At 70.8% G+C, this 57,671-nt stretch carries 47 protein-coding genes and 2 pseudogenes (2 of these 49 running past the window's edge); 31 read left to right on the top strand and 18 right to left on the bottom strand.

Going from position 1 to position 57,671, the window contains the following annotated elements:
• Window positions 1–485, bottom strand: the 5' portion of a protein-coding gene (locus tag ACPPVT_RS13945; protein ID WP_426561220.1) for a sigma-70 family RNA polymerase sigma factor. Its footprint begins 442 nt before the window's first position; the window shows 485 of its 927 coding nt (coding positions 1–485); its start codon is at window positions 483–485; its stop codon lies beyond the left edge, outside the window.
• Window positions 486–586: 101 nt separating this feature from the next.
• Here ACPPVT_RS13945 and flgN point away from each other — a divergent pair, with 101 nt between their 5' ends.
• The 7 genes from flgN to ACPPVT_RS13980 all read left to right on the top strand — a co-directional run bounded on the left by flgN (window position 587) and on the right by ACPPVT_RS13980 (window position 5,848).
• Entirely contained in the window at window positions 587–1,117 is a 531-nt protein-coding gene (flgN, locus tag ACPPVT_RS13950) for a flagellar export chaperone FlgN (RefSeq protein WP_426561222.1), read from the top strand.
• A 7-nt stretch (window positions 1,118–1,124) separates the two neighbouring features.
• Window positions 1,125–2,525, top strand: a complete 1,401-nt coding sequence (flgK, locus tag ACPPVT_RS13955) for a flagellar hook-associated protein FlgK (RefSeq protein ID WP_426561224.1) — start codon at window positions 1,125–1,127, stop codon at window positions 2,523–2,525.
• Window positions 2,526–2,527: 2 nt separating this feature from the next.
• A complete protein-coding gene (flgL, locus tag ACPPVT_RS13960; RefSeq protein WP_426561226.1) occupies window positions 2,528–3,409 on the top strand; it encodes a flagellar hook-associated protein FlgL in 882 nt (293 codons plus the stop codon).
• A gap of 20 nt (window positions 3,410–3,429) precedes the next feature.
• Window positions 3,430–3,825, top strand: coding sequence for a flagellar assembly protein FliW (gene fliW, locus ACPPVT_RS13965; protein ID WP_426561228.1), 396 nt, complete (start codon window positions 3,430–3,432; stop codon window positions 3,823–3,825).
• 30 nt (window positions 3,826–3,855) lie between these two features.
• Complete coding sequence (locus ACPPVT_RS13970; protein WP_426561230.1) at window positions 3,856–4,152, top strand: hypothetical protein; 297 nt, start codon at window positions 3,856–3,858, stop codon at window positions 4,150–4,152.
• A 97-nt stretch (window positions 4,153–4,249) separates the two neighbouring features.
• Window positions 4,250–5,101 carry a hypothetical protein gene (locus ACPPVT_RS13975; protein WP_426561232.1) on the top strand — a complete coding sequence of 284 codons (852 nt, stop codon included), beginning with the start codon at window positions 4,250–4,252 and terminating at the stop codon, window positions 5,099–5,101.
• A gap of 120 nt (window positions 5,102–5,221) precedes the next feature.
• The gene (locus ACPPVT_RS13980; RefSeq protein ID WP_426561234.1) at window positions 5,222–5,848 is read left to right on the top strand and encodes a response regulator transcription factor; all 627 of its coding nucleotides are present in this window, start codon (window positions 5,222–5,224) and stop codon (window positions 5,846–5,848) included.
• Here the strand turns inward: ACPPVT_RS13980 and ACPPVT_RS13985 are convergent.
• Together ACPPVT_RS13985 and ACPPVT_RS13990 are read right to left on the bottom strand one after the other, a co-directional pair.
• Window positions 5,841–7,328 (bottom strand): dynamin family protein, encoded by a 1,488-nt coding sequence (locus ACPPVT_RS13985; RefSeq protein ID WP_426561236.1) that lies wholly within the window; start codon window positions 7,326–7,328, stop codon window positions 5,841–5,843. The genes ACPPVT_RS13980 and ACPPVT_RS13985 overlap by 8 nt on opposite strands.
• Window positions 7,321–9,453 carry a dynamin family protein gene (locus ACPPVT_RS13990; RefSeq protein WP_426561238.1) on the bottom strand — a complete coding sequence of 711 codons (2,133 nt, stop codon included), beginning with the start codon at window positions 9,451–9,453 and terminating at the stop codon, window positions 7,321–7,323. The genes ACPPVT_RS13985 and ACPPVT_RS13990 overlap by 8 nt, the downstream gene beginning before the upstream one ends.
• A 125-nt stretch (window positions 9,454–9,578) precedes the next feature.
• Here ACPPVT_RS13990 and ACPPVT_RS13995 point away from each other — a divergent pair.
• Both ACPPVT_RS13995 and ACPPVT_RS14000 read left to right on the top strand, forming a co-directional pair.
• Window positions 9,579–9,626, top strand: a pseudogene (locus ACPPVT_RS13995) (hypothetical protein); the annotation flags it as partial.
• A 234-nt stretch (window positions 9,627–9,860) separates the two neighbouring features.
• Window positions 9,861–10,712, top strand: coding sequence for a hypothetical protein (locus tag ACPPVT_RS14000; protein ID WP_426567250.1), 852 nt, complete (start codon window positions 9,861–9,863; stop codon window positions 10,710–10,712).
• A 2-nt stretch (window positions 10,713–10,714) separates the two neighbouring features.
• Here the strand turns inward: ACPPVT_RS14000 and ACPPVT_RS14005 are convergent, their stop codons facing one another.
• Window positions 10,715–12,241: a hypothetical protein gene (locus ACPPVT_RS14005; protein ID WP_426561240.1), complete on the bottom strand. Its 1,527-nt coding sequence runs from the start codon at window positions 12,239–12,241 to the stop codon at window positions 10,715–10,717.
• Between the two features lie 144 nt (window positions 12,242–12,385).
• Here ACPPVT_RS14005 and ACPPVT_RS14010 point away from each other — a divergent pair, with 144 nt between their 5' ends.
• The 16 genes and pseudogenes from ACPPVT_RS14010 (at window position 12,386) to ACPPVT_RS14085 (ending at window position 30,033) form a co-directional block, all read left to right on the top strand.
• Complete coding sequence (locus tag ACPPVT_RS14010) at window positions 12,386–13,099, top strand: DUF4255 domain-containing protein (protein ID WP_426561242.1); 714 nt, start codon at window positions 12,386–12,388, stop codon at window positions 13,097–13,099.
• Between the two features lie 8 nt (window positions 13,100–13,107).
• Window positions 13,108–15,174: an ATP-binding protein gene (locus tag ACPPVT_RS14015; RefSeq protein ID WP_426561244.1), complete on the top strand. Its 2,067-nt coding sequence runs from the start codon at window positions 13,108–13,110 to the stop codon at window positions 15,172–15,174.
• 64 nt (window positions 15,175–15,238) lie between these two features.
• Window positions 15,239–17,536, top strand: coding sequence for an Hsp70 family protein (locus ACPPVT_RS14020; protein ID WP_426561245.1), 2,298 nt, complete (start codon window positions 15,239–15,241; stop codon window positions 17,534–17,536).
• A 130-nt stretch (window positions 17,537–17,666) separates the two neighbouring features.
• Window positions 17,667–18,383 carry a DUF4157 domain-containing protein gene (locus ACPPVT_RS14025; RefSeq protein ID WP_426561247.1) on the top strand — a complete coding sequence of 239 codons (717 nt, stop codon included), beginning with the start codon at window positions 17,667–17,669 and terminating at the stop codon, window positions 18,381–18,383.
• Window positions 18,384–18,559: 176 nt separating this feature from the next.
• Complete coding sequence (locus ACPPVT_RS14030; RefSeq protein ID WP_426561249.1) at window positions 18,560–20,113, top strand: phage tail sheath family protein; 1,554 nt, start codon at window positions 18,560–18,562, stop codon at window positions 20,111–20,113.
• Window positions 20,114–20,144: 31 nt separating this feature from the next.
• A complete protein-coding gene (locus ACPPVT_RS14035) occupies window positions 20,145–20,588 on the top strand; it encodes a phage tail protein (protein WP_426561251.1) in 444 nt (147 codons plus the stop codon).
• Entirely contained in the window at window positions 20,588–21,055 is a 468-nt protein-coding gene (locus ACPPVT_RS14040) for a hypothetical protein (RefSeq protein WP_426561253.1), read from the top strand. The genes ACPPVT_RS14035 and ACPPVT_RS14040 overlap by 1 nt, the downstream gene beginning before the upstream one ends.
• On the top strand, window positions 21,052–21,210 hold the full coding sequence (locus ACPPVT_RS14045; protein ID WP_426561254.1) for a DUF6760 family protein: 159 nt from the start codon (window positions 21,052–21,054) through the stop codon (window positions 21,208–21,210). Before ACPPVT_RS14040 ends, ACPPVT_RS14045 begins: the two co-directional genes overlap by 4 nt.
• 114 nt (window positions 21,211–21,324) lie before the next feature.
• Complete coding sequence (locus tag ACPPVT_RS14050) at window positions 21,325–23,595, top strand: hypothetical protein (RefSeq protein WP_426561256.1); 2,271 nt, start codon at window positions 21,325–21,327, stop codon at window positions 23,593–23,595.
• 37 nt (window positions 23,596–23,632) lie between these two features.
• Window positions 23,633–24,058 (top strand): annotated as a pseudogene (locus ACPPVT_RS14055) (phage tail protein); the annotation flags it as partial.
• Between the two features lie 68 nt (window positions 24,059–24,126).
• The gene (locus ACPPVT_RS14060) at window positions 24,127–24,915 is read left to right on the top strand and encodes a LysM peptidoglycan-binding domain-containing protein (protein ID WP_426561258.1); all 789 of its coding nucleotides are present in this window, start codon (window positions 24,127–24,129) and stop codon (window positions 24,913–24,915) included.
• 5 nt (window positions 24,916–24,920) lie between these two features.
• On the top strand, window positions 24,921–26,735 hold the full coding sequence (locus ACPPVT_RS14065; RefSeq protein ID WP_426561260.1) for a VgrG-related protein: 1,815 nt from the start codon (window positions 24,921–24,923) through the stop codon (window positions 26,733–26,735).
• Between the two features lie 30 nt (window positions 26,736–26,765).
• Window positions 26,766–27,041, top strand: a complete 276-nt coding sequence (locus tag ACPPVT_RS14070; RefSeq protein WP_426561262.1) for a PAAR domain-containing protein — start codon at window positions 26,766–26,768, stop codon at window positions 27,039–27,041.
• Between the two features lies 1 nt (window position 27,042).
• Window positions 27,043–27,486: a GPW/gp25 family protein gene (locus ACPPVT_RS14075; protein WP_426561264.1), complete on the top strand. Its 444-nt coding sequence runs from the start codon at window positions 27,043–27,045 to the stop codon at window positions 27,484–27,486.
• Between the two features lies 1 nt (window position 27,487).
• Window positions 27,488–29,473, top strand: a complete 1,986-nt coding sequence (locus tag ACPPVT_RS14080; RefSeq protein ID WP_426561265.1) for a putative baseplate assembly protein — start codon at window positions 27,488–27,490, stop codon at window positions 29,471–29,473.
• Window positions 29,470–30,033 (top strand): phage tail protein, encoded by a 564-nt coding sequence (locus ACPPVT_RS14085; protein ID WP_426561267.1) that lies wholly within the window; start codon window positions 29,470–29,472, stop codon window positions 30,031–30,033. The genes ACPPVT_RS14080 and ACPPVT_RS14085 overlap by 4 nt, the downstream gene beginning before the upstream one ends.
• Here the strand turns inward: ACPPVT_RS14085 and ACPPVT_RS14090 are convergent.
• Window positions 30,024–32,840 (bottom strand): BTAD domain-containing putative transcriptional regulator, encoded by a 2,817-nt coding sequence (locus ACPPVT_RS14090; RefSeq protein WP_426561269.1) that lies wholly within the window; start codon window positions 32,838–32,840, stop codon window positions 30,024–30,026. The two genes, ACPPVT_RS14085 and ACPPVT_RS14090, sit on opposite strands and share 10 nt — an antisense overlap.
• Window positions 32,841–32,883: 43 nt before the next feature.
• Entirely contained in the window at window positions 32,884–34,851 is a 1,968-nt protein-coding gene (locus ACPPVT_RS14095) for a transglycosylase SLT domain-containing protein (RefSeq protein ID WP_426561271.1), read from the bottom strand.
• Between the two features lie 272 nt (window positions 34,852–35,123).
• Here ACPPVT_RS14095 and ACPPVT_RS14100 point away from each other — a divergent pair, with 272 nt between their 5' ends.
• Both ACPPVT_RS14100 and ACPPVT_RS14105 read left to right on the top strand, forming a co-directional pair.
• Window positions 35,124–37,673, top strand: coding sequence for a LuxR C-terminal-related transcriptional regulator (locus ACPPVT_RS14100; protein WP_426561273.1), 2,550 nt, complete (start codon window positions 35,124–35,126; stop codon window positions 37,671–37,673).
• A 63-nt stretch (window positions 37,674–37,736) separates the two neighbouring features.
• A complete protein-coding gene (locus tag ACPPVT_RS14105; RefSeq protein WP_426561275.1) occupies window positions 37,737–39,716 on the top strand; it encodes an Hsp70 family protein in 1,980 nt (659 codons plus the stop codon).
• Between the two features lie 10 nt (window positions 39,717–39,726).
• On the opposite strand, the gene ACPPVT_RS14110 is transcribed toward ACPPVT_RS14105, so the two are convergent.
• Window positions 39,727–41,481 carry a hypothetical protein gene (locus ACPPVT_RS14110; protein WP_426561277.1) on the bottom strand — a complete coding sequence of 585 codons (1,755 nt, stop codon included), beginning with the start codon at window positions 41,479–41,481 and terminating at the stop codon, window positions 39,727–39,729.
• A complete protein-coding gene (locus tag ACPPVT_RS14115) occupies window positions 41,471–42,304 on the bottom strand; it encodes a hypothetical protein (RefSeq protein ID WP_426561279.1) in 834 nt (277 codons plus the stop codon). Before ACPPVT_RS14115 ends, ACPPVT_RS14110 begins: the two co-directional genes overlap by 11 nt.
• 138 nt (window positions 42,305–42,442) lie before the next feature.
• Here ACPPVT_RS14115 and ACPPVT_RS14120 point away from each other — a divergent pair, with 138 nt between their 5' ends.
• Window positions 42,443–42,793, top strand: coding sequence for a hypothetical protein (locus ACPPVT_RS14120; RefSeq protein ID WP_426561280.1), 351 nt, complete (start codon window positions 42,443–42,445; stop codon window positions 42,791–42,793).
• Between the two features lie 15 nt (window positions 42,794–42,808).
• Here ACPPVT_RS14120 and ACPPVT_RS14125 read toward each other — a convergent pair whose 3' ends face one another.
• From ACPPVT_RS14125 to ACPPVT_RS14135, 3 genes are read right to left on the bottom strand one after another with little or no spacing between them, the layout of a single operon-like run.
• A complete protein-coding gene (locus tag ACPPVT_RS14125) occupies window positions 42,809–43,825 on the bottom strand; it encodes a zinc-dependent alcohol dehydrogenase (RefSeq protein ID WP_426561282.1) in 1,017 nt (338 codons plus the stop codon).
• A gap of 23 nt (window positions 43,826–43,848) precedes the next feature.
• Entirely contained in the window at window positions 43,849–44,892 is a 1,044-nt protein-coding gene (locus ACPPVT_RS14130; protein ID WP_426561284.1) for a hypothetical protein, read from the bottom strand.
• Window positions 44,889–45,848, bottom strand: a complete 960-nt coding sequence (locus ACPPVT_RS14135) for a C-terminal binding protein (RefSeq protein WP_426561286.1) — start codon at window positions 45,846–45,848, stop codon at window positions 44,889–44,891. Before ACPPVT_RS14135 ends, ACPPVT_RS14130 begins: the two co-directional genes overlap by 4 nt.
• A gap of 78 nt (window positions 45,849–45,926) precedes the next feature.
• Between ACPPVT_RS14135 and ACPPVT_RS14140 the strand changes: the two genes are divergently transcribed.
• Genes ACPPVT_RS14140 through ACPPVT_RS14150 form a run of 3 tightly spaced genes read left to right on the top strand, consistent with a single transcriptional unit; the run spans window position 45,927 to window position 48,418 of the window.
• Entirely contained in the window at window positions 45,927–46,616 is a 690-nt protein-coding gene (locus ACPPVT_RS14140) for a FadR/GntR family transcriptional regulator (protein WP_426561287.1), read from the top strand.
• Between the two features lie 59 nt (window positions 46,617–46,675).
• Window positions 46,676–47,377 (top strand): hypothetical protein, encoded by a 702-nt coding sequence (locus ACPPVT_RS14145; RefSeq protein ID WP_426561289.1) that lies wholly within the window; start codon window positions 46,676–46,678, stop codon window positions 47,375–47,377.
• A gap of 6 nt (window positions 47,378–47,383) precedes the next feature.
• Window positions 47,384–48,418, top strand: a complete 1,035-nt coding sequence (locus ACPPVT_RS14150; RefSeq protein ID WP_426561291.1) for a hypothetical protein — start codon at window positions 47,384–47,386, stop codon at window positions 48,416–48,418.
• An 18-nt stretch (window positions 48,419–48,436) separates the two neighbouring features.
• Here ACPPVT_RS14150 and ACPPVT_RS14155 read toward each other — a convergent pair whose 3' ends face one another.
• The 7 genes from ACPPVT_RS14155 to ACPPVT_RS14185 form a co-directional block, all read right to left on the bottom strand.
• Window positions 48,437–49,633, bottom strand: a complete 1,197-nt coding sequence (locus tag ACPPVT_RS14155; RefSeq protein WP_426567161.1) for an MFS transporter — start codon at window positions 49,631–49,633, stop codon at window positions 48,437–48,439.
• A 29-nt stretch (window positions 49,634–49,662) separates the two neighbouring features.
• Window positions 49,663–51,948: a beta-glucosidase BglX gene (gene bglX, locus ACPPVT_RS14160; protein ID WP_426561293.1), complete on the bottom strand. Its 2,286-nt coding sequence runs from the start codon at window positions 51,946–51,948 to the stop codon at window positions 49,663–49,665.
• Window positions 51,949–51,989: 41 nt separating this feature from the next.
• Window positions 51,990–53,234 (bottom strand): ROK family protein, encoded by a 1,245-nt coding sequence (locus ACPPVT_RS14165; protein WP_426561295.1) that lies wholly within the window; start codon window positions 53,232–53,234, stop codon window positions 51,990–51,992.
• 115 nt (window positions 53,235–53,349) lie between these two features.
• The gene (locus tag ACPPVT_RS14170; protein WP_426561297.1) at window positions 53,350–54,468 is read right to left on the bottom strand and encodes a Gfo/Idh/MocA family protein; all 1,119 of its coding nucleotides are present in this window, start codon (window positions 54,466–54,468) and stop codon (window positions 53,350–53,352) included.
• 7 nt (window positions 54,469–54,475) lie between these two features.
• Complete coding sequence (locus ACPPVT_RS14175) at window positions 54,476–55,345, bottom strand: carbohydrate ABC transporter permease (protein WP_426561299.1); 870 nt, start codon at window positions 55,343–55,345, stop codon at window positions 54,476–54,478.
• Entirely contained in the window at window positions 55,345–56,283 is a 939-nt protein-coding gene (locus tag ACPPVT_RS14180; RefSeq protein ID WP_426561301.1) for a carbohydrate ABC transporter permease, read from the bottom strand. The genes ACPPVT_RS14175 and ACPPVT_RS14180 overlap by 1 nt, the downstream gene beginning before the upstream one ends.
• Window positions 56,284–56,290: 7 nt before the next feature.
• Window positions 56,291–57,671 carry the 3' portion of an ABC transporter substrate-binding protein gene (locus tag ACPPVT_RS14185; protein ID WP_426561303.1) on the bottom strand. The gene runs 26 nt beyond the window's last position, so 1,381 of the gene's 1,407 nt are visible here — the last part of the coding sequence; the start codon falls outside the window, past its right edge — the gene reads right to left on this strand; the stop codon is at window positions 56,291–56,293.

Below are 57,671 nucleotides of genomic sequence, written 5' to 3' on the forward strand. Positions count from 1 at the left end.
AGCTGGTCCAGGCTGATGACGACGCTTCGATGCAGGTCACCGCGAGTAGCCGACACCGAGCCGACCTCGACCTCCAGCTCACGGGCGAGCTCGACGTCCGTGGGCCAGCGGCCCAGCTCGCTGGCCATCCGGTCCTCGGCCTGAGCCATCTGGCGACCCTTGCTGCGAACACCGCGACTAGCCCAATCGGATGCACGTAGCTCGTCAACCAGTGCGCCGCGTATCCGAGTCCTGGCATAGTGGCCGAACGGCACCCCAGTAGTGGGGTCGTACGCACGAGCTGCCTTCACCAGGGCCAGCTGGCCGGCCGAGACCAGGTCGCCGCGCTGAACGTGAGAGGGCACTCGGCCGAGGATCTCGGAGACGAGGTAGCCGACGATAGGCAGGTGCTCGCGCACCAGGTTGCGACCGGCTTCGCCCAAGGGCGCGTCGGATCCACCGGAGTCCAGCGCGGGCCGTACCTCGGTTTTGCTAGAGAACTGCATGAGTGCGTTCTCGGCGCGCCTGCGCACGTTCTGTAGCCCACCGACCATGATCGTCTCGTCGTTCTCGGGTTCTTCTCCTCAGGTCGAGCCAGGACCGACCGATGCAGTCGTTGACGGAGATGTGCTCCGGCGGAGGGTTCGGTTTCATGGGGCTTGCTGAGGTGTCCACCGTGCTGTGGACCGAGCGTGAGCTGCTCGAGCTGCTGCTGTTCAAGCTCGAGGAGGAGCAGCTGGTGCTCGCCAGTGGTCGTACTCGCTGGCTGGCGCACGCGACACGTGAGGTCGAGATGGTCATCGAGCAGATCCGCGGCGCCGAGCTCTCGCGCGCAGTCGCGGTCGACGACCTGGCCGACGAGCTGGGGCTGCAGCCCGGGCCGAGCCTGACCGCGCTGGCCGACGCCGCGCCGGGTCCGTGGAGCGAGATGCTGCGCGACCACCGGCAGGCCTTCCTCGACCTGACCGACGAGATCAGCCAGATCTCCAAGGCCAACCGCGAGCTGCTGGGGCAGGCCGCCCGCACCAGCCGAGAGGTGCTGATGGGTGTCGAGGGCCACGCGGCGCAGACGTACACCCCGCACGGCACCAAGACGATGCCCACGCCGTCCACCCGCGTCATCGACCGGGCTCTGTGAGTCGACGATGTCCAGCACCTTCTCCGGCCTGAGCACGGCGCTGAACGCACTGATGTCTCAGCGCGCGGCGCTGACCGTCACCGGCCAGAACATCGCCAACGCGAACACCGTCGGCTACAGCCGCCAGCGGGCCGAGCTGTCCGCGATCGTCTCGAGCGCGAAGACCGGCATGACGTCCGGTACCGCCATCGGCACCAACGGCGGCGGCGTCACGGTCTCCTCGATCCGCCGGCTGGCCGACGCGTTCGTCGACGCCCGCCAGCGCGACGCGCACTCCACCTCGTCCTACGCCACCGCCCAGAGCGGTGCGCTGGACACGCTGGAGGGCATCCTCGGCGAGCCCTCGGACAACGGCCTGTCGGCCCAGCTGTCCGACTTCTGGGGCGCCTGGCAGGGGCTGGCGAACACACCGGACAGCGTGCCTGCCCGGCAGGCGCTGCTCAGCAAGGCCGCCGCGATCGTCACCACCATCACGCACGGCCGGGCGAGCATCGACGGGGCGTTCACCGACACCCGCTCCCAGCTGGACGCGCTGGCGACCGACGTCAACTCGACCTCGCAGAGCATCGCGGACCTGAACGACCAGATCCGCTCGCTGACCGCTGGCGGCAACACCCCGAACGAGCTCATCGACCAGCGCGACCAGCTCTCGCTGCACCTGTCCGAGCTGGTCGGCGGCCGCAGCTTCGCGAACGACGACGGCACCGTGAGCATCAGTGTCAACGGTGTCAGCGTCGTGACCGGCACCCACGCCGCAACGCTCAGTGTCAGCGGTGGCGGGACGATCGACACGCTCGCCAGCAACCCGCTGCAGCTCGCGTGGTCCAACGGGTCCACCGCGTCGTTCGACTCCGGACAGGTCGCGGGCACCATCGACGCGCTGACCAGCACGTTCGTGGACGCCGCGAGCAGCTACGACCAGATCGCCAACGTGTTGGCCACCTCGGTCAACGCCATCCACGCCACCGGTCAGGACCTGGACGCGGTGCCGACCGGCGACTTCTTCGCCGGGACGACGGCCAAGACCCTGGCCCTCGCGGTCACCGACCCACGCAAGGTGGGCGCCGCGGCGCTCGCCGCGGACGGCAAGCCCTCGCTGGACGCCTCGGTGGCCGATGCGATGGCTGCGCTCGCCACCTCGCGCACCGGTCCCGACGTGCAGTGGAGCTCGTTCGTCGCCGCCACCGGCGTGACGACCGCACAGGCGCACAGCAACGTCTCGGTGCGGACGGCGATCAGCTCGCAGTCGGACGCCAACCGGGCCTCGACCTCCGGGGTCAGCCTGGACGAGGAGATGTCCAACATGCTCATGTTCCAGCGCGCCTACGAGGGCGCGGGGCGGATGATGACGGCGATCGACGAGATGCTCGACACGCTGATCAACCGCACCGGACAGGTGGGGAGGTAGCCGTGCGCGTCACCCAGAGCTCGATCGCCGCGTCCAGCCTGGCGAACCTGCAGGCGAGCCTCGCCCGCAACGCCCAGCTGCAGGAGCAGATGACCAGCGGCAAGGTCATCAACCGACCTTCCGACTCCCCCACCGGCATCGTCAGCGTGATGTCGATGAAGTCGCAGATCGCCTCGAGCACCCAGTACTCGCGCAACGCTTCCGACGGCGCGGCGTGGCTCGGCCAGGCCGACGACACGCTGCAGACCGTCAACGCCCGATTGCAGCGAGTGCGTGACCTGGTGCTGCAGGCCTCATCCACCGGTAGCCAGGACCTCGCCGCCCGCCAGGCCGCGGCCACCGAGGTCAGCAGCCTGCGCGACGAGCTGATGGGGCTGGCCAACACCTCGTACGCCGGCCGGCCGATCTTCGGCGGCACCACCTCGTCCAGCACGGCTTACGACCCGGCCACCTACGCCTACATCGGAAACAGCGGCCAGGTGACCCGCAGGCTCGACTCGGCGACCACGATCGAGGTCGGCGCCAACGGTCCTTCTGTTTTCGGTGACGGCGCCACCTCGATGTTCGCACTGCTGGACGACATCGCGTCCAACGCGGTCGCGGACCCCAGCGCCCTGCAGGCCAACCTGACGAACCTCGACAGCCGGATGAGCGGCGTCCTCACCACGCTCACCGACATCGGCGTGCGGGCCACCCGGGTGGCTTCGGCGGTGACGACCAGCGACGACAACGTGCTCTCGATGAGCAGCACGCTGTCCGGTATCCAAGACATCGACCTGCCCAAGACGATCCTGGACATGCAGCTGTCCAGCAACGCATACCAGGCCGCGCTGAACGCCACCGCCAAGGTCCTGCAGCCGTCCCTGATGGACTTCCTGCGGTGAGTGAGCCGATGATCGACCTCGTGAGCGAAACCGACCTGCCCGTCCTGGAGTTCGTCGACGCCGTCCCCGGCCTGCCCGGCATGTCCCGGTGCGTCCTGGTCCAGCTGGACGATTCGGGCGCGCTGTTCCGGCTGCGGTCGGTCATCGATCCGGACCTGCAGCTCGTCGTCGCCGCCCCGGCGGTGTTCTTCGAGGACTACTCCCCCGAGGTCGACGACGTGACCGCAGAGAGCATCAGCCTGACCGCCGTCGAGGACGCCCTGCTGCTCGTCGTGGTCACCGTCGGCGCCAACCTGGCCGAGTCGACCGCGAACCTGCTCGCCCCGATCGTCGTCAACCAGCGGACCCGGCAGTGCGTCCAGGTGCTGCAGCAGCGCGGTGCGCACTCGCTGCACGAGCCGCTGATTCCCGCCTGACACAACGGTTCTCGCCGTGGGGGCACCAGGATGAGCGGGAGCTACGTCCCGTCGGGATGGGAGATCGAACGCAGCCGCGTCGAGCGCAACGCGCGCGCCGAGGTGCTGCGGCTCGAAGCCCTGCTCGAGCGCGCCCCGTTGGGTTCGGGCCGAGGTCGCCGCATTGCGGCGCAGGTCGGCTTCGCTCGTCACAAACTGCGGACGTCGCTGTCCATGCCCGAGTACCTTAGGTACCTCGAGACGACGAACCCGGCGCGCTACCTGGCGCTGTGGCGAGAGAACGGCCCGCCGGACGGCGGCCGAGCCGCCCGGACCTCGGGCGACTGACCACCTTCCGCTCCGAACTTCCGCACCCGATCCGGTATCAGCCGGTACGCCGCCGCGATCTGTGGTGATGACAACCCTGTCGACGGAAGGCCATCTGATGACGTACCGAGAGATTCCCCCTGCGCCGGCGGACGGCGCCCACCCGCTCGGCCGCCACGTCAACCACGACCCGCGCTCGCGTGCCTTCGCGCACCTGGCCTCGGGCCGTACGTTGCAGTCCGTCCGGCACACCCGGCACGCCCCGGTCTTGGATCAGGGCAGCCTAGGTTCCTGCACGGGCAACGCACTGACCGGCGCCCTGGCCAGCGACCCGCTCTACGCCGGCCTGCCGTCGGGTACGGAGCTCGACGAGGCCAAGGCCGTCGAGATCTACTCGGCCGCCACCAAGGTCGACCCCTACGACGGCGACTACCCGCCCACCGACACGGGCTCGGACGGGCTGTCGGTCGCGAAGGTCGCCACCACCCTCGGGCTGATCTCCGGCTACCGGCACGCGTTCAGCCTGGACGACGCGTTGGACGCGCTGCAGGACGGTCCGGTCATCACCGGAGTCAACTGGTTCGCCGGCTTCGACAACCCGGACGGCGACGGCAACGTCTCGATCAGCGGGGCGATCCGCGGTGGCCACGAGATCGTCGTGGACCAGTACGACGCCGACCACGGCCGCATCGGGCTGACCAACTCGTGGGGCGAGGGATGGGGCCTGGACGGTCGGTTCTTCATGTCCACGGCCACCTGGGGCAAGCTGCTCGAGCAGGACGGCGACGCCACGATCCTGGTGCCGGCCAACGCTCCCGCACCGACGCCCGAGCCGACGCCGACCGGCGGGGCGAGCTTTCTTGACGCGGATCCTGTCCTGGCTGCGCGGGTTGCTCGGGCTGCGGCACGGCGGGGCATGAGCATCGAGGACTGGCTGTTGAACAACCTCAAGCACTACTTCACGCGCTGAGGCGACCACCGCCCGGGACTAGGGATTTCCCTAGTCCCGGGCGCTCGTCGTGGGTACTTCCTGTTGAGCCTGTGTTGAGCGGGCCGCGGATACTTTCCGGGTGTCCACCGGGGAGGAACCATGACAGACCGAATCGCCACCTACGTGTACGCGCGCGACGCGATCAGCAAGGCAGGGGTGACCAGCCAGCTGCACTGCTGCCCGGACATCACGATCGTGGACGACGCGCAGCTGGACACCGCACAGGTCGCGGTCGTGGTGACCGACGTCCTGGACGACGAGACGCTGCGGGTGCTGCGCGGACTGCGTCGCGGCGGGGTTCCCGGCACGGTTCTGGTGGCCGCGATGATCGACGACTCGGCCGTGGTCGCCGCGGCCGAGGCCGGGGTGTGCGGCATGCTGCGCCGATCGGAGGCGACACCCGCGGCTCTGGGCCGGGCCTGCGCCCGGGTGGCGCGCGGCCAGGGCGAGGTGCCCGCAGACCTGTTGGGGCACCTGCTCGACCAGGTCGGCAAGCTGCAGCGCCACGTGCTGGCGCCGCGCGGGCTGACGTTCGCCGGGCTCACCGCGCGCGAGACCGAGGTGCTTCGGCTCGTCGCCGACGGCCACGGGACGGCGGAGATCGCCAGCCAGCTCTGCTATAGCGAGCGCACCGTCAAGAACGTGCTGCACGAGGTGACCACGAGACTGCAGCTGCGCAACCGCTCGCACGCCGTGGCGTACGCGGTGCGCGAGGGACTCATCTGACCGGGTCCGGGGCGAGCCCGGCCAGGATCCCCTCCAGAGTCCGCCTGGCCGTTCGCGCCGACTCCTGCACCTGCCGCGAGGACCACGGGTGCTCGGCCAGCCGCTGCCAGCTCTCCAGCGACTCGACGGCGGCCTGACGAAGCTGCTCCGGGGTCGGCGACTGCAGACCCAGCCGGGTGCCGGCGTCGTGCCCGTTCCCACCCAGCAGCCGGTCCAGCTCGGCGGTGCGCTCCTCCGGCAGGTCCAGCGCCCCCGAGCGCAGCAGGTCCAGCAACCGGACCTCGGCGAAGGCGTGCGCTCCGGCCAGGATCATCTCCGTGCGCCCCCGCAGCCGGTCCGGGTCCTGGCACCCGCCCGAGGCGAGCACCGCCTCCAACGAGGACAGTGCCGTCCGGGCCTTGAGCACCCGGGCCCGCTCCGCGAACTGGGTGACCAGCACCTTCCGGAGCTGGTCCAGGCCGCTGCGCCGGCCGAGCTCCTCGGCGAGCTCGCTGGCCGTCTTTGTCTCGCCGGTGCGGATCAGGTCGACGGACAGCCGCACACCGAACAGGCCCAGTCGCGCCAGCAGCTGGGCGCGCGCCGGTTCGGTCACCTCCGTGGTGGTCAGCCCGAACGCGAACCGGTCCGCCGTCAGCAGCAGGCCGACGACCTCGTCGTCCGGTGCGGACGCGATCTCGGCGAGGGCCCGGAACTCGTCCTCGCGCAGCGTTGCGGCCGCATACGCAAGGAGCCCGGCCACCGGAAGCACCATCGGGCAGATCCGTCGCAGCCGAGGGTCCTGCTGGTAGCGCTCGGCGATCCTGGCGGCGGTGTCGAGGGCGTCCAACCGGCTCGAGCCCATCTCGTCGGCGCGCGAGATGACCCCGATCGCGTTGACCGGGGCACCGTCCACCAGCGCGTCCTCGGTGAACGCCTCCAGGAAGCGGACGTCGCTGGAGTGCGCGTGCCGCAGCAGGTAGAGCACGGCGTCCGCCTCCGCCACCCGCTCCTGCTCGTCCTGCGGTGTCAGGGCCTGCAACGTCCGGGCCGAGATGTCCGCCGACAGCGAGGCCAGACCTGGGGTGTCGATCAGGGTGATCTCGCGCAGCCGCTGGGTCGGCCAGCTCACCACCAACCGCTCGACGTCCCCGGCCGGCACGCCGCCGAGGTCAACCTCGAGCGCGCCGCCCGACCTGCGGAACGGGCGGTTCCGCGGTTGCCCGGCATGCGGGTGCAGGACGACGCGAGGCTGGTCGCCACGCACGTACCAGGTCACGATCTGGGTGCACTCGCCGGCGTCGGTCGGCGCGAGCTCCTCGCTGACCAGCGCGTTGAGCATCGTCGACTTGCCGGCCTTCACCCGTCCGGCGATCGCGACGCGCAGCGGACCGTCCAGGCGTGCCCGGAGCTCGCGCAAGGTGGCCGCCGCCTCCGGCGAGGTCGCCTGATCGGCCGCGTCCTGGAGCAGGTCGGCGATCTGGGCGGTGAGGTCGTCAGCCACGACCGCTGCCCGCGCCGGTGAGGGCCAGCCGGGCGGCGTCCTGAGTCAACGCCCGCAGCCGCGCGTCCTGCGCCACCAGCTGTTCGGCGCGCTCCTGCCGGGCTGTCGGCTCCATCGCGGCGGCCCGGTTCACGACCTCCAGGGCGACCTCCGAGGAGCGCTGGATGGACCTGGCCCGCGCGGTGAACTCGTCGCGCAGCACCCGATGGGTCTGCCGCAAGGAGTCCCGGGCCTGCTTGTTGATGACGAACGCCACCTCGTCGATGAACCGGCGCACAGCCGCCTTGGCCTGCTGGCGACGGTAGCCGACCTGCCGGGACTTGTCGTCCTTGAGGATCTTGCGTCCCACCCCGACCGCCAGTACGGCTGCGAACGGCGCGAGGAAGATGTTTGGGCCGGGGATCAGCGCGCCGCCCACGCCGAAGATCATCATCGGCACCAGGCTCGCCATGCGTCCGGCGATCAGCATCTGCGCGAACCGGCCGCCGGCGGGAGACAGGCTCTCCACCCCGGGCAGCCGGACGTCTGCGAACAGCTGGTCGTGGTTGAGACCCGGCAGCATGACGTGCTGGTCGCAGTCCAGGTCGAAACTCTCCCCGACCTGCGCCGTGAGCAGGTCCGCACGATCCGAGAGCAGGTCCTGGTTCGACACCATCGCCTTGACGAGCTGGCGCTGCAGCCAGACCTCGACGTCCGTCCAGGTGTCCTGCGGGTCACCCGCGTCGATGATCGACTCGACGTCCCGGATCACGGTGCGCAGCCGCTGCTGCAGGTCGTGCTCGACGTCCGAGACCAGGTCCTGCACGCCGTCGGACAGCATCTGCTGCCAGGTCGCCGCCGAGGACACCAGCCGCTCGGCCTGGGCATGTCGCTTGTTCAGATCGGCGACCACGGTCTGCGCGGTGGCCGGCTGCTCCACCACGCTGCGCTCGAGCTCCACGGTGCGGGCGATCTGGTCGGCCACGAACGTGACCTCCTCTGCCGCAACGGCTGCAGCGCGCTCGCCACCGGCGTTCACGTACTCGGCGAGCACCTCGCCGAGGGCCGCGAAGCCCGACTCTTGCTCGAGCTCGGCGTCGATCCGCGAACGCATCCGCAGGAACGAGGACACCGGGACGACCGGCATGTCGAGACCGGCGCGGCGCAGGTGTTCACGATTGAGCTCGACGATGCGACGCCACTGCGGGTAGAGGTCCGTCTTGGTGACCACGCACGCGGCGGCCGGGCACCGCTCCAGGGCACTGCGCAGGAAGTCGAGCTCGGGAGCGGTCAGCTCCTGCGCGGCGTCCGTGACGAACAGCAAGCCCTCGGCCCGACCCAGGGCCCGCAGGGTGATGGCACCGTGCGCCGAGTCCAGGCCGCCGACGCCCGGTGTGTCCACCAGGCACAGTCCGCTGCGCAGCATGCGGTGCGGCAGCCTGACCTCGACCGACCGCAGCCGGCGACGGTTGCCCGGGTTGCCGGACTCGAGCACGTAGTCGGACAGCTCGTCCACTGCGACGTCCTGCTGGGTTGGGTCCTGGTCCAGCTCGGCCGGCTCGACGTACGCGGTGGCGCCGGCGGTGGCGCCGAACCGGACGAACGTCGGTACCGCCGTCACCTCATCGGCGTCGACCGGGCACACGTCCGTGCGGAGCAGGGCGTTGACCAGGGTGCTCTTGCCGCGCTTGAACTCACCCACGACGGCGACCGCGACCACCCGCTCGGCCATCCGCACGGCGGCCACCTCGAGATGGTCGGCGAGGTCGGGTCGATCCTGCTCCTTGGCGATCGCCACGGCCTGCTCGACCCGGCTGGCCACCTCCACGACCATCGAGGGCTCGCGTTCGGTCGGCGAGGGCAGCGGCTCCGGCACGGGTTGGCGAGCCGGCTCGTGCACCGGAGGAGTCGGCTCGGCAACGGGGGGCGGCTCGGCAACGGGAGTCGGCTCGGCAACGGGAGTCGGCTCGGCAACGGGGGTCGGCGCCGCCACCCGCCCCACCAGGTCCGGAACGCGGTCGGCGACCGAGGGTGGCTCACGGGCCTCGACCGTGTCCGGCTCGTTCCATTCGAGGTAGGCGTGACAGGACGCGCAGAACGTCGCGTCGTCCTCGTTGCTGAATCCACAGCTGTCACACCGGATCACAGCTCGTTGCCCCCACGCACTCGTATTGTCCGAGATGATGGCCTTGCTGCATCATTCACCACGGGTGATCGCTGCGGCTACCTGCAGCAACGCCGAGGCGGTCCAGGGGAACGGGAGGGGTCGCGATGGCAGAGGAAATCTGCTCGTCGTGCGGCGCCCGCAACCCGGCGGGAACCGAGTTCTGCCAGGCCTGTGGCACGTATATGCGCTGGGACTCCACGTCAACCGAACAGCCGGCCGCGACGCAGCCGGTCGCGCCGTCCGCCGCATCGACGTCATCGCCGACGTCCGCGCCCACATCCGCGCCCACATCCGCGCCCACGGCCGCACCGACGTCCGCACCGACGTCCGCGGCGGCTCAAACCACCTCCCCGATCCAGCCGCAGCCTCCGGCGGAGGAGCCGGCGGTGGCGCAACCATCGGGCCAGGCGCTCGACCCCGCCTGTCCGCGCTGCGGTCGACGCAACCCACCCGAGCTCCGTTTCTGCGCCAAGTGCGGCCAGGTACTCCAGGGGCCTGCCACGACCGCACTCCCCCGCAGCGGTGTGTCAACGGCCACCAGAACGACCTGGTGGCAGCGGCTGACGGGCCGCACCGGCGGCCCGGACCGGACGTCGGTACGCGCCTACCGGCACAGCCTGTCGATGCGCTCGCGCTCGCTTCGGGTCGTCGTGGCGCTGCTGGTGGCTGTCGGTCTCGGTGGTGCACTCGTGGTCGTCCGTCGCAGTCCCACGACGTTGCTTCGGCACTTGAAGAACGACCTGACCAACACGCAAGAGCTCGTTCCGGTCACCGCGCTGTCGGTGCCCACGTCTGGCGGGAAGCCCAAGGCCGCCCCGACCGCCGTCGACGACAACACCGCAACCCCCTGGACGACGACTTGGCGCGGCGGCACGGATCGCGTGCCGACCCAGAAGTGCGCCCCGATCACTGAGGGCGCCGCAGCGCACCTGGTACTGACACTGGACACCGCCAGGACGGTGCGCACGCTGAAGTTCGTCGGCGGCGTCCCCAACGACGCGCTCCGGGCGCAGCAGCTGACTCCCGCGGTGCTCCAGGTGACTCTCGCGGATGGGTCCTGCCAGCGCCTCGAGGTCACGTCGGACGGCAAGGTGCACAAGCTGAAGCTGGCCAATCCGGTTGAGACCTCCACGATCACGGTCGAGATCGCCGGCGCGCACGCTCCGGTGTCCAACGGATCCGTGCGCGGGAAGCCCATCAGCATCAGCTTGATCCAGCTGTTCAGCCGGCCGCTCTGAGCTCAGCTCGACGCCTCCGCCCCCGGTTGGAAGACCTTGCAGTCGTACGTCGACGGGCATGTTGCGCCTGCAGCATCCGCTGCCGTCTTGTAGGGGCCGAGGTAGACCACGTAGGAGGGCTTGAACGGGGTCGGCGCGGTGGCGTTCTGCGACTTCCACTGCGGGTAGGCGGAGGAGAGCAGGTACTTCGCGCTCCCCCCGTTGTCGTTGAGCGATTTCACCAGTGCCTTGGCCCGCGACTCGGCCGACGGGTTGCCGTCGGTCGGGAAGACCCGCAGCTCGACGACCAGGTCGCTGGCGCCGGGGCCACCCGGCGGGTTGTTGGGGTTGTTGGGGTTGTTGGGGTTGTTGGGGTTGTTGGGGTTGTTGGGGTTGTTGGGGTTGTTGGGATTGTTGGGATTGTTGGGATCGTTGGGGTTGCTGCCGTCGGAGCCGGTCGGCGGCGTGGGCGGGGCTGTCTTGGTCGTCGCGCAGACGATCTTGGAGGTGGACGCGGCGTTCCCGCGCACTGCCTGCACCTCGAAGCACTGCTTGGTGTTCGCCGCCAGCTTCGGGATGGTGAGCTGACGCTGTTCCTTGGGGACCACCTGAGTGCCGGACGGGATGCCCGACTTGGCGTCCACCGTGAGCAGCTTGTAGGACTCGGTGTCCTCGACCGCCGTCCAGGCCAACGTGATCTGGTCGGAGCCGACGCCGCCGACCGTGAGTGTCGGCGCCGCGAGTGAGGCCTCGTCCTGCGGCGTCGAGGTGTCGGACTGCTGGTGCGTCAGCAGGTAGACGACGCTCCCGACGGCGGCGACCACCACCGCCATCGCCGCCATGACGACCAGCTTGGACAGGATCGGGACCTGGTTCAGCGCGCCGTCGACGGTCAGCCGCCCCGGCTCCAGGCCGCCCAGCGCACTCGGCGGCGTGGTCCCCGCAGGGCGCGAGTCGGCCACCACCTGGAACGGCAGCCGGGTCGGGGTCCCACGCAGGAACGGCTGCCGGGTGCGGACCGAGACCTTGGCCCGGGCAGTTCCGCCCAGCGGGACGTCCAGGACGTCGGGATGGACCAGGAAGGCGAGCCGCTCGTCCGGGTCGCTCGCGCTCAGCCGCACGGTCGCCGGGGCGTTGCCCCAGTTGGTGACCCGAAGCTCGTGCCGGCCGCGCCACCGCCCCTTGGACGTCACCGGCCGCAGCACCGGCTGCAGCCCGACGATCGCCGTGACCTCGAGGTCGCCCTCGACAACGGCGGAGCTGTCCGGGTCGACCACCGAGCGCACCAGCAGCCCGAACGGGATCACCCCGCTGGCCGCGCCGACGCCGTCCGGGACGGAGAAGACGACAACCACCGTCGCCTCCTGCTGCGGGTACACCGGCACCTCGTCGGGCAGCGTCGCCCAGCCCGCGATGGGATCGCCGAGCGCCTGCACGGTGAATCCCTCGACGATCTGGCCCATGTTCCGGATCGTCACGACCACGCTGGCCTGACCACCGGGCGCGGCGGAGAGCCGGGTGGTGTCAAGGCGAACGGCTGGGTCCGGCATCGTGAGACCCAGGGTATCGCCGCCCTTGCCGCCGACACCGAGAAATCAGTGCCGCCGCGGCTGCCCCTTGGGGCAGCGCGTCCTGCCCGAGCGCATGGCCGGGCAGTGGTGGGCCTCAGGCCCCGGACGCGGGAGAGTCCGCAGGTGATCCCTGAGGTGGACAGCGCCCTGCGCACGCTGATCTCCCGCGAGGCCGTGGCCGGGGAGGGCGTCGAGGTCGTGTTCGACGCGCCCACCAAGGACTGGGCGAGTCGGCGCAACGCGCCGACCATCGACGTCTACCTCTACGACATCCGCGAGGACCTGCGCCGGCGCGAGCGCGGCGTGATCAACGAGTACGACGGGACGACGATCGTGGCGCGGCACCTGCCGCCTCGGCACTTCAAGCTCTCGTACCTCATCACGGCCTGGACCCAGCGTCCCGAGGACGAGCATCGGCTGCTGTCCGAGCTGCTGGCCTGCTTCCTTCGGCACGAGGCGTTCCCGACCGACCTGCTGGAGGGCGACCTCGCCGAGCTCGGGCTCCCGGTCGCCGTGACGATCGCCCTGCCACCGCCGGAGGACCGATCGTTCGCCGACGTGTGGTCGGCGCTGGGCGGCGAGCTCAAACCCTCCCTGGACGTCGTGGTGAGCGCCCCCACGCAGACCGGGCAGCGCCGGCTGGCAGCCACCGCGGTCGACGCACCGATGCAGCTCACCACCCGCGGTCTCGGCGACTGGCCGCCGGTCGAGACGCGAACGGGACGGCCCGCACCTCCCGCGGAGGAGGCCCAGGACGTCGCAGCGGCCGCCCTGGCGCCCAACGGGTCCGATGGCGGCGCCGTCCCGCGGCGCCGACAACGGCCGAAGGCGAAGTGACCCAGGCGATGACTGACCCCGGACTGGAGTACCTGCTGGCCCGGCTCTCGCTGGTTCGTGGGCGGGTCCGCCGCCTGGTCGCCGCACGGCGGGAGGTCGACCCGGCGCCAGACGACCCGTTCCGCGGGCTGTACATCAGCGAGGACACCGTGACCGCGCTGCTGGACCACCACCTGCTCGACCACGCGGACGACGACCCGGATACCGCCGCCCGGGCCGCGGTCGAAGGCTCCGCGGACGAACTCGAGGCCGCCGGGCAGCAACCGAGGCTGCGGCGGCTCGCGGAGCAGGCAGACCTGGACGGCGTCGACGTCGAGCTGTTGCTGATCGCCATGGCACCCGACGTGGACAGCGGCTTCGAACGGCTCTACGGCTACCTCAACGACGACGTGAGCCGCCGCCGGGCGACTGTCGGGCTGGCGCTGGACCTGCTCGGCGTCTCGGCGGCGTCCGCCACGGTGCGTGCCCGGATGTCGAGCCCGGCGCCGCTGGTCGAGCAAGGCCTGCTGCTGGTCGAGGACACGCTGCGGCCGGTGCTGACCCGGGCCTTGCGGGTGCCGGACCGGGTGACCGCGTTCCTGCTCGGCTCCGACACTGTGGACGCCGCCCTGGCGACGGTGGTCACCGAGCCGTTCGCCTACGACGGCGCGCAGTCGGAGCAGATCGACCGGGCGCTGTCCGCCGGGGTGACACTGGTCTACGCCCGGGAGTCCGTGGCGGGGACCGGCAGCGCCATCGCGGTGGCGGCGATGCACCGGGGTGGACGGGTGCCGCTGTGTCTGGACCTGGAACAGGTGTGCGCGGGCGCCGATCCGCTGGACCTGGTGGCCGTCGCCGGCCGGGAGGCGTTGCTGCGCGGGGCGGGGATCGTCGCCGGGCCGGTCGAGGGCCTGGCTGCCGCCAACCCCGAGGCGCTGCGCCGGCTGACCGAGCAGCGCGCCCCCGTCGTCCTGGTCGGCACCACGACCTGGGACCCGCGGTGGAGTCCGGTGGTGCCGTTGGCTCTCGACGTCCGGGCGATGACCAAGCCCGACCGGGAGAACCTGTGGCGTGAGGCGATGGCCGCCGTCGAGAGCGAGGTGGCCAACGACGCCATCGACGCCGCTCAGGTCACCGAGCACTTCGTCCTGGGGCCGCAGCAGGTCTCGCGCGCCGTCCGGTCGGCCAGAACGGCCGCGCTCTCGTCCGGGGAACGGCTCAGTGAGGCGGAGCTGCGCCGCGGCGCCCGGGTGCAGAACGCCGCCGGGCTGGAGCGGCTGGCCCGTCGGGTCGAGCCCGAGGTCACGTTCGCGGACCTGGTCCTGCCGCCGTCCGTACTGCACCAGCTGCACGACCTCGCCGGCCGGGCCAGGCACCGCGATCTCGTTCTGGCGCAATGGAAGATGCGAGCCGGTGGCGGTCGGGGGCGCGGGATCACCGCGCTGTTCGCGGGCGACTCGGGGACCGGCAAGACGATGTCCGCCGAAGCCATCGCCGGCGACCTCGGGTTGGAGCTGTACACGGTGAACCTGGCCACCGTCATCGACAAGTACGTGGGCGAGACCGAGAAGAACCTGGAGCGCATCTTCGCCGAGGCCAGCGGGGTCAACGCAGTGCTGCTGTTCGACGAAGCCGACGCGATCTTCGGCAAGCGCAGCGAGGTGCGCGACGCGCACGACCGGTACGCCAACATCGAAAGCGCCTACCTGTTGCAGCGCATGGAGACCTTCGACGGTCTCGCGGTGCTGGCCACCAACCTGCGGGCGAACATCGACGACGCGTTCACCCGCCGGCTGGACACCATCATCGACTTCCCCCCACCGGATCCCGAGCTGCGCCGCGAGCTGTGGCGGCGGTGCCTGGCTCCCCCCCTGCCGTGCGCCGACGACCTCGACCTGGACTTCTGCGCCGCCTCGTTCGCACTGTCCGGTGGCAACATCCGTTCGATCGCGATCACGGCCGCCTACCTGGCGGCTGGGGCCGACAAACCGGTCGGCATGGCCGAGCTGGTCGCCGCGATCCAGCTGGAGTACCGCAAGCTAGGACGGCTGGTGCTGGCCTCCGAGTTCGGGCGCTACCACCACGTCCTGCACTGATCCACCCGTCCGGCGAACCCGCGCGAGGATAAACTTCGCAGACGCCACGGGACGAGGGGGTCCGATGGGCTACCGGCTCGGCATCGATGTCGGCACCACCTTCACGGCCGCGGCCGTGCTGGACGGCCACGCGCAGATGCTGGGGCTCGGCAACCGGGCGCTGCAGGTGCCGACGGTGCTGTTCTTCAAGCAGGACGGCGAGGTGCTGGTCGGTGAGGCCGCGGAGGCCAGAGGGGCACTGGAGCCCGGACGCCTGGTCCGCGAGTTCAAGCGTCGCATCGGCGACCCGGTGCCGATCCTGGTGGCGGGCTCACCGCAGTCCCCGCAGAGCCTGCTGGCCCGGATGCTCACCTGGGTGGTCGCGAGCGCCACGACGTCGCAGGGCGCACCGCCTGACCACGTCACCGTGACGCACCCGGCGAACTGGGGCCCGTACAAGCTGGACCTCTTCCGTCAGGCGCTCCGGCTGGCCGAGCTGGGCGCCGCGACCACGCTGACCGAACCGGCCGCAGCGGCGGTCTCCTACGCCTCGCGGAACCGGATGTCCGACGGCGATGTCGTCGTGGTCTACGACCTCGGCGGCGGCACGTTCGACGTCGCCGCGCTGCGGCGCAGCGGGGACGCGTTCGAGGCACTCGGCCAGCCTGAGGGGATCGACCACCTCGGCGGCATCGACTTCGACGAGGCGGTGTTCCGGCACGTCCTGGCCGGGCTGGCGAGCGAGGTCTCCGAGCTCGACCCGGAGGAGCCGGACGTGCGACTGGCGATCGCGCGGCTGCGCCGGGACTGCGTGCTCGGCAAGGAAGCCCTCTCGTCGGACACCGAGACGCTCATCCCGGTCACGATGCCGGGGGTCACCAGGTCGGTTCGGCTGACCCGCTCGGAGTTCGAGGAGATGGTCGCTCCGACGCTGGAGGACACGCTGGGCGCGGTACGGCGAGCGATGGCCTCGGCCAAACTGGGCGCCGAGGACGTCTCCGCCTTCGTCCTGGTCGGCGGCTCGTCCCGCATCCCACTGGTCAGCGAGCGGCTGGTCGCCGAGTTCGGCCGCCCGGTCGCGATGGACACCCACCCCAAGCACGAGATCGCGCTGGGCGCCGCCATCACCACTCTGCCGTTGGCCGAGCCACGGACGACGGAGCCGGTGACGGAGGAGATCGGACCCGTTACCGAGTCCCCGCCGGGCAGGCAGGAACCCGTGAAGCCGCAGAAGGCGCGCAAGCCACCTCGAGAGAGGACGGCCGCCGGACGTGGGCTGCTGGCCCTGCCGCGTCGCACCCTGCTCATCGGCGCCGGCGTAGTCGCGTCCGTGATCATCGCCGTGGTGGCCGCCAACGCGCTGGGTGGCGGTGGCGGCTCGGACCATGCTGGCGACAACCCCTCCGATACACCCTCCGTCGCGACGACCACCCCCAGCTCCCCCGCGTCCCTCGACCCTGGTTCGTGGCAGGGGGTCCATGCCCTGCCGGTTGGCATGGTGCTGCCCAGCGTGGTTGCGTTCGGCAACCGGTTGGTGGTGGCCACCGGCGGCCTGCCGGACGGCACGAACTCGAAGGTGCAACAGATCTACGACCCCGCCACCAACACCTGGTCGCACAAGCCCGGACCCAAACACGCGCTCGACCACGCGGCGGCCGCGACCGACGGCAGCACGATCTACGTCCTGGGCGGCGCGTACCTGGATTCAAAGGCCAAGGTGGTCACCGCAGAGGTGTGGCAGGAGGACGGCCCATCGGGCAAGTGGAAGCCGGCGCCTGCGTTGCCACAACCCCGATCCGGTGGCGCCGCCGCCTGGGACGGGAAGTCGCTCTACTACGCCGGAGGAGTGGACAAGAACCTCAAGGCTCGCTCAGAGGTGTGGCGGCTCGACGGGAACCGCTGGGTCCTGGTCACCGGGCGGCTGAGCATCCCGAGAACGACGCTGGCCGCTGCGAGCGACGGTGACGGCACGATCTGGTTCATCGGCGGTCGCAGCTCGAAGACCATCCCCGCCAAGGACGTGTCCTATGCGAACGTGGACGTCGTCACGAGTGGTCGTGTCACGCGCGGCCAGCGGCTACCGGTCCCGCTGCGCCTGACCACGGCCGCGTACGTATCCGGTGCCGGACCCTGCGTCTTCGGCGGATACACCACAGAGAATGTCGCCGACGTCCGCTGTCTCGGCCCGAAGGGCTGGGTCGCGCCGTTGCCGGTGCTGCTGGCGGCCCGTTATGGGTCGGGTGCGGGCATCGTGGGCGGCGACGCCGTGTACGTCGTCGGCGGCACGACGGTCCCGGGGGGCGCGTTGCCGCAGACCTACGCCCTGCCCCTTCACGGAAGAGCTCTCCCGGGATCGACCCCGACAGGCACAGCGACCCCATAAGACCCAGCGCTGAACGCGGCCGAATGGGCAGACCTCGTTGCCCCCGCTGACGGCTGGCCAGACTCGCTTGTGGGCGCAGGGCGTGCCAGGCTGGACGGGCTGAACGTCCGAAACCTCCCAGGGAGCGGTCATGCGAGAGCACAGGTACGACGTCGAGCGCGACTCGTTGCGGCCCAAGGCTGACCGGATCGACGAACCCCTGGACGCCCGTCTGGCCCAGGCCGCCGTGAGCGGCCGGAGAGATGCGCTGCACCCTAGTGCCGTGATGGACCTGCAACGGGTGGCCGGCAACGCGGGCGTGGTATCGGCCCTGGAGGACGAGGAGCGTTCACCGGTGCACGACGTCGTGTCCTCGAACGGGCGTGGCCTGGACACAGACGTCCGCTCCGATATGGAGACCCGGCTGGGTGCGGACTTCGGCGACGTGCGGGTGCATGACGACGCCGCGGCACACGAGTCGGCGACCTCGGTCGGCGCCCACGCGTACACGGTGGGGTCCAACGTGGTGTTCCAGCGCGACGCCTACGATCCGTCCAGCGAGCACGGGCGAACCACCCTGGCGCACGAGCTGACCCACGTGATGCAGCAGCGCAGCGGCCCGGTCGACGGGACGTCGGCGCCCGGCGGCATCCGGGTCAGCGACCCGTCGGACCGCTACGAGCGAGAGGCCGCCGACAACGCGAACCGCGTGATGGCCCAGCCCAGCCCGACGCCGGCGCTAGCTCCCGCCGTCCAGCGCGAGACCGCCGCGGACGCGACCGTGCAGCCCGAGGAGCCGGAGGAGGAGGAACCCGTGCAGGGCCTGTTCGTCCAGCGCGAGGAAGCCGAGGAAGAGGTCGAGGAGTAGCCGACTCTCGCTGCCCGGGCGCCCCGACTGCCTCAGGCACGGGGCGCCCTGCCATGTAGGCGCGCCAATCTGCCCGGACAGGCAACCCGCGTTGCCCCGCACGTCGTCCGGAAGGTCGTTAACGCGGACGCCGGCAAGCAGGAGGCTCTTGGGACTGGCACTCAAGAGGAGGCACGATGCCCACGTACCTGTCGCCCGGCGTGTACGTCGAGGAGGTTGAGGCCGGCTCACGGCCGATCGAGGGTGTCGGCACGGCCGTCGCCGCTTTCGTCGGCCTGGCGGAGAGCGGGCCCTTCAACACCGCGACCCTGGTCAGCAACTGGACCCAGTTCACCGGCACGTTCGGTGGCTTCGTTCCCGGCTCGTATCTCGCCCTGTCGGTCTACGGCTACTTCATGAATGGCGGCGGCAACTGCTACGTCGTCAGGATCGGTGGCGACGACACCGACTCCAAGGCGTCCGCCGCGGCCAAGGCGCAAGCCAGCCGGCCGCAGGCGCGGCTCGGGCGGCTGAACGCCATCGCGAAGAGCGCGGACGCCCAGCCCGGCGACCTGTCCGTCGAGGTCGTCGACGCAGGCGGCGAGGCGCCCAGCGAGGAGATGTTCAAGATCCTGATCAAGGAGCGCGGCCAGGTCGTGGAGGAGTACGACCGCGCGACGCTCGGCCGCGGGAAGCAGAACGTGGTCACCATGGTGAACCAGGCCTCCGAGCGCATCCAGCTCGAGGACGTCGGCAGCTCACCCGGCATCGCCGACCAGCCCGCCAAGGGCGAGGTCGCCCTTGCGCCGCCACCGCCGCCGGCAGCCGTGCCCACACCGCGCCTGAGCACCGACGACTACGTCGGGGACGTCGCCGAGCGCACCGGCTTCGGTGGGCTGGAGGCCGTCGACGAGATCACCATGCTGTGCGTACCGGACCTGATGAGTGCCTACCAGCAGGGCGCGGTCGACCTCGAGACGGTGCAGGCCGTGCAGCTCGGCATGATCGCGCACTGCGAGCTGATGGGTGACCGGGTCGCGATCCTCGACCCGCCACCAGGCATGAACGCCCAGCAGATCAAGGAGTGGCGGGTCGACAAGGCCGGCTACGACAGCAAGTACGCCACGCTGTACTGGCCGTGGACTAAGGTCGCGGACCCGAGCACCGGTCAGCTGGGTTTCATCCCGCCGTCCGGTCTGATGGCCGGCATCTGGGGACGCAACGACGACACGCGTGGCGTACACAAGGCACCGGCCAACGAGGTCGTCCGGGGCGTGGTCGACCTCGAGGTGAGGTTGACCAAGAACGAGCACGACCTCCTGAACCCGTTGGGGATCAACTGCATCCGCGCCTTCCCAGGGCAGGGCATCCGGGTCTGGGGTGCGCGAACCCTCTCCTCCGACCCGGCGTGGCGGTACGTGAACGTCCGGCGGCTGTTCAACTTCCTGGAGGAGTCCATCCTGAGCGGTACGAACTGGGTCGTGTTCGAGCCCAACGACGTGGCCCTGTGGGCGCGGATCCGCCGCACCATCAGCGCCTTCCTCGTCATGCAGTGGCGGGCCGGCGCGCTGTTCGGTCAGACGCCGGACGAGGCGTTCTACGTCAAGTGCGACGACGAGACCAACCCGGCCGAGGGGATCGACGCCGGCCAGGTCGTCTGCGAGATCGGCGTGGCGCCGGTCAAGCCGGCCGAGTTCGTCGTCTTCCGCCTCGCGCAGTTCTCGGGCGGCACCAGCCTGGTCGCCGAGTGACCAGGTCCGACCAAGCAGGAGGTAAGAGCTCATGCCACTTCCCGACCTAGACTCGGGCGCCGGCCACTCGTTCGGCCTGGAGTTCGACGGCGTGCAGATCAAGAGCATCACCGAGGTCAGCGGGCTCAAGATGGAGCAGGACGTCATCGAGCTCAAGGAGAACGGGGCCGACGGCAAGTACCTGATCAAGAAGCTGCCCGGTCGCTGGAAGGCCGCCGAGATCACCCTGACCCGAGGGCTGACCGCGGACACCAGCTTCGAGAAGTGGATCAAGGACTCGCAGTTCGGCAAGATGAACGACGTCCGCAAGGGCGGCGCCGTGATCGTCTACGACTTCGAGGGCAACCCGCTCAAGCGGTACAAGCTGACGAACGCCTGGCCGAAGAGCCTGGAGATCGGCTCGCTGAAGGCCGGCGACACCAGCGTGCTGACCGAGAAGCTCGTGCTGACCGCCGAACGGCTCGAGGTGGAGTGATGCGACGTTCGGCGACGCCGCTCGGCGTCATCGACCGGCCGGAGCAGGCTCCGGCCGGGAACGCCGAGACGGCGCGGCCGGACGAGCCGGGCCGCGAGCTGCGCACCGAGTTCACGTTCACCCTGCCGCGCGGGTACGTCGACAGCTCCGGCACGGTCCATCGCGAGGGTGTGATGCGACTGGCCACTGCCCGCGACGAGCTGGTCCCGTTGCGGGACGACCGCGTCCGGGAGAACCCGGCGTACCTGACGGTGGTGCTGCTCGGCCGCGTGGTCACCCGGATCGGAACGGTGCAGGACGTGCACGCCGGCACCATCGAGGGGCTGTTCGCCACCGACCTCGCCTTCCTGCAGGACCTGTACCGCCGGATCAACTCCGAGGGTCACACGCACGCGGCGGTGACCTGCCCGGAGTGCTCCTGCGAGTTCGCCGTCGACATCGCCGGGGGGCGCCTGGGGGAATCGTGACGTACGCGCCCGAGAGCCTGTACGAGGAGGTCGCGTACGTCGCCTACCACTTCCACTGGTCGCTGGACTCGCTGCTCGACCTGGAGCACTCGGAGCGAAAGCGGTTCGTGCAGGAGATCGGCCGGATCCACGACCGAGTGGCGCGAGGGAGGTGAGCCGTGGCTTGGTGGCAGCGCAGCGGTCGTGACAGTGGGCCGGAGCCCGTCCGGCAGCAGGACCCGGCGGGCGGTGTCGCCGACCCGCCGCGTCCCACGGGAGAGTGGCGTGCCATGCCCCCGATCCAGCGGGCGTTCGCGCCACTCGACCTGGTCGTACCGCCCGCGCAGTTCGCCGCATCGCTGAGCACCTGGCAGGACCCCCGGTTTCTCCGGCCGCTGACGCACTCGGTGTCGGCGGCCGCACCCGCAGGCGTCGCCGGTGACGTGGCGCACAGCCACCCGTCCGGGGTCGGACCGACTGGGGTGCAACGGATCCCGCTGGACGTCGGACCCCCGCCCTTCCTGGGTCAGCCGGTGATCAGCTCGGCGCTTGCTCCGGAGCCAGCACCCCTACCGAGTCCCGCGCCGAGTCCCACGCCGACCCCTGCGCCGATCCCCGCGCCGAGCCCCGCGCCGAGCCCCACACCGGTCGGTCATGACCCGAAACCCGTTGCGGTGCAGCGGAGTACGACCCTCGCGGACCCCAACCCCAGCCGGCCCGAGGTCGGAGTCTCGGCCGCCCGGAACACACTCGCCGCTCCGGCGCACAGCGAGAGCACGGTCGCGTCGCCCTCGCCCGCGGCCGCTGAGCGCACCGTCGCGGCGCGCACGCACTCGGGCTCCGAGCCGGTCGTCCAGGCCCTGGCCGCCGACGGCGAAGGCACCGCCGTGCCGCTCACGCCGGTACGCGCCGAGCCGCATCGGGCGGCCGAGGTCACTGCCCAGCGCTCAGTGCAGACCTGGCCGAGCCCGGCACCGACAGCACCGGCTCCAGCTGGCGAGCAGCCGCTCGCTGGCGACTCGGCCCGGATGCCGGCCATTCCGCCGCTGGTCGTCCACCCGGCAGAGCCGGGTCCGCCGAAACCCCTTGCCGCCGCTCCGACGCCGAGCGCATCACCCGCGCCGACGATCCAGCGGTCGACGTCGAGCCCGGTCCCGGACCGCACGAGCAGTCACCCCGACTTCGCAGCCGAGTCGCCGACGAGGACCACCTTCACGACGGCAGAGCCGACTCACGACCAGCCCGCCTACGTCCATCCCGCGTACGACCCGCCCGGCTACGACCCGCCCGCTGACGACCGGCCCGCGCACGAGCTCGCCCCTCACGCTGAGCCGGAAGCGGCGTCCATTGAGGACACGAAGCTGACGCTGGCCGCCGATCTCGACGTGGTCCAGCCACTTGCGTCGTCTGGGCCGATTCGGACCGGTCCGGCAGAACCGGTGTCGGCCCACGCACCGTCGTCGATCCCATGGGCGGTCGAGGATGACGTGACCACGCTGGGCATCCAGCGGTCGTTGGACGACGCCCTCGAGCCGGCCGAACCGCCGCAGCCAGCTGCCGGTCCGACGCCAACGACGGCCACAGCGGCAACGGCGGCGTCGACTGCATCGACCGCGTCGGCCGCATCGGCCGCAGGAGCGACGGCCTCGATCGCACCCGCCGTGGCCGCGCACCCGCACCGCGACGCGGCCGCGCCGAGCCCCCCGTCAGTGGGACCGGTCATCGTCCAGCGACGGGCGCTGCAGCGAACGGCTGAGCCGTCGAGAAGCGAACCGCAGACCGCGGCCTTCCGGGTTCCCACCGTGGCGCGGTCCGTGGAGGCGACGCTCCCCGATCCCCTGCGGCACAGCACTTCGAGCTTGTCGCCGCACTCGGGCGCCGAACTCACCGGTGCCGGCCCGGCGCTCAGCACCCCAGTGGGACGCTCGCTCACCGGGAGCCCACCCACCACGACCGTTCAGACCATGGCGTCGGCGTACCCGACCTACCCGTCGGACCCGACGTACCCGACGTACCCGACGTACCCGTCGTCCCCAGATCGGACCCACGCGTCGTCCAGTCCGCCCGGGCCGTACGCGTCATCCGGCCCGCCGACGGCGTTGGCGTCGTCCGAGACCAGCACGCTCGCAATGGGCTCCGTGCAGCGCTCGGTCCGCCCACCGGTCCCTATCCGACCACCCGCCAGCCGTCAGCCGGCCTCCAGCACACCGCCGCCCAGCGCCCTAACCCTGCCCGAACCCCTGTCGAGTCCGACCATCACCTTCGAGGAGCAGCCGGCGACGACGACGCCGGGGCCGGTCTCCCTGCAGGGCATCTTCGACCTGGCCGGGCCGTCGGAGCCCGAGGCGGCCGTCCAAGTCCCGCAGGCCGATCCACCTGAGGTCCAGCGAGCGACGCCTGAGGCGCCGGTGGCGGCACCGGCCGGGCCGGGTGGCGCCCCAGCCAGCCACGGCGACCTGGAAGAACTGGCCCGCCAGCTCTACGAGCCGCTGGTCGCCCAGCTGCGCGCCGAGCTCTGGCTGGACCGCGAACGTGCCGGACTGATCACCGGGATGCGCTGATGCGCGCACGACCCGCCGACCCGACAGAGGAGACCTGATGGACGACAAGACTCCTGCCGTCACCGTGCAATTCATGGTGGTCATCGACGACGCGAACCTCGGCTCGTTCAACAGCTGCGACGGCCTCGGGGTCGAGGTCGTCCTCGAGCAGCGCGAGGAGGGTGGCAACAACTCCTTCGTCTGGCAGCTGCCGACCCGCATCAAGTACTCCAACATCAAGCTCACCAGACCGCTGTGCAAGGACACGGTCAAGGTGACCGCGTGGCTGGCCAGCATGGCGAACTCGCTTGAGCCCAAGACGGCCAACATCAGCGCGATGACCGGGGGCGACGAGGTCGTCGCCACCTGGGGGCTGCTGGGCGTGGTGCCGGTCAGGTGGACCGGACCCTCGCTGAACCCCGAGTCGCCGAAGGTCGCCACCGAGACGATCGAGATCGCCCACCATGGCATCGTCCCCGGAGGGGTCCCGAAGACCGCCGGGGCCACAGCCTCGCCGGCCGCCTCGCCGGCCCCCTCACCAGGGGGCCAGAATTGAAGCAGCCGGTCGCCCTGAGCGCGGGCAGCGACGCACTGAGCCCGCCGGCCCCCCTCGCCGAAGCCAAGAAGTCCGCGGGCCAGATGCGCCCGCAGCTGGCCACCGCGTCCCTGTACCTGCATGACCCGGCGGAGGCCGCCGGCGGACCGCCCGGGGCGCGACGCAGCATCCTGAAGTTCCAGTTCAACCCCAAGGAACTCTCGATCCAGAAGTCGGCTAAGTGGGAGCGCAAGACCGCCAAGGGCGCGAAGAAGGCAGGCCCACCGGAGTTCAACGGTTCGGAGCCGTGCAAGCTCACCATGGAGCTCTTCTTCGACGCCTCCGGCAAGCAGGACACCAGCGTCGTGGAGGCCGTCGAGCGCCTGTTCGAGTGCTGCCTGCCCACCGACGAGAGCCGGGACAACAACAAGCCCACACCGCCGCTCGTCGTTCTGCACTGGGGCAGCGTGGTCAGCTTCCCCGCGTTCGTCACCCAGGTCAGCGCGAAGTACACCCGGTTCTCGCTGCAGGGCACCCCCATCCGGGCGACCTGCAACCTGTCCCTGGAGGAGATGCCAGGCGACCCGAAGAAACAGAACCCGACGTCCGGCGGCCTGTCGGCGCGCCGCGCACACACCATCACCGCCGGCGACTCGCTGGCCTCCCTCGCGTTCGCCGAGTACGGGGACCCTGGCATGTGGCGAGCCCTGGCGCGCTACAACGAGATCGACGACCCGATGCGCCTGCGGCCGGGCTCCGCGCTGCTCATCCCGAGCATCGACGACCTGTTCGCCCGGGTCGGGTGATCGTGGTGCCCAACAGCAGCATCTTCGGCATCGCGGTCGACGGCAAGACGCTGCCGCCGGACGTCGAGGCCCTGCTCGCGTCCGCGTATGTGGACGACAACCTGCACCTGCCGGACTGCTTCCTGCTGCGGTTCCGCGACTCCGAGCGGATGGTGCTGTCCAAAGGAGGCATCAAGATCGGTTCGGCGTTGACCATCTCCGTCACCGGACCGACGTCCACCCAGGCGGTCGACCTGATCACCGCGGAGGTCACGGCCGTGGAGGCGGAGTTCAGCCCCACCGGGACATTCACGCTGGTGCGAGGGTATGACCCGGCGCACCGGCTCTTCCGCGGGCGCCGCACCGAGACGTACCTGCAGATGACGGCCTCCGACATCGCCCGCAAGGTGGCCCAGCGGGCCGGCCTGCAGATCGGGTCGATCCAGTCGACCTCGACCGTCTACGACCATGTGTCCCAGGCCGGCACGACGGACTGGGAGTTCCTGGACCGGCTGGCCCGCGAGATCGGCTGCGAGATCGCTGTGGTGAAGGGAAGGTTCACCTTCCGCTCCCCGCGCCCGTCCGCGGACGCACCGGCGGCCAGCCAGCAGCCGGCCGAGCAGCCGCTGGTGCTCGAGCAGGGCACGGACCTGCTGAGGTTCAGGGCCGTCGTCACCTCCGCCGAGCAGGTCAAGGAGGTCCAGGTCCGTGGCTGGGACGTCTCGCAGAAGAAGGCGTTGGTGGCGACGTCCCCGGCGAAGACCACCAGCGCGACGCTGGGCACCACCGACCCGGCCAGGCTCGCGAAGACGTTCGGCGACCCGACGTACGTCAGCGGCGACGTGCCCTACGGAACGCAGGCCGAGGTCGCCTCCGCGGCCGAGGCGCTGGCCGAGCACATCGCCAGCTCCTTCGCCGAGTTCCAGGGGGTGGCGCGCGGGAACCCCGCACTGTTCGCCGGAGCCGCGATCTCGATCGACCGGGTCGGGGCGCCGTTCGACGGGAAGTACACGATCACCACGTCCCGGCACAGCTTCGACCCGTCCACCGGCTACACCACCACGTTCGCCGTCACCGGGCGGTCCAAGCGCAGCCTGCTGGGGCTGACCGGCGGCGGCGGCCCGGTCCGGACGAGTCCGGGGGTCATGGTGGGCCAGGTCAGCGACTCCAAGGACCCGCAGGACAGCGGTCGGGTCCGGGTGAAGCTGCCGACGCTGAACGACGACTACGTGAGCGACTGGGCTCGAACCGTCTTCGCTGGGGCTGGCAAAGACCGCGGGATGGTCGCGGTGCCGGAGGTGGGCGACGAGGTGCTCGTCGCCTTCGAGCAGGGCGACATGCGCCGGCCGTTCGTCCTCGGCGGACTGTTCAACGGCGTGGACACCCCACCGACCGGGGACCCCGCGCTGATCGACTCCGGCTCGGGTGCCGTGAACCGCCGGTCCTGGGTGTCCCGGCGCGGACACCGGATCGACCTGAAGGACCAGGACGGGCAGACCGAGGGGATCACGCTGTCCACCACGCAGGACAAGCTCAAGCTGACGATGGACCACACCGGCACCAAGGTCACAGTGCACAGCGACGGCACGGTGCTGGTCGAGGGTGGCGGCGGCATCACCGTGGACGCGGGCAGCTCGAAGCTCGAGCTCAAGGGTGGCGACATCTCGATGAAGGCGACCAGCGGCGTGACCATCGACGGCGGCTCCGGCGCGGTGCAGGTCAGCACCAGCGGCCAGCTCAACCTGAAGGGCACCGCGGCCACCCTCGAGGGTTCGGCACAGACCACCGTGAAGGCCGGCGCCATGTGCACCGTTCAGGCCGCCATGGTCAAGATCAACTAACACTACCGGACAGCGAAGGAGGGACCTCGGATGCCAGCCGCAGCCCGGGTCGGGGACCCCACCGGACACCCCGGGGTGATCGGTCCCCCGGGGGTGCCGACAGTGCTGATCGCCGGCATGCCGGCAGCCACCGTCGGCACGCCGCACATCTGCTCGTTCCCCGCCGGGCACCCGCCCACCGCGATCGTCCCGCCGGGCTGCCCGACCGTGCTGATCGGCGGACTGCCGGCCGCGCGGATGGGCGACATGGCCGCCTGCGGTGCGCCGATCGTGCTGGGCGCCCTCACCGTGATGATCGGAGGGTGAGATGAACGTCGACTTCATCGGAGCCGGCTGGGCGTTCCCGCTGTCCACCGACCCGACCGGCGGGATCGCGCTCGTGGTCCGCGAGCAGGAGATCGAGCAGTCGATCCACCTCATCCTGGCGACCGCACCCGGCGACCGTCCGATGCGGCCGGAGTTCGGCTGCCGGATCCACGAGCACGTGTTCGGCCCGGCCAACGCGCTGACCGCCGGCGACGTGGCCTACGACGTGCAGGAGGCGCTGGACCGCTGGGAGCCGCGCATCGACCTGCTCGACGTGAAGGTCGGCTTCGACCAGGTCGAGGCCGGTCGGCTCTACGTCGACGTGTCCTACGCGATCCGCGGCTACAACGAGCCACGGAACCTGGTGTTCCCGTTCTACGTGATCCCCGAGCACGACGCGCTCGAGGGCCAGGCTGCACCGGCAGCGATCTCGGGAGGTCGATGACATGGCCCTGACGGCCCCAAACCTGGACGACCGGACGTTCCAGGACCTGGTCGACGACGCGAAGCGTCACGTCCAGCAGAGCTGCCCGCAGTGGTCCGACCACAACGTCTCCGACCCCGGCGTGACGCTGATCGAGGCGTTCGCGCAGATGGTCGACCAGCTCATCTACCGGCTCAACCGGGTGCCCGACCGGCACTACGTCAAGTTCCTGGAGCTGGTCGGCGTCCGGCTGCGCCCGCCGGCCGCCGCGCGCGGCAACGTGACCTTCTGGCTGTCCGCACCACAGCCCCAGACGGTCGCCGTCCCCGCCGGGACCGAGGTGGCGACACCACGCACCGCGGTCGATGACCCGGTCGTGTTCACCACCATGCACGAGCTGCAGGTGGTGTCCTGCGAGTTCGCCCGCTGCGCCTCCCACCTGGCCGGGGCGGAGCCGGTCGACCGCACCACCTCGTTGCTGACCGGCGCCGAGTTCGAGTGCTTCTCAGCCGCTCCGGTCGCCGGGGAGTCGGTGCTGATCGGGCTGACCGAGGCGGTGCCGTCGTGCGCGGTGCTGCTGCGCCTGGAGGCCAAGACCGCGGGGGTCGGCGTCCGGCCGGACAACCCACCCTGGGCCTGGGAGGCCTGGACCGAGACCGGTTGGCAGGCCTGCGAGATCGAGAAGGACGACACCGGTGGGCTCAACAAGTCCGGTGACCTCGTCCTGCACGTGCCGGCCGGGCACCGGACGTCGATCGTGGCCGGCGAGCGGGCCGGATGGCTGCGCTGCCGCATCGTCGAGGCGGTCGAGGGCCAGCCGGCCTACCGGCAGTCCCCGCGGGTGTCCGCGATCCGGGCGTCCACCATCGGCGGCACCGTCTCGATGATCCACGCCGAGAGCGTGCGGGCCGAGACGGTGGGCACCTCGGACGGGACGCCGGCGCAGACCTTCGAGCTCAAGCGCCGGCCGGTGGTCATGGGGATCGACCGGCTCGTCGCGGAGGTGGTCGTCGCCGGTAGCGATGACCTCGCCGCGGACGAGGCAGCGCCCGAGGAGGTGCAGACCTGGACGGTCGTCGACGACTTCGGCCAGTCCGACCAGGACAGCCGGCACCTGAGCATCGACGCCTACTCCGGGGAGCTGCGGTTCGGTCCGGCCGTCCGCGGCCCGGACGGCACATTGACCCGCTACGGCATGGTGCCGCCGAAGGGTGCGCGGATCCGGATCCCGGCCTACCGCACCGGCGGCGGCCGCAGCGGCAACGTGCTGGCCGGCTCGGTGCGGGTGCTGAAGTCGAGCGTGCCGTACGTCGCCAGCGTGGTGAACCGGACGCCGGCAGCCGGCGGGGCGGACGCGGAGACGGTCGGCGAGGCCAAGGTCCGCGGCCCGCTGATGCTGCGCTCGCGGGGCCGTGCGGTGACCCGCGAGGACTTCGAGCAGCTGTCCCGGGACGTCGCTCCGGAGGCCGCGCGGGTGCGCTGCCTGGCGTCGGGGGCCGACGTCCCCGGTGCCGTGCGGATCGTCGTGGTGCCGCACGTCGGCAGCGACGACGTCGGCCGGATCCGGCGCGAGGACCTCGACCCCGATGAGCCCACCCTGCAGCGGATCAGCACCCACCTGGACGAGCGGCGGCTGGTCGGCACCCGGGTGCTGGTCACCCCGGCGGACTACTCCTGGCTGACCGCCGTGGTCAGCGTCAGCGCGCGGTCGGGGTACCAGCCGGACGACGTACGGCGCGACGTCCTGTCCGCGCTCTACCGGATGTTCCACCCGCTGGTGGGCGGTCCCGACGGCACCGGCTGGCCGTTCGGACGGCCGGTGCGGGCGCCTGAGGTGTTCGCCACCCTGGCGGGCGTGCCTGGGGTCGACATGGGTGAGGACGTGCGCGTGCAGCTGTTCCCGGCGACGTCGGGCTCCGGGCAGCGTTCGGCTGCGGTCGAGCGGCTGGAGCTGCCCGACCACGGCCTGGTGTACTCCTTCGAGCACCAGGTCCGAGTGCGCCGATGAGACGCGACCTGGACGGTTCACCGACGCCGCACCCGCTCGCGCCGACCCTTCCTGCGGTCCTGGCCGAGGACCTGCTCGTGCAGCAGCTGTGCGCCGGGCTGGACGTCGTCCTGTCGCCGGTGATCACCACGCTGGACAGCCTGTCCGCCTACCTCGACCCGCAGACCGCGCCGGCCGACATGGTGGCCTGGCTCGGGCACTGGATCGGGCTGGCGATCGACCAGGGACTGCCCGAGCCGGCGCAGCGGGACCTGCTGGTGTCCGGCATCGACCTGATCGCCGCGCGCGGGACGCCGCGTGGCGTGCGAGCCGGCGTGCAGGCAGTCTTCGGTGTGGAGCCGGACCTGTTCGAGACCGGCAGCTCGGTCTGGTCCACCGAGTCGGACCTGGGCGAGCTCTCGCCGGAGACCCCGCAGATGCTGGTTCGGCTTCAGTTGCCGGCCGACCACGAACCGGTGGACACCGCGCAGCTCGACGCCCTGGTGGAGGAGCTGAAGCCGGCGCACGTCGCGCATGCCGTGGAGGTCGTCCAGCTGGGTGGCGACGACCCTCAGGCGTGACCGTCGACCAGCAACGCCTGCGCGCGGGCCTGGTCCAGCCGGACGCGCGCCGCCGCGCTGCGGTCGTCCACCTGCTCGTAGATCTCGGCCATCAGCCGCCAGGCCGCGTCCCGGAACGGGTCCAGCTCGGCCGAGCGTTGTGCCGCAGTCTGCGCGTCCCGCAGGTTGCCCAGGTCCCGTTGCGCCGCAGCCAGTTCAGCCGACGCCGTGGCGGCCATCAACCGGAGCCGCTCACGCTCCGGCACGACCCAGTCGGCCGGCCCGTCCTCGGGCAGCAGGTCACCGGAGTACAGCGCGAGCGCCTGACCGAGGGACTGGACGGCCTCGCGCTGGCGGCCGTCCCGCTGCTGCGTGGCCGCGTCACGCAGGTGCCGCTCGAAGTCGAGGACGTCGACGCTGCTGCCGGTCGGCAGCTCCAGCCGGTAGGCGTCGGCCCGCCGCCGGACGACGTCCGAGGCGTCCAGGCCCGCGCGGCGCAGCAGCTGACGCACGCTGGACACCGCCACCTGGAGGCTGCGCGTCCCGGTGGTCAGGTCGACGGACGTCCAGAGCTGGTCCACGAGCTGCTCGCGGTGTACGTCCTGGCCGCAGTGCACCGCGAGCACGCGCAGCAGCGCCCTGGCCCTGGGCCGCAGCGAGTCGCACCCGACCGGCTCGCCGTCCACCGTCAGCCAGAACCCGCCGAGGCAGGCCAGGGTGACACGTGGCGCGGCGACCCGCGTTCCGCTGACCTGTGGCGCGGTGCCCCTTGGCTCAGTGACCACTGGCGCCGGGGCCGGCTGGACCCGGTCGAACGTCACCGTGGAGGCGATCCCGAGGCGCCGGGCCTCGGCGTCGTCCGGCGACCCTCCCTGTCCGGCTCGCCGAGCGCCGTCCACCCACCAGGCAAGCACCGGTGCGTCCAGCCGGCGCAGCAGCTCAGCGGCCTCGGCCAGCAGCGCGGGCGCCTCGGGGCGACCGCTCACCTGGCAGGCCAGGCCGAAGGCGGCGCACAGCAGCGCCTGACCCCACGCGTCCTCGTCGCGCACGCACTGCGCCACCAGTTCGGTGTACGTCGAGGACGGCCAGCCGAGCGTCCCCTCCGCGAGCAGCACCGCGCCCTGCGCGCCCCGGGCCAGCCGCGCCAACCACGGATGTCCCTCGAACTCGGCGTCGAAGGAGATCTGCTCCAACACGCTGATCGCGGTGGCGCAGTCCCCCGGCAACGTGTCGGCGAGCGCCAGCGCGAGCTGGCCGGCAAGTCGCTGCGCGGCGGTCGCACCGGGATCGGCGACAGCGGCCTGCAGCGGCTCGGCGGCCAGGGACGACCGACCGCCGAGCAGCGCGGTCAGTCCGAGCAGGACGAGCTCACCCGCGCCCCCGGCGGGGTCCGTCGTCCGCGCCGGTGGCGGGCTGTGCGGGCCGGGCAGCCGGATCGTCGCCGCGCGCAGCCGCACGGCCCAGCCGGTCCAGGACGACGGCCCGGCGCCGGGCAGCCAGGAGGTGGCGTTGCCGAGCTCCTCCCGGCACAGCCGCTGGGCCCGCGGGTCGCCCACCAGCGCCTGCGCCCGCCGGAACCCCACGACCGCGGTGGCGACGTTCCCCGAGCGCAGGCACCGACGCGCGTCGGCGAGCGCCAGCCACGGGTCCTCGGCGCGCAGGCGCTGCGGCAGCAGCTCGTTCCACTCGGCGCTGGCCTGACCCATCAGGTCGGGGTCGCCCTGCTGGGCCAGCCGGCCGAGGGAGGCCCAGTCCTCGGCTCGCGCGTAGGCGAGGAACGCGTGCCGCGTGTAGCCCGCCGCCTCCAGCACCTCGGCGCACCGGCTGTGCCAGCTGCGCAGACCGGCCGGGTCCAGCTCGTCGGCGAGGGTCAGCTCCAGGTGGGTCTGCATGACCTGGTGGTAGTGGAAGGTCCGTCCGTCGTCGGCACTGATGGTGAACAGCTGGGCGCGTTCGAGCCGGTCGAGCATCGCGTGGCCGCCCGTGCCCTCGAGCAGCGCGTCGCACAACGGTCCGGTCAGGATGCCCAGCGCGCACGTGCGGACCATGAAGTCGCGAGCCTCGGGCTCGATGGCGCTGAGCACGTTGGCCGCGAGGTAGGTCCGGGTGAGTCGGGTGCGGGCGCCGAGCGCGTCCACGGCCTGGCGCCGCTCGACCGTACTCTTACCGGAGGTCGCGAGGTGGAACAGCTGCAGTCCCGCGGCCCAGCCACCGGTGCGCCGGGACAGCAGGGCGGCACCCTCGGGCCCGAGCGGTTCGCGGTAGACGTCCCGGAAGAGCTCCTCGACCTCCCAGGAGCGGAACCGCAGGTCGTCGCTGCCGACCTCGACCAGTCCCTCTGACACGGCGAGCCGGGACAGGTTGATCTGCGGTGGACGACGTGACCCGAGCACCACCCGGATGCTGCTCGGGCGAAGGTCGATGAAACGAGCCAGCGCCCGCTCGGCGTCGGAGTCCGCGATCTCGTGGACGTCGTCCAGGACGAGCAGCAGCTCGCCGGGCGCGGCGGCGTCGAGGTGCCCGAGCAGGTCGTCCAGGGCGCCCGAGCTTGGTGGCAGGTCCAGGCCGGCCGTCTGCAGTGCGCTGGACAGGTGCGTGACGAAGGCGGCCTCCGAGGCGTCTTCTGGCATCACGCGGTACCAGCCGACCGGGCACGAGGCGGCGTGCGCGACCCCGGCCAGCAGCGTGGTCTTCCCCGAGCCTGGCGGCGCCACGACCACGGCGACGGCGGGTTCACCGGATCGGGTCAGCAGCGACTCGAGGCGGGACCGGCTGAGCCCGACGGCTGGGGGTCGCCGGATCTGCCGCGAGTACACGGTCGAGGACACGTCGTCTACCGGACGACCCGGATCGCTCGCCCCTGGCCGTTCATCAGTGGTGGTCCACCACGTCGGTGTGCTGGGTGAGTCCTTCAGCCCCGGTCCCGCCAGGGTCGTCAGGCAGTCCGGCCCCGGTGCCGTCCCCGAGTGCGCCGCCGAGCGGCGAGCCGGGACCGTTGGCGTGCAGCGGGTCCGAGCCGAGCTGCTGCTCGGCCGAGTCGGTGATGCCGTCCGAGTCGGTGTCCGCGCTCAGCGGGTTGGTGCCCTGCGCTGCCTCCAACGAGTCGCTGAGCCCGTCGTGGTCGGAGTCCACCGCGTGCGCGTCGGTGCCGATCAGCTTCTCGTAGGCGTCCGACAGCCCGTCGTGGTCGCTGTCCCGGGGTGCGACCCCGGTGGCGTAGGCGAGCGAGTCGGAAAGGTGGCCGTCGGAGCTGTGCGCACTCGTCGGGTCGGTGCCGGCCTTGGCCACCTCGAAGCCGTCGGTGAGGCCGTCGTGGTCGGTGTCGGCCAGGTGCGGGTCGGTGCCGATGCGGGCCTCGAAGCTGTCGGTCAGGCCGTCGTGATCGGTGTCAAGGGTCGCGGCGGCGTCGGTCAGGGACGCCCCCGGGTCCATGCCGAAGGCCGCCGCGAGCGAGCCACCTGTGTGCGCAGTGCTGTGCTGCAGGGACTCCACGTGCGCCGGCCCCGAGATCCCCGGGATGACCGCCGCGTAGTTGAACCCCCTGGTGGCTGAGAACTCGTTGACGCCGTAGGCGTGACCTCGGGCCTCGATCGTCTTGCCGTCGCCGAGGCTGATTGCGACGTGCGACTCGTCGGGCCGCAGACCGCCCGGCCTAGGTTCGCTGGAGAACCGGAACAGCAGTGCACCGGGAGTGTGCACCGCCTCGTCGACCGGGATGAGCATGCCCTGCTGCTTGAGCTTGAGGAACTGCATCCACGAGCCGTCAGGCAGCTTGGCGCCGGCCTGGTGGGCTGCCCACCGGGTCAGCTCCGCGCAGTCGAAGGCCTTGGGGTTGGGGTCGTTCAGGCGAGCGTTGGCACCCATCACGTAGCGGTCTCCGCGCTGGCGCAGCGCGGCATCCAGGAACGTGTCGACGGTGCTGTGGTCTGCCTGCCCAGCGGGCGGGGCGCTGGATCCGATCGCGGATCCCAGGGCGGATCCCGTCGCCGGCGCGACGGCCGGCTCGGTGAGCCCTGGCAATGCAGGACCACCGGCCAGCGCTGGATCGGGCGGAGCCGGCATCAGCGCCGGTCCGGTCTCGGAGTGCAGCGGGTCGCTGCCCATGGAGACCTCGGCCGAGTCGGTGATGCCGTCGGAGTCCGTGTCTGCGGTCGTCGAGCTGGTGCCGAGGGCTGCCTCCAGGCTGTCACTGAGCCCGTCGTGGTCGCTGTCCGCGAGCATCGGGTTGCTGCCGTGCACGACCTCGTAGGCATCGCTGAGGCCGTCGTGGTCGCTGTCCACGGCGTGCGAGTCTGTGCCGATCGACTTCTCCAGCGTGTCGGTCAGCCCGTCGTGGTCGGAGTCGGCGGTCGAGGCGCCCGGCGGCAGAGTGGTCGCGGCCACGGTCTCGGGGACGGCACTCACGTCGCCCCCGGCGCCGGACTCCGGCAGCGGCGGCGGCAACGGTGAACCGTAGCCCCCGACACCTCGCGGATCGCCGTGCGCCCCGCCGGCGATCGCCTCGACCTCGTGCAGGTACTGGCGGTAGTCGCTGTGCATCCCCTTGTGACTGGCGTGGGTCGTCGTCCACGGCCGCATGTCGGTGCCGTGATGGGAGATCTGGAACGCGGCGCGTGCGTTGACTGCGGGGTCGGTCAGGTCGCCGAAGCTGTTGTGCCGCACGGTGCTGCGGACGTTGACCTGCCACAACCCGTAGGAGTTCTCGCCGTGCCCGGCGTGCGCGTCCGGGTTGCCTCCGGACTCCGCCATGGCGATAGCGGTCCACGTCACCGCCTGGTCCGGACTGAAACCGGCGGCTCGTGCGTACTGGTAGATCTCGCTCACCGAGAGCTGGCTCATGGGCACCCCCGACCACTGCCGACACGTCGCGCTGAGCCAAGGATACGTCGTACCCAACAGCACGAAAGGTGTTATTCACATGATTCGGGTGCACGATTTGAGGGCGACCGGGCTGACGGCAGGATTCTCGTCGCACTAGCCGCGCGAGCCGCCCTCGAACTATGGTCGCTGATGTGATCGGCCGGGGGGCTGAACAGGAACGACTGCTGCGGGCCTTGCAGCGCGGTGCGGCGGGCAGCGGGTCCTCGCTCGCCCTGCAAGGTGGACCGGGGATGGGCAAGACCACCCTGCTGGACTGGGCCGCCGACGCGGCCGCGGGCGAGCCGCACCGGTTCGCCGTTCACCGGCTGGACGGCGGAGCACCCGACCAGGTCGCCGCGGCCGTGCGCGAGCTCCCGCGACGGGCCGTTGTCGAGCAGCCGGCCGACCGGCCCAGACCACAGCTGCTCGTGCTCGACGACGTGCACCTGCTGGACGCCGACACTCTGGTCGAGCTGGACGCCCTGGTCGACGGGCTGTCGGCGGTCTCGGTGGTCGTGCTGACCGCCAGTCGGCCGACATCCCCGAGGCCCGGCCGTGGCGGTCAGGTCCTGCAGCTGCCCGGGCTGACCGTGCCGCAGGCACATTCGCTGCTGGTCGCGCACGGCGTGCAGCGGGTCGACCCCGACGTGCTGAGCGACCTCGTGCGACTGACCGGCGGCTGCCCCCTCGCCCTGCGTGAGCTCGCCCAGACGCTGACCACCGACCACCTGATGGGCCGTCGAGCGCTGCCGGACCCGCTGCCGCTCGGACCGCTCGGGCGAACCTCGTTCGGCGCACAGCTGCACGGCCTGACGGACCGCACCCGCCTGGCGATGCTGGTCCTGGCGCTCGGCGACGGCTGCCCCGGTGCCGTCCTCGTCGCAGCCCTGGCCAGGCTCGGGCTGACATTGCCGGACCTCGACCCCGCAGTCGACCGGCACCTGGTGCGGCGTCAGCACTGGGTCCTCGGCGATCCGTTGCAGCGCAGCGCGATCCAACAGCTGGCGCGCGCCGAAGACGTCCGGCGCGCCCACGCGGCCCTGGCTGACGCCTTCGAGCAGACGGACCTCGGCCGGTGCGCCCGCCACCTGGCGGCGGCCGGCGAGGGGGTCGACGAGGACGTGGCGAGGACCCTCGAACGGGCTGCTCGACTGGCGCAACGGCGCGGGGACGTGGCCGGTGCGGCGACCCTGTGGCAGCTGGCTGCCGACCTAAGCCCCGTCGGTCCGGTGCGGTTGCGCCGGCTGGTCGTGGCGGCCGAGGGCCAGACTGCCTGCGGCGACCTTCGTGCGGCCGAGGCCGACCTCGACGACCTGCTGGCTGCCGCTCCCGCAGCAGACCTGACGTCCCGCGCACTGCGGGTCAGGACGCAGCTGGCGCTGTGGAGTGCCACCAACTCCACGGAGCTGGCCCGGCTGAGCGCGGACGCCGAACAGGTCAGCGCGTACGACAGCGACTCGGCGGCCGGAGTCCTGCTCAACCTCGCCGTCTGCGCGCAGAATCTTGGCGACGTCCCGGAAGCACTGCGCCTGGCCCGGCGCGGCGTCGAGCTGGCGACGGACGGCGCCCCCGCGCGCCGGGCGTTCGCGGAGGCGGTGCTCGGCCAGCTCACCACGCTCATCACCGGGCGGGCGGGCGGTCTGCCGGCGCAGCTGAACGACTCCGAGGTCCGCGCCCACCTGCACGGCGCGCACCCCGCCTGCCCGGCGATGCTCGCTCAGTGGCTGCTCTGGTGCGAGCGCTACGAGGACGCGGACGCCCTGGTCAGGACACAGCTGCGGCTCGCGCGGGAGTCCTCGCTGAGCGCCGTGCTGCCGCTACCGCTCGCGCTGGCCGCCGACATCGCCTGGTGGCGGGGTCGCTGGGACGACGGCCGGGCCAGCGCCGCCGCGGCGGTCGCGGCCGCCGAGCCAGCCGGCCAGGTAGGCCTGCTGGGCTACGCGCACTCCTGGGACGCCATGTACGCCGCGCAGCGCCAGGACCGCGACCGCGCTGCGCGGGCGCTGGGCCAGGCCGACGACGTGGCCGAGCGGACCGGGTCGGCACCGGCTGCGCTCTGCACGCTGTGGGTGCGACTGCACATCGCGCTCGCGGACGGAGACCTGCACGCCGCGGTGGACCACGGCGCACGCGCAGAACGGTTGCGGCGCCGGCTCTCGACGAGCTCGATCACCTTCATCCCGTTCCTGCCGGAGTACGTCGAGGCAGCGATCCGCGTGCAGGCCGGCGACGTCGCCGCGCTGCTGACCCAGCTGGCGGAGTTCGGCCTGACCAACGAGTCCGCCTGGACCAGGGCCGCGTGGCTTCGGTGCAGCGGGCTCGCCGGACAGCGCAACTGGCAGGACAGCTTCGAGGAGTCGCTCAGCCTGACCCCGCTGGGCCGCACCCCATTCGAGCACGCCCGGATCCTGGGCTGCTGGGGTGAGCGGCTGCTGAGCGACGGGCACCGGCGCGAGGCACGGCGGCTGCTGCTACGTGCGGACTCGGTGTTCGCGGACCTCGGCTCGTCGCTGTGGCGGGCCCAGATCAGCAGGCCGTTGGCCGAAGCGGGCATCGAGGTCTCACCGAGCGGCCGGGTAGCGACCACGCTGACCGAGCGTGAGCTCGGAGTGTGCCTGTTGGTGGCCGGCGGTGCGACGAACCGGTCCGCGGCAAAAGCGCTCAGCCTCAGCGAGAAGACCGTCGAGTACCACCTGGGCAAGGCCATGGCCAAGACCGGCGCGGCCAACCGGACCCAGCTGGCCCGGCTGCTCGACGAAGGAGGGCTGGACCAACGAGCCGGACGTCCCGGCGGCGGCTGAGGCGAAAGCCGGGCAGAAGACTCCTTTCGGGCCAGGAAGTGCGCCAGACTGCGGGTGGACGAGGTGTCGACCACTGAGGGGACAGCGATGGGCTATGCGCTGGGGGTGGACCTCGGCACGACCTACACGGCGGCAGCCGTTGCACGCGACGGTCGGGTCGACGTGGTCGGTCTCGGCGAGCGCGCGCCGCAGCTGCCGTCGGTGCTGTACCTGTTGCCGGACGGTCGGTTCCTGGCGGGCGAGGCCGCGCAGCGGCGCGGGGCGGCCGAGCCCGGCCGGCTGGCCCGGGAGTTCAAGCGGCGGCTCGGCGACGACACCGCGCTGCTGGTCGGCGGCACGCCTTTCTCCGCCCAGGCTTTGATGGGACAGCTGCTCCGGCACGTGCTCGCCGCCGTCGCCGAGGGGCAGGGTGGGCCGGCGCAGCAAGTGATCGTCACCTACCCGGCGAACTGGGGGCCTTACCGTCGCGAGCTGCTGGGACAGGTGTTCACGTCCGCGGGGCTTGACTCGGCGACCACCTGCTCTGAGCCGGAGGCCGCGGCCATCCACTTCGCCAGCACCGAACGGGTCGCGCTCGGCGACATCATCGCGACCTACGACCTCGGCGGAGGCACGTTCGACGCCGCCGTGCTGCGCAAGACCAACGACGGTTTCGAGCTGTTGGGCGAGGCAGGTGGGATCGAGCACCTGGGCGGGGTTGACTTCGACGCGGCGGTGTTCGACCACGTCGTCCGGTCGCTGGGCACGGCGGTGCGCGACCTCGACCCGAACGAGGCGGCCACGCAGAGCGGCCTGGAACGGCTGCGGCGGGACTGCGTCGAGGCCAAGGAGGCGCTGTCGGCCGACACCGAGGTGGTCGTCCCGGTGAACCTACCGTCAATCCAGACCGTGGTTCGCCTGTCCCGCAGCGAGTTTGAGAAGATGGTGCGTCCAGCTGTGCTGGAGACGGTCGGGTCGCTCGAGCACACTCTGCGGTCGGCCGGGGTGCCAGCGAAGGCCCTCGCGGCAACGGTGCTGGTCGGCGGGTCGGCCCGCCTTCCACTGGTGGCGGAGACGCTCACCGAACAGCTCGGCGTGCCGGTCTCGCTCAGCCCCGCACCCAAGCACTGCGTTGCGATCGGGGCCGCCCAGTCGGCTCTGGCCAGCCTGGCACGAGCACCTGCGCCACCGCCGCCTGCGCCCCCACCGGTCGTGGCAACCGTTGCCGCACCACCCAGTGGCCCGCCACCCGTTGCCGCACCACCCGTTGCCGTCCAACAGCCTGCTGCCTCCGCCGCTTCGACGACGGCCGCTTCGACGACGGCCGCTTCGTCGGCGGCAGAACGAACCCCGCGGCGGTCGGTCCGCGACAACTCGAAGGTCGTGCTCGGCATCGGGTTGGCGCTGCTGGTGGTCGCCCTGGTCCTGGCCTTTGCAGGTCCGCAGACCGACTCGGTGGCCGACCAGGCACCACCGGGCTCGACGCCAGGTTTGAAGCTCGAGGACCAGGAGGTCGCGACCGCCCAGAGCGTCGCGGCAAAGCTGGACCACCCACTCGCCGTGGCGGTCGCCAAGGGCACGACGCTCAGGTCGAGCAGCATGGGCTTCTCGATCGGAGGCCTCCCGTTGCACCCGGTGAAGGGCCAGAAGGCCACCGAAGGAATGACGATCAACCTCAACAACAGGCGGCTTCTCGTCGGCGGCCCGCTGCAGGCGAATCTGACCGCAAACGGGAGCGAACACACACTGCTCTTCAAACCCAAGGTGTCCAAGTGGGCCACCATCCCTGGGGTCGCCTGGATCCTGTTGCTGCTGTTCGTCATCTCCTACGCGGAGTCCGTGCAGCGCAACGTGCGTCGCCGGAGGAACGCCTCGTTCGTGACCATCTTCGGAATGAACCTGGTCGGGCTACTGCTCGGGGTCAGCATCGTGCTGGCGGCGTGGACAGTCGGGCAGCGGCTGCTCCCACCCTGGGCGGTGGTGTCCGTCCTGCTCTGCTGCGCCGTGGCCGGCGGCTGCCTTCCGGTGATGCTGAGCGAGCGCGCGGGCCCCGCGCGAACCTGACCGACGCGACCTAACCGCCGCTCGGGTCGTCCCGTCTGGGTCGACCGGCCAGGTCCTGCCCCCAACCGGGGACGCGCAGCAACGAGAAGACGAGCAGCGCGACGAAGGTCAGGATCGCGGCGCTCGTCACCGAGGCGGCCGCTGCCGTCCCGGTCGCGGACGTCAGCCCCACCAGGTCCAAGGTGCCTTCGGCCGTGAGGTCCCCGCAGGTTGCGGTCACCGTGTACCGGCCGAGCGGGAGCTGTGGGGCCTGAACGACCGCGTGGAACGTGCCGTCGTCCGCTGCGGTAGCGAGGCCGACCTCGGCGTCACCCACGTGAAGGGTGACCGCTGCGGCCGGCGCACAGCCGTCGCCGGTCACCGTCGTCGTCCCACCCGGCGGGCTGCTGGAACCGCCGAGCCTGCCCGGCGGGGTCGAGCCGCCGCCACCCTCGCTGGTCCAGGTGTGCGGGATGCTCACCGAGCCGTGGTGGCCGGCTTCGGTGACGGTGGCGGTGATCGTCTCGTCCCCGGCGGTGGGCCGGGTGAACGTGAAGCCCGCTGCCCCTGCCGCCAGCAGCGGGTCAGCAGTCTTTGTCGCACCGCCCGGCTGGCTGGCGACGAAGTGCACGGTCGCTCCGCTGAACGCGACGCCGTCCAATGTCACCTTGGCGGTCGCCGTGAACGGTTCGTCGACCGGTGTCGCGACCCCGGCGGGCGCCAGCGTGATGGTCAGGTCGCCGGTCTGGACCGCCTTGGTCCAGCTGTGTCGCGCGGAGTCGGTCAGGTGCTGGCCGAGGTAGGTGGCCGTCACCGTGACGTGGTCGATCCCGGGCAGCGCCCGGCTCCAGCCGTACGTGGCGGATCCGCTGCTGTTCGTGTGCCTCGAGCCTGACTTCGCCGGCCCGGACCCACTGGCAGCGACGTCGAACTGCACGTGGACCCCGTCGACGGCGAGGCCGTCGCGTCTCAATGTCGCCGTCACCAGGGCCGTGGCACCCACCTCGCTCGTCGCGGTCGGTGGCGACAGGGTCAGCGACAGCACCGGAGCACGCCAGCTATGGGTGATAGGACTCGCGGGGAGGCCGTCCCCGCCCTTCTGGGTGACGGTGGCCGAGATGGTGTCGGTGCCCGGCCCCGCGCGGCTGAAGGTCCAGCGGGCCTGGTTGCCGGCCACGTGGACTGGGCCGCTGCCCATCGAACCGCCAGGGCCGGACGCCGTGAAGCTCACGTTCTCGCCGTTCGCAGACCCGCCGTTGCTGCCCGGGTGGAAGGTCGCCGTGACCGTGAAGTCATGGTTCACCTCGGTCGTGGTGCCGCTCGGCGCCAGTGTGAGGGTGGGCGCGACGTTCCACGTGTAGTGGAACGGACCGGAGGGGGTGCCGTGCTCGCCGACGCACCACCCCGCCGTCGGCTTCACGGAGGCGCTGATGGTGTCCTCGCCGGCGACCACGCCCGGATAGGACCACTTCACACGGGTGTCCGCGCTGACGCCGGCGAACGACTCTGTGGTCACGGATCCGTTCTGGTGCACCGCCTTGAAGGTCACTGTTCCTACGTCCGGCGGCCGAGTGGTGGTGCCCCCGACCCGGCCGATCTGCGGGTACAGGCAGCTCCAGCTGGCCCGGATGTCGATGGCCTCCCCGAGCGGGCCGGACGTCGCCCTCGGCGGGTACAGCGCCGTCGTCCAGTAGTACGGCGGGAGGGCGTCCGCTCGTGGCAGCGCAGGTAGCCACAGGCCCAGGAAGGTCAGCAGCACCAGGGCCGCGAACGTCCTAAGGCGCATCGACCGCGTCGTCCATGTCGTCCGCGTCATGCGCATCCGGCTCGCCTTCGGCCTCGTCCTGCGGCGGCGCCTCGTCGACGTTCGGGGACGGCGTGAGGTAGCCCGCGACGAACGCGATGGCCCCGGAACCCAGGACGAGCGGGACCCACCGGCTCGGCGCGGGCAGCAGCAGCCGGGTGCTGGACAGGCCGATGGTCAGCACCAGGCCGACACCGAGCCCGGCCGGCAGGAACTGCAGCGCCCGCTGCCACCGGCTCTCCGGCAGCCGGCCCAGCGCCAGCCGCATGAAGAGGCTGACCAGCAGCAGCGCGGTGATGCCGAACAGCGCGAGCCCGAAGATGCCGTAGACCGAGAGGAACGAGCCGCGCACGTCCACCGGGAAGCTGGCGCTGGAAAGCACGTTGCGCTGCGGGCCGATCAGCTGGAGCTGGGTGGGAACCAGCCCGACGGCCTGGTCACCGAGGTCGCTGAGGTCGACGTCCACTGCCCGGGCCGCCTCGGAACCCGCGGGCAGCACGAGGTTGAGCTGGGTGACGTAGGTGAAGAACGTCAGACCCATGATCTTGCCCTGCAGGCGGACGCTGCGGACCTCGCGCTCGGTGGCACCGCGGTTGGCGATGGCGAGCTCGATGTGGCCGCCGGTCTTCGGGTGCAGCACAACGGGGTTGTTGGCGTCCGCCTGCGCCACCGGCTGCTGGTCGATCCTCGCCGTCCAGGTGAGCGAGCCGGTCGTCGTGGCGGCAGAGCCCGTCGCGCCAGGACCCAACGCCAGGACGACGAAGGTCAAACACACCCCAAGCAGCAACACCGGCCGCTTCCCCATACCGAAGACCGTACTCCGGAACGGGCGAATCGGGCACCCGTCGAGCGGGCCCGCGCAAGTGCCCGAAAGGACCTCGCTGTTGACAGGGCGGCCGGATCTTGATGTGCGCGGCGGGGCCCGCCTGGCCACAATGGGCGGATGGCGAAATACAGCGTCAACCCGGACGGCGTCGCGCAGATCAAGGCGCTGATCGACAAGCACCAGTACGTGCTGGACAGCGACTGGGGCGAGGTGCAGCCGGACGCCGAGGCACAGAACGCCTATCTCGAACGCAACGGCTGGCCGCGGTACGCGAGCTGGCACCTCGGACTCACCGAGGGCGCGAGCGAGGAGACGAAGGCCCGGTACGCCTTCGTGGCCGGCGACTTCCGTCGGGTGCACCGCACCGCGTTGATCGCCTGCGTGTACCGCGCCTCCGAATGGCGGCACAAGGACGTCGAGCTCGCCGCCCACGACCTGCTGCAGCACCTGGACCGGGTGTCCAGCTGAGCGCAGGTACTGGGCTCAGCCGTCTGCCAGCGGAAGGGCGTTGGGCGTGATCAGAACCTTGCTGACGGCGTCGTCGACGCCGCGCAGCAGGTCGTAGGCATCGTCGAATTCGGCGAGGTCGAACGAGTGGGTGACCAGCGCGGACGGACGGACCACCCCCGAAGCCACCAGTCGGATCACCTCGGGCCACACCCCGGGGCTGCCGATCGACCCGACCAGGGACTGGTCGCGCACCACGATGGTGTCGACGGCTACCTCGACCTTCGGTCGCCCGGAGAGTCCGACGACGACAAGCGTGCCGCCCGGGGCCAGCCGCTCGCAGGCCACGGACAGAGATTGCGCGGTGCCCGCAGCCTCCAGGACGTGGCTGAACGTCTCGCCGTCCGTTGGCGCTCGGACACCGACGCCCCGTAGTCGCTCGAACCGGCTCGGGCGCGGTTCGAGCAGCGCGACGTCCGCGTGTGCGAGGTTGATCGCCATCGTCGCGGCCAGAAACCCTTGAGTGCCGCCACCGACGATCAGCAGCGAGGCTGCCGGCGGCAGGCCGAGGCGCTGGAAGGCCCGGAAGGCAACGGCTGTGGGCTCGACGAGCGCTGCGTCGTCAAGGCTCATCCCGCCGGGCACCCGATGGGCTGACGACGCGGGGAAGACCATGCGTTCCTGGAGGGCGCCGTCCAGGCCGATGATGCCGGTCTCACGGCGAGTGGGGCACTGGTGGTACGCCCCGGCCGCGCAGAACGGGCAACGGCCGCAGCCGATGCTGCACTCACCCACCACGAGATCGCCGGCTGCCAGCGAGGTGACGCGTTCGCCTGCCTGCACCACCTGGCCGACCCACTCGTGGCCCGGGGTCAGCGGCAGCGTGAGCTCGCCGGTGCGCAGGTACACCAGCGAGCCGTCGATCAGCTCCAGGTCCGTCGCGCAGACACCGACCCGCAGGGGGGCGACCAGCAGATCGTCCGGCCCGGGTTGCGGCACGGGCGCATCCACGACTCGGACCTGGTCAGGACCGGTCACCAGCAGGCGCTTCATGATGTCCACCGGGCATCTGCCTGCTACCGCGCGAACTCGTTGAAGATCTCGTGGCCGGCGCGCAGGGAGCCGTCGGCGTTGACGAACTCCAGGCGTCCTGGCCGGCCGACCGGTCCGTACGCCGACGAGTGCAGGTCGGCAATCAGGCTGTGGTTCAACGCGTGGATCGAGAAGCCGACGTCGCGCTTGGCCAGCTCGGTCAGCGTGTAGCGGGTGAACTCGACGTGCTCCTCGTCGTCGTTCGCGCCCCACACCGTCTCGCTGGCCAGCGCGTGCGGCTTGCCGACGCTGACGGCGAACGCCTGCAGGTCGTCCAGGAAGGTCTCGAAGAGCGGCTTGGAGCTCGTCGTCCGCTCGCCCCAGTTCGGGATGTAGTACGGGTGGAAGGAGATGAAGTCACTCAGCGGCTCGGTCAGGCGAACGGCTTGCAGACTGTTGTAGTTGCCGATGGTCAGCGGCTGGCTGGCATTGTTCGCCCGGCAGACGTCGCGCACCCAGGTCAGCCACCTCAGCTCGCCGTCGCGGATGGGGCTGTCTGCGTCGTCGACGTAGGGACCCAGCAGCGGCTCGTTGCACAGGTCCCATCCCATGATGCGGTCGTCGTCGCGGTGCGCCCCGACCACGGCGTCCAGGTACGCGCGGAACACGTTCTCAGCGTCGTGGTCCAGCTCGGCGAAGCCCTCCTGCGTCCAGGCGGGCCTGTCGAGCGTCTCGAACGCACCCGGGGGGCAGAAGGCGCTCGATCCCGCGATGATGTGGTCCAGCGGCACTCCGCCGAAGTCGCAGACCGGGTCCCGCCATCGGTTGAAGAGCACCGGCAGCACCTCGATGCCGTGGTCGGCGAAGACCCGCACACCGGCGTCGAAGTTGGCCAGGAACCGTTGCGGGTTGCGCTGGAACGCCTCGTGCGAGAGCCACCAGCGGGCAAGGTTCCAGCCGGGGAAGTATGCCTTGCCGCGGGCGACCTCCAGGGCCATCGTCCCGTGCTCGTGGTGCTGCCACAGGTCGAGCCCGCTGGAACCCCAGGAGCCCGAGTAGTTGAACCCGCGTGCTTGGTTGACGTTCACGCTGACACCACACCCTTCAGAGGTCTTCCGTCCAATGCGCGGCCGAGCTCGTCCGCGGCCAGCCGCTGCAGCTTCACCAGTGACTGCTCGCTGTAGAACGCGACATGCGGCGTGAGGATCACGTTGGGCAGCCCGCGCAGCGGCGAGTCGGCGTTCAGCGGCTCGATCTCGTACACGTCCAGCCCAGCGGCTGCGATCCGGCCGTCGCGCAACGCGGCCGCGAGGGCCACGGTGTCCACGAGTCCGCCGCGCGAGGTGTTGATCAGCGATGCACCGCGCCGCATGCTCCCCAGGAAGTCGGAGTCCACCAGGTGCCTGGTCTGCTCGGTGAGCGGCAGATGCAGCGAGATCGCGTCGGCCCGGGCGAGCAGGGTCGGCAGGTCCACGAGCTCGACCCCCAGGCTCTGCGTAATGTCGGGGTCCACGTAGGGATCGTGCGCGATCAGCCGAAACCCGAAGCCCCGTAGTCGATGGATGAGTGCGACGCCGATCCGTCCCGTGCCCACGAGACCGACGCACGTGGTACCGAAGCTGTTGATGGTGCCGAAGGCCTGGGCTTGCGACCACCCGGCGCCCCTGACGGCGTCGTCGAACTGGGTGAGTCTGCGCAGGCAGGCCAGCAGCAGCGTCGCCGCATGGTCCGCCACCGTGTTCGTGCCGTAGTCGGTGATATGGCAGACGTGCACACCGGCGCGGCTGGCGGCCCGCACGTCGACGTTGTCGTAACCGACGCCGTAGCGGATGACGACCGCGCCATCCGGCAGCACGGCGATCACGTCGGCCGTTACGGGTGCCCGATCGACCAGGACGACGGCGGCTCCGGACACCGCAGCCGCGGTGTCGGCCTCGGTCAGGACCGCGAACTCCGCGAAGTCGGCCCCGCGCCCCTCGGCCACGGCGCGCTCGGGTCCGGTGTCCTCGAAGGGGTGGTCGGTGACCACGACTCGCCTGCGCACGCACGCTCCTGACCGAGACGAACCTGATCGCGCATTCCTAGTATCATCATATGATCGGCTGATCGAAAGGGGTCGGGCATGGTGGTTCTCGGGGAGATGCGTCCATCGCGACTCCCGGACGTGGTGGCCCGGCAGATCGAGGAGCACGTCTTCGCCCAGAACCTGGTCGACGGCGACCAGCTGCCGACCGAGGCCCAGCTGTCGGCGCAGTACGACGTCAGCCGGACCGTGGTGCGGGAGGCGACTCGGATCCTCGAGCAGCGCGGGCTGGTCACCATCCGTCCCGGTCGCGGGATGCTGGTGGCGAAACCGGACGGCGGTCCGGTCGCGCGTCAGTACGCGCTCCTGCTCCGGTCGAACCCGGTCGCATTCGACCAGCTGATGGACACGCGGCTGCTGGTGGAGGTTCACCTGACCGGGCTCGCCGCCGAGAACCGGACGGTCGAGGACGTCGCCGCCATGCGCTCCGGCCTGACGGCCGCGCGGGCGAACCGGCAGGACTACGACCTGTGCCTGACCGAGGACCTCCGGTTGCACGCACTCGTCGGCCAGGCCTCCGGCAACCCGCTGATGTCGCTGTTCGTCGATCCCGTGAACCAGTGCCTGCGGGAGTCCTACCGAAGCAAGGCCAGCTACCTGTCCCGGCTGGACAGCACGCTCGAGGAGCACGAGCACATCGTGGACGCGATCGCGGCCGGCGATGCCGAGTCCGCCCGCGACGCGTCGCGTCGACACCTCGAACGCGTCAAGGCGGCCGGAACGCGATGACGCCGGACCGATCCGGGCGGTGGCTTCCGTCCGGGCGTGGGGGCGCGCATGCTGGGCACGTGGGCTACGAGGTGCTGGACGTCGATCGCCCCGGCTCGGGCGGCCGGCTTCCGGCGCGCCCAGCCCGAGGCGGCCTGGACGTCCTCGATCTGGAGTCGCTGCCGCTCAGCCAACCGGGACCTGCGGCTAGGGCGGCGACCGCGGCGCACCCGCGTCGACGGGCGATCCTGGTCGCCGCCGGCCTGGTCGCCGGACTCGGTCTCGGCGGAGCCTGGAACGCGTACCTAGCCGAAACCCACCACGGGGTTGCCGAGCCTGTTCGGACGAGTGCCACGGACACCTCGGGGCTGACGTCCCGGCTGACCGGCCCGACGTCCGCGCCGATTCTGTTGCTGCACAACGAGACTCATCACACCGTTCGGGTGGTGATCGACCCGTCGTCGAGGATCCAAGTGGCGTCGGCCGCGACCGACGATGTGCTGACCTCCCGGCGGGTCGGGGCGACCGGGTCGTCCAGCACGCTGACCAGCGACCCCAAACTGCCCGTCGTCCTGTTCGCCGACCAGACGATAGCCGTGCTACTGCGGGTGCGGGTGGGCGGATGCCAGCCGATCGAGTCGGTTGACCAGCGGTCACTGCTGCTCACCGGCGCGCCGATCGTAGTAGCACACACGGTGCCCAGGTCCGCGTCGACGCTCGTCGACCTCACGTCCCTCGTGGACGCCGCGCGCAGCCGCTCGTGCGGCCGCACCGGGCAGTGACCGTCGATGGGTTACGAGGTGATGGACGCCGGGGACGACGCCACGTCCGCCGCCGATCAGTTGCGGCTCACCGGCTCCGTCGACGTCCAGGGCCTGGGTGAGCTCAAGCCTCAGCCGCAGCGTGATCCCTTGCTGCCCGGCGGACGGAGCCGGCGGGCCACGTCCCTGGTGGCGCTGACCGTGCTGGCCGTCGTCGGCGCCGGCGCGTACTGGGCGCAGCACGGACAGCCGGACCAGCGGCTCACCGCTCGCAGCCAGCCGCGCGTCCTGGCCGTGGCCCAGCCGGCGACCCTCACGATGGCCGGTTCGGCGACCGCGGCGAGCGTGCGGATCAGCGTCGTGAACGTCGGGCCGGTGCCGGTGCAGGTGGTCACCTCGCCTGCGCACGCCGCTGCGGCACGAGGAGCGACGCAGGTCGGGTTGGCGAACGGCGGCCTGGCCCGGATCGCGCCCGGCGCCGCGCAGCAGGTGGTCGCGGTCGTCGGGATCTCGTGCGTGAGCTCCACCTGGATCACCCCGCAGCTGTCGATCCGAGGGCCGGACGGCGTGCAGCACCCGGTAACCGTGCGCGACGCCAATCTCGACAGCTACCAGGTGAACACGCAGGCCATCTGCGGCACGCCCGGTGGCTCGAACCTCACCGCGAAGCTCGCCGGCACGGTCGCTGACCCACTCCTGCTGCTGCACAACAGCTCTGACCGCGACGTCGCCGTGACCGTGGACCCGCACTCCCCCGTGCCGCAGGCACCGGACCTCAGCGGCCAGGCGAAGGGCGCCAGCACCGCGGAGGTCGTGGTACCACCGGTCGAGCTGAGGACCACCCCGAAGCTGCCGGTGGTGCTGCGCGCCTCGAGCGACCTCACGGTTGCGCTGCAGCTGCACCTACGGGGCTGCCTTCCGCTGTCCGCGCTCACCATGCAGCCCTATCTGCAGCTCCTGGGCGTACCGGTCGCCGTCCAGCCGGACACCCCGGACGGCTCCGGCGCCACGATCGACCTCACCAGCCTGCTGGGATCCGAGCTGGCCAGGGTCTGTTCCTGAGGCGGCGGCCGGCCGCGCTCACGCCGTTCGAGCTCGGTCTCTCACCGCGTGCCTGCCGGCGAGGAGGCCCAGCGGAATCACGGTGGCGCCGGCGATGACCGCGCCGATCAGGGCCGGACCGACCAGGCCCAGCCGCGTCTCCAGTGCGAGACCCGCCAGCCAGGAGCCACCCGCGACGCCGACGTTGAACGCGGAGGAGGTCAGCGCGGACGCGAGAGTCGGCGCCGGCCCGGCGAAGCGGATGGCGAGAGCGCCCACGATCGGGTTCACGGTGAACCCGGTGAGCCCCAGCACCGCCACGAGGCAGACGACGGCAACAGCGTAGGTAGACAGGACGGCGAGCGCGACCAGCCCCACTGCGGTGGCGACCGCAGCGGTGATCGTGGTTGCCATCGGCCACCGGTCCCCGAGCCGGCCGCCGGTCGTTGACCCAGCCACCGTGCCGATGCCGAAAACGACCAGCACGAGTGGCACGAAGGGCTCCGGGATGCCGGCGTTGTCGGTCAGCAGCGGCGAGATGTAGGTGTACGCGGCCATCAGGCCGCCCAGGATCAGGGCACATGCGGCCAGAGCCAGCCACAGGTTGGTCGAGCGGAGTGCCTGGAGCTCCGCGCGGACGGCTGCACGACGCTCGCTCGTCGGCGCCGGGATGAACCGGCCGATCAGCACCGCAGCCGCCACCGCGAGCGCGGCGAGCACCCAGAGCAGCCCCCGCCAGCCGGTGAGCTGACCGGCGAAAGCACCGAGCGGCACGCCCAGCACGTTGGCGACAGTGAGCCCACCGGTGAGGACGCCGAGGGCGCGCACGGTGTGCGCCGGTCCTGCCGCTGCCGTGGCCACTACGGCGGAGACCGCCCAGAACGCGCCCGCGGCGAGGGCCGTGAGTAGGCGTGCGGCGAGGGCGACCTCGAAGCTGGTGCAGAGGGCGAGAAGGACGTGTCCGAGGGCGAAGACGAGAAGCGCCAACCTCAGGACGAGCGCCCGTGGCAGGCGCAGCGTGAGCACTGCCATCACCGGCGCGCCGACGATGATGCCGACCGCGAACGCGGTCACCAGCAGCCCCGCCTGGGAGACGCTGACGTCGAAGTCGGCGGCCATCTGCGGCAGCAGCCCAGCGATCATGAACTCGGTGGTGCCCATGAGGAAGGTCCCGGCCGCAAGCACGAGCACGACTGGCGGCAGGGCGCCTGGCGCCCGCGGGTCTGAGCGCGACAGCAGCTGGGATCGCGCTGTGCTGGGGGACCTTATGACTCGACCACCCTGAAAGTCGTCGTGAGCGCTGCCCTCGAGTCGCCGCCGACCCAGACGTCGAAGGTCGAGGCGTCGTTCACCCAGTCCCTGCTCCCGGCGTTCCAGTACCGCAGGTGCGTCCCACCCAGCTCGAACTGGAGCACCCGGGACTCGCCGGCGGCCAGGGTGAACCGTTGGAACCCCTTCAGCTCGCGAACCGGCCGAGACGCCGAGCCATGTCTCTGGTGGAGGTACAGCTGCGCCACGTCATCCGCCTCGCGGGCGCCGGTGTTGGTGACCGTCACCGTGACTTCCACGGCCTCGCCGGCCGTCACGGTGTCGCGGTCGACGCCCAGCGCGGAGTACTCGAACTGCGAGTAGCCGAGACCGTGCCCGAAGGGGAACAGCGGGGTGCTCTGCTCGTCCCAGTACCGCTGGGCCTGCTTCTCCGGCTCGTGCGAGATCGTGTGCGAGTAGATCATCGGGATCTGCCCACCGGTGCGCGGCCACGTGAAGGGGAGCTTGCCCGCGGGCGAGACGTCGCCGAACAGCAAGTCCGCCACTGCCGCGCCGCCCTGCGTTCCGGGGTACCAGACGTCGAGGATCGCCGGCACGTTCTCGGCGGCCCAGCGAAGGTCGAGCGGGCGTCCGTTCATCACCAGCGCCACCACCGGCGTACCCGTCCCGACGGCTGCCTTCAGCAGTTCGAGCTGGCGGCCGGGGAGCTCGAGGGAGGACCGGGACGCCGCCTCGCCGATCATGTTCTGCGCCTCACCCACCACGACGAGCGCGACGTCGGCGGCCGCCACCAGCTCGATCGCGCGCTGGTACTCGGCCTCGTCGTCGAAGTCGTCGGCGTCTGCCGCCGTGTTGCCATCGAACATGTCGAACATCGAGGCGAAGACCCGTTGCGGGACCCGGACACCGGGCGCGTGCCGGACGTCCGTGCCCTCGCCAGCCCGGTCCCGGACACCGCGCAGGATCGTGACCGTCTCGTCCAGGTCGAAGTCGAAAACCCACGGCCCCAACGTGTCTCGCGGCGAGTCTGCCAGCGGGCCGATCACGGCGATGGACCGCAGGGCGGAGGTGTCCAGCGGCAGCAGTCCACCCTCGTTGCGCAGCAGCACCGCCGACCGCTGCGCCGCACGGCGGGCGACGGCGCGGTGTGCCGGATCGCCGAGCACCTCGCGGGCCTGGTCCTCGTCCACGTACGGGTCCTCGAACAGGCCCATGCGCAGCTTCGCCTCGAGCACGCGACGGACGCTTGCGTCGAGGACCTGCTCGGTGGTCGCCCCGCTCTCGACGGCATCGGGCAAGCGTGTGTACGCCGGGTCGGCTACTGCCATCTCCATGTCGAGGCCGATGTTGACGGCCCGTGCCGCTGCATCGGTCAGGTCCTGCGCGAAGCCGTGAGTCAGCAGGTTGCGTACCGCGTTGGCGTCGCTGACCACGAAGCCGTCGAAACCCCACAGGTCGCGGAGCACCTCGACGAAGAGCCAGTGGTTCGCGCTCGCCGGAATGCCGTTGAGGTCCATGTAGGCGGACATGATGTTGCCGGCACCGGCTTCGACCGCAGCCTGGAACGGAGGCAGGTAGACGTTCCACAGCTCCGAGTCGGACAGGTTGACCTCGTCGTAGTCGCGGCCGCCCAGCGCGGCGCCGTACCCGGCGAAGTGCTTCGGGCCGGCGATGATGCGCTCCGGCGTGCCCAGCCGGGAGCCTTGGAAGCCGCGCACCTGCGCCGCCGCCACCGCCGCGCCCAGGTAGGGGTCCTCACCCGCGCCCTCGATGATCCGCCCCCAGCGCGCGTCGCGCGCGATGTCGACCATGGGAGCGAACGCCCAGTGGATACCGACCGCCCGGGCCTCACGGGCGGCGACGGCCTGTCCGCGCTCGATGGTCTCCGGATCCCACGAGGCGGCCATCGCGATCGGCACCGGCAGGATGGTGCGGAAGCCGTGGATGACGTCGAAACCGAAGAGCGCCGGGATGCCCAGCCGGTTGCCCTCCAGCGTGAGTCGCTGCAACCGGTTGGTCTCTGCCGGGTCGGTCACGAAAAGCAGCGAACCCGCCTCGCCCCGAGCCAGGGCCGCCTCGACCTTGTCCGGATGACCGGCGGCGGCGATGTCGTTGACCTGGTCAGCTGGCATCTCGCGCATGAACCCGAAGTAGAAGTACTGGCTCAGCTGACCAGCCTTCTCCGCGACCGTCAGCTGGGACAGCAGCTCGTCTGCCCTGGCGTGGATCGCTTCGTCGCTCATCGCGGCTGCCGCGGAGTGCGGCGCATCCGTGTTGCCCATGTCCGACCTTCCTCGAGGTGGCTACGTCCAAGGACGTGGAACTAGTGGCGGGGCAGGGCTCGGGCGAGGCTGTCAGGGGTCAGGGCGTGCTCGATGCCCAGGACGAGACCGCCGGCGGTGCCAGACCACTCACCCAGGCTGGGGTGGCTGATCACCAGGTTGCGGGTGGCCAGCGGCAACGCGCGCCGGTAGACCACGGCGCGGATCCCGGCCAGCATGTCGTCGCTCGGAACTGTCAGGCCGCCACCGACCACGATCCGTGCGGGGTTGTAGAAGTGCACGAGGTTGGCCACCACCTCCCCGACCTGGGCCGCGGCCTCGCGAACCAGCCCGACGGTGACCTTCTCGTTGCTGCGCAACGCCGCCATCAGCTCCTCACGCGTCCTGGGCAGCTCCGTGCCCTCATCGGCTGAGGTCTGGCGCAGCCGTGCCAGGATGGCCGGCGCCGAGGCGACCGCCTCGATGCATCCGTAGTTCCCGCAGACGCACAGCTCGTCGTCCGCCCCGTGAACGCGCACGTGCCCGATGTCGCCGGCCGACCCGTCGGCGCCGTGGAACAGCTCACCGGCGGCGGTCACCATCCCGCCTCCGACGCCTGTGCTGACCTTGATGTAGAGCAGCGGGGTCTGATCCGGGGGAAGGGCACGCGCCTCGCCGAGCGCGCGCAGGTTCACGTCGTTCTCGCAGCGCACCGGGCAGCCGAACTGCGACTCCAGCGTCTCAGCCACCGGGTAGTCGTCCCAGCCCGGCATGATCGGCGGCTTGACGGCGACGCCGTGGGTGATGTCGATCGGCCCGGGCAGACCGGCCACCAGCACGAGCGGGACCGGACGCGGGTGGTCGATCCGGTCCAGCATCGCCTTGAACTCCTCGCTGATGCGAGCGAGGACAGACTCCGGGCCGTCTGAGACCTGCAGGTCCATCTCGGTCGCCGTCAGCTGATGCTGCCCCAGGTCGTACAGGCTCAGCCGGGCGAAGGTCACGCCGAGATCCGCGACGAGGATCAGCCCGAACGACGGGTCCAGGCCCAACTCCTCGGCCGGTCGTCCCCGACCGATCGTGGCTCTTGCCCCCACCTCTCGGATCGCGCCCGCCTGCTGCAGCAGGTCCAGCCCGACCGTCACTGTCGACCGCGCCAGACCGGTGACCCGCACCAGGTCCGCACGGGTCACCGCGGCGTGCGAGGCGATCAACCGAGCCAACGTGCTCGCCACCGACTCCACGCTCACCCGAGCCGACACCGCCGGCACCAGCAGTCGCAGGTGGCCGGGACCGAAGTCACTCATCGGGTCGACTGAGGGTGTCATGTCGACGGCCTAGCAGCGCGCAGGACCGGACCGGAAGCCGCATGCGCGGATCGTACGCTCGCCGGCTGGGAGCCGTGAGGAAGCAGAGCCGGCGCTAGCCGAGCGTGGCGCATCGTGGGTCCCAGTCGGCCGGCACGGCGTCCGTCGCGACGAGCTCGGAGTCGATCCGGACGAGCTCACCTCGCTCGATCGCCTCCTGCGTGGCCAGCAGCGCGTCCAGGACGTGCAGCGCGACGCGCCCGTTCGCCCGATGCGGTTGCCCGGAGCGGACAGCCCGTGCCATGTCGAGCGGGCCGATCCCCCGGCCCGCGCCGTCAGCTGCGGCCGGGACCGATGTGCGCGCCGTGGCTCCGCCAGGCAGGCCGCCGCGCACCACCTCGATGAGACCACCGAACATGTTGGGGTCGGGGGCGCAGAGGGTGCCCTCGACCCCGGAGATCTCGACCACGCCCATGCGCTGGAGGTGCGAGTCGAAGCTGAAGGTGGCCTGGGCGACCGCTCCGCTCCGGAACTCGTAGAGGGCAGCCACGTACGACGGCACCGTGACCTCGAACGACTCTCCGGCCCGGGCGCCCGTCCCGATCACCCGGGTGGGCCCGGCGGTCGAGCCCAGCGCCGACACCCGCCGGATGGCCCCGAAGATCTGGGTCAGGGCGGTCAGGTAGTACGGCCCCATGTCCAGCAGGGGACCGCCGCCGGACTGGTAGAGGAAGTCGGGGTTGGGGTGCCAGTGGTGTGGACCGCCCTGCTGCATGACGACCGAGGCGGTCAGCGGCCGGCCGATGTCGCCCCGCTCGATCATCCGGCGAGCCGTCTGGATGCCCGGCCCGAGGACGGTGTCCGGAGCGCAACCCAGCCGGAGTCCGAGCGCCTCGGCCTGCTCGACGATCGACCGGGCATCGTGGCGGTTCGTGGCCAGCGGCTTCTCGTTCCAGACGTGCTTGCCGGCCGCCAGGGCCCGCTCTGCGACGCTGGCATGGGCGGCGGGGATGGTCAGGTTGACCACGAGCTCGACGTCGTCGAGCTCCAGGACCTGCTCGACGCTGCCCGAACCGGGTACGCCGTACCGGTCCGCTTGCGCACGAGCCCGGTCCGTCTGGATGTCGGCGACGAAGCGGACGTCGAGGTCGGGGTAGGTGACCATGTCCGCGAGGTACTGGTCGCTGATCGAGCCGGCACCGATCACGGCGACACCCATCGAGCCTGAGGTCATCGCTCGCCTACTGCCCGGCCAGGGATCCGCCGATTCCGCCGACACTGAACCATCGGTTGAGGAACGCGAACACCAGGACCGGCGGGGCCATCATCACCACCGCGACGGCCATGACCGAACCCCAGTCGGTCACGTTCTGCTGGAAGAACGACTCGACGCCGAGGGGCAGCGTGAACTTCGTCTCGGTCCGGATGAAGACGATTGCCACCAGGTAGTCGTTCCAGGACACCAGGTAGGTGAAGATGGCTGTCGCCAGCACGCCAGGCAGGGAGTTGCGCAGGACGATCCGGAAGAACCCGCCGAACACCGACGCGCCGTCGATCCAGGCCGCCTCTTCGAGGCTGCGTGGGATCGAGTCCATATAGGCAGCCATCATCCAGATCGCGACCGACATCGAGGCGCCGACGTAGATGATGCCTAGGCCGGCCAGGTTGTCCACCAGGTGCAGCTTCGCGAAGAGGATGAACAGTGGGATCACGGCCGTGATGACCGGGAACGACTGCACGATGAACAGCAGCAGCGAGTAGCCGGACACGGTCCTGCCCCGTCCGCGAGACAGGACGTAGCCGGCTGGGGCGGCCACGAGCACGGAGACGAAGACCGTCCCCAACGTCACCACGAGGCTGTTGCGCAGCCACAGCAACGTGTGCGTGTTCGCGAAGATGTTCCTGAAGTTCTCCAGCGTGACGGCAGCCGTGGTCGACGATCCGGAGCCAGGGCGTATGGACAGCACCAGGACGACCACGACGGGGACGATCGCGATCGCGGTGATGACCAGCACGATCAGGAACCGCACCCAGCGCATGCCGCTCTTCCGCTGCGGCTCGCGGTGGGCAACCTGCGGGAGGGCTTCGACGGTTTCATGGAGGATGGTCATCACACATGCGCCTTCTTCAGTTGGCGGTAGAGCACCGTCGAGACGATGACGCAGACGACCGTCATGATCAGGGCGATGGCCACACCGGGCCCGACTTGGAAGTTCTGGAACACCGTGCGATAGGCCAGGATGACAAGCGTCGTCGTGGCGTTGATCGGGCCACCGGCCGTCAGCAGGAAGATCGTCGGGAAGTCGTTGACGCAGAAGATCGTCATCAGGATCCACGAGATATATGTCGGCCGGGCGATGATCGGCATCGTGATGTACAGGAACTGCTTCACCGACCCGGCGCCGTCCACCCGAGCGGCCTCGTAGACGGTGTCGTCGACACTGGCCAGGGCGGAGCTCGCCATCAGCATCATGAACGGGAAACTGACCCAGACCTTGTAGACGCAGACCAACACCTTGGCCCAGGTGGGATCGGCCAGGAACAGCGGCGAGCCGAGACCGATGGCATGGAAGAGCTTGGGGATCGGGCTGTCCGCCGTCGCGACGAGGAAGTTCACGGCCGTGGCCGACACGACGACCGGCACGACCCAGGGCAGCAGCAGCAGCACCTTGAAGGTGCCCTTGAACGGCACGTCCGTGCGCAGCAGCAACGCCATGCCCAGGCCGACGATCCAGCTGCCGAACACGCCGACGAGGGTGAAGATCACGGTGAACCTGGCGGCTGCCCAGAAGTCCGCGCTCTGCAGGACTGCCTGGTAGTTGTCCAGCCCGACGTAGGAGCCCTTGCTGATCAGGGTCCCGTCGTGCACGGACTGGAAGATCGCGTAGATGAACGGGTAGCCGTTGATGAGGATGAGCAGCAGCACCGACGGAGCCACCAAGAAGATCAGCGTGAGCTGACCAGGCTTGAATGGGCCGCCGGGCGGCTTGCTCGGGCCGGCGCGCCTCGCCACCCGGCTGGTTGTCTGGGCCGCCGGAAGGGTCGTCATGGCTACCTCACTGCTTGATGATCGCGTCGAGCTGCTTCTGGAGTGTCTGCAGAGCGCCCTTCGGGTCGCCGCCACCGAGCATCGTCTGGGTGAAGGCCTGCAGTGGCTGGCCGCCGTCGACCTGCGCGAGGGCGGGCGTCAGCTCGGTCCCCTGTGAGGCGTAGGTCTTCGCTACGGGCACCCAGTCCTTGATCGCGGCGACCTTGTTCTTCTGCTCCTGGAAGGCCGGCAGTGCGACGATCGACTTCAGTACCGGCAGTCCGGACAGCAGGGGCGGGTTCTTCAACCAGTAGGCCTGCATGTGCTTGACGTACCAGAGCAGGAAGGCCTCGGAGCTGGCCTGGGACGGAGTGTTCTTGTACATCATGAGGTTGTTCTGGAACACCAGGCAGGCCGGCCCGCTGGCCGGGGCGGACAACGGCTTCATCACGACGAGGTCTCCGGCCGTGTCGCCGACATTGCCGTCCAGGCCGGCGGTGTCGATGCCCATGGCGAACTTGCCGCTCTTCCACTGAGCGTTCTGGTTGTCGCCCGTGTAGCTCACCGAGCGCGGGTCGACGATCTTCGCCTTGACCAGCTCGTTGACGAACTGCATGGCCTGGAGGTTGGTGGGCGTGTCCACAGCGACCTTGCCGCTCGGGTCGAACAGGCCGCCACCGTTGTTGATCATCATCATGACCATGAAGTGCGCGCCGAGGTTGTTGCCTGCCCCCGCACCTGCCGCGAAGCCGTAGTGCCCCTTGGCGGCCAGCGCCTTGCCTACCGTCATCATCTCGTCCCACGACGTCGGCGGCGTGAGGCCGAGCTGGTCGAAGATCTTCTTGTTGTACCACCAGACCCGGATGTCCAGCTGCCACGGAACAGCCGCGTAGCCCTTCGAGGTCTTCATGGCCTCGACCTGGCCTGCGATGAAGTCGTCGTATGTGCCGTCCTTCTTCATCGTCGCGATGAGGTCGTCGGCGTAGGCGATCGCACCCTGCTGCGCGTACTGGAAGGCCTGGAAGCCGCCGCCGGAACTCACTGCGGGGCCGGTGTTCGACGCGATGGCGGAGGAGAAGGTCTGGGTGAAGTTCGCCCACTGGATGGTCTGGTAGGTCGCCTTCCCGTTGCTACCCGTCGGGACATAGGTCCCGACCAGCTTCTGCGCCGCCGGGTTGTAGTCCGTACCGCCCCAAGGCATGTCCCAGAACTTGATCGCCTTGCTGCTGCCGCTCCCGCCGCTGCTGCTGTCGCCTCCGCACGAGGCCAGGACCGGCACCGCGGCTGCGGCTCCGATGGCAGCGAGAAAGCCACGACGTGAAAGATCCAGGCCGGTGGCCCGCACATCATTCATGGTGTCTCCTTCGACTGGCGCCGCGCGCCGGCTGATGATGCGATCGTCCGCAGTT

This window comes from Angustibacter sp. McL0619 (assembly GCF_049994355.1).
GTDB lineage: Bacteria > Actinomycetota > Actinomycetes > Actinomycetales > Angustibacteraceae > Angustibacter.

What these genes read in the sequence shown, in the direction of transcription:
- flgN (WP_426561222.1), top strand. Translation starts at nt 587, where the DNA reads ATGCAGTCGTTGACGGAGATGTGCTCCGGCGGAGGGTTCGGTTTCATG.
- flgK (WP_426561224.1), top strand. Translation starts at nt 1,125, where the DNA reads ATGTCCAGCACCTTCTCCGGCCTGAGCACGGCGCTGAACGCACTGATG.
- ACPPVT_RS13970 (WP_426561230.1), top strand. Translation starts at nt 3,856, where the DNA reads ATGAGCGGGAGCTACGTCCCGTCGGGATGGGAGATCGAACGCAGCCGC.
- ACPPVT_RS13975 (WP_426561232.1), top strand. Translation starts at nt 4,250, where the DNA reads ATGACGTACCGAGAGATTCCCCCTGCGCCGGCGGACGGCGCCCACCCG.
- ACPPVT_RS13980 (WP_426561234.1), top strand. Translation starts at nt 5,222, where the DNA reads ATGACAGACCGAATCGCCACCTACGTGTACGCGCGCGACGCGATCAGC.
- ACPPVT_RS14005 (WP_426561240.1), bottom strand. Translation starts at nt 12,241, where the DNA reads ATGCCGGACCCAGCCGTTCGCCTTGACACCACCCGGCTCTCCGCCGCG.
- ACPPVT_RS14015 (WP_426561244.1), top strand. Translation starts at nt 13,108, where the DNA reads ATGACTGACCCCGGACTGGAGTACCTGCTGGCCCGGCTCTCGCTGGTT.
- ACPPVT_RS14020 (WP_426561245.1), top strand. Translation starts at nt 15,239, where the DNA reads ATGGGCTACCGGCTCGGCATCGATGTCGGCACCACCTTCACGGCCGCG.
- ACPPVT_RS14025 (WP_426561247.1), top strand. Translation starts at nt 17,667, where the DNA reads ATGCGAGAGCACAGGTACGACGTCGAGCGCGACTCGTTGCGGCCCAAG.
- ACPPVT_RS14030 (WP_426561249.1), top strand. Translation starts at nt 18,560, where the DNA reads ATGCCCACGTACCTGTCGCCCGGCGTGTACGTCGAGGAGGTTGAGGCC.
- ACPPVT_RS14035 (WP_426561251.1), top strand. Translation starts at nt 20,145, where the DNA reads ATGCCACTTCCCGACCTAGACTCGGGCGCCGGCCACTCGTTCGGCCTG.
- ACPPVT_RS14040 (WP_426561253.1), top strand. Translation starts at nt 20,588, where the DNA reads ATGCGACGTTCGGCGACGCCGCTCGGCGTCATCGACCGGCCGGAGCAG.
- ACPPVT_RS14050 (WP_426561256.1), top strand. Translation starts at nt 21,325, where the DNA reads ATGCCCCCGATCCAGCGGGCGTTCGCGCCACTCGACCTGGTCGTACCG.
- ACPPVT_RS14070 (WP_426561262.1), top strand. Translation starts at nt 26,766, where the DNA reads ATGCCAGCCGCAGCCCGGGTCGGGGACCCCACCGGACACCCCGGGGTG.
- ACPPVT_RS14075 (WP_426561264.1), top strand. Translation starts at nt 27,043, where the DNA reads ATGAACGTCGACTTCATCGGAGCCGGCTGGGCGTTCCCGCTGTCCACC.
- ACPPVT_RS14080 (WP_426561265.1), top strand. Translation starts at nt 27,488, where the DNA reads ATGGCCCTGACGGCCCCAAACCTGGACGACCGGACGTTCCAGGACCTG.
- ACPPVT_RS14085 (WP_426561267.1), top strand. Translation starts at nt 29,470, where the DNA reads ATGAGACGCGACCTGGACGGTTCACCGACGCCGCACCCGCTCGCGCCG.
- ACPPVT_RS14095 (WP_426561271.1), bottom strand. Translation starts at nt 34,851, where the DNA reads ATGAGCCAGCTCTCGGTGAGCGAGATCTACCAGTACGCACGAGCCGCC.
- ACPPVT_RS14100 (WP_426561273.1), top strand. Translation starts at nt 35,124, where the DNA reads ATGGGCAAGACCACCCTGCTGGACTGGGCCGCCGACGCGGCCGCGGGC.
- ACPPVT_RS14110 (WP_426561277.1), bottom strand. Translation starts at nt 41,481, where the DNA reads ATGCGCCTTAGGACGTTCGCGGCCCTGGTGCTGCTGACCTTCCTGGGC.
- ACPPVT_RS14115 (WP_426561279.1), bottom strand. Translation starts at nt 42,304, where the DNA reads ATGGGGAAGCGGCCGGTGTTGCTGCTTGGGGTGTGTTTGACCTTCGTC.
- ACPPVT_RS14120 (WP_426561280.1), top strand. Translation starts at nt 42,443, where the DNA reads ATGGCGAAATACAGCGTCAACCCGGACGGCGTCGCGCAGATCAAGGCG.
- ACPPVT_RS14125 (WP_426561282.1), bottom strand. Translation starts at nt 43,825, where the DNA reads ATGAAGCGCCTGCTGGTGACCGGTCCTGACCAGGTCCGAGTCGTGGAT.
- ACPPVT_RS14140 (WP_426561287.1), top strand. Translation starts at nt 45,927, where the DNA reads ATGGTGGTTCTCGGGGAGATGCGTCCATCGCGACTCCCGGACGTGGTG.
- ACPPVT_RS14150 (WP_426561291.1), top strand. Translation starts at nt 47,384, where the DNA reads ATGGGTTACGAGGTGATGGACGCCGGGGACGACGCCACGTCCGCCGCC.
- bglX (WP_426561293.1), bottom strand. Translation starts at nt 51,948, where the DNA reads ATGGGCAACACGGATGCGCCGCACTCCGCGGCAGCCGCGATGAGCGAC.
- ACPPVT_RS14165 (WP_426561295.1), bottom strand. Translation starts at nt 53,234, where the DNA reads ATGAGTGACTTCGGTCCCGGCCACCTGCGACTGCTGGTGCCGGCGGTG.
- ACPPVT_RS14170 (WP_426561297.1), bottom strand. Translation starts at nt 54,468, where the DNA reads ATGACCTCAGGCTCGATGGGTGTCGCCGTGATCGGTGCCGGCTCGATC.
- ACPPVT_RS14175 (WP_426561299.1), bottom strand. Translation starts at nt 55,345, where the DNA reads ATGACCATCCTCCATGAAACCGTCGAAGCCCTCCCGCAGGTTGCCCAC.
- ACPPVT_RS14180 (WP_426561301.1), bottom strand. Translation starts at nt 56,283, where the DNA reads ATGACGACCCTTCCGGCGGCCCAGACAACCAGCCGGGTGGCGAGGCGC.